Consider the following 57,671-nt stretch of genomic DNA (forward strand, 5'->3'; position numbering starts at 1 on the left):
AAAAGTGGCTATTATTGCCTGTATAAGAAAGCTTATAGTAATCATAAATTCTATGGTGAGGGATGGTGTCATGTGGGATCCTAAAATGGTTTGAAATTAGGAATTGACACCATAGTCACTTGTTAATTAAATACAATTAACAAGAAGACCTAGTTAAATACGGTTACCTTACAAAAAAGTTAGGTATTTATAATCTGCTTTAGCAGCTTAATAAACGCTGCGTTACTTTTGATTGAGGGTTTTGAAAAACATCTTCAGTAGGACCGTATTCAACCACTTCGCCTTTATCAAGTACAACTACAAAATCACTAATGTGACGTACTAAACTTAAATGATGAGTGATCATCACATACGTAAGGCCTGTATCGCGCTGCAGCTTAAGTAACAAGTTTACTATTTGCGCCCGTATAGAGGGATCTAAAGACGAAACAGCTTCATCAAGTACAATCACCTTAGGATCTAAAATTAATGCACGAGAAAACGCTACACGTTGTAACTGCCCCACGCTAAACATATGCGGGTAGTAGTGTTTATGATCGATTAACAAACCCACCTTAGAAAGCGTTGCATCAATCTTTTCAGTGCGTTCACTAGCATCAAGTTCAGTATTATATTGCAGGCAATCATCAAGCATTTCGCCAATGGTTAAGCCCGGGTTGAGCGATGCAGCAGAATCTTGAAAAATCATACGAATATGGCGACATTGATTATCGCGTACGCCATTATCTTCGATAATATTATTCTCGAGCAAAATTTGCCCGCTATCAGCGCTATCAGCTCCTGAAAGTAGTTTTGCCAACGTACTTTTACCTGCGCCTGTTTCGCCAATTATGGCAATGCTTTCACCTTTACCTACGCAAAATGAAATGTTTTTAAGGACTTCAAACTTTTTACGTGAAAAAAGCCCAGCTCGCACATTAAAGGTTTTACAAAGTGCTTGTACTTTTAACAGTGGTTGCATTACTTCATGTCCTTAATTAACGGGAAGTGACACGCATAACTATGACCATGATGCTTAGTTAGGGCTGGTGTAACCACACAGGCTTTTTGTGCTTGCGGACAACGCGGCCCAAGGCGACAGCCAATGGGCAAATGTTGCAGGGTAGGGATAGTCCCTTTAAGCGCATAAAAAGGTTCTTTATGTGCTAAGCCTTGCTCGTAGTCTGGCAAGCTTTTTAGTAATGCTTGCGTGTATGGATGGCGAGGCTGTTTAAATATTTCATGGGTTGGGCCTGCTTCAACCATTTGCCCGCAATATAAAACATGAATGCCATGCGACCAATGTGCAATCTCTTCCAGTTCATGAGAGATCATCAAAATAGACATGTTTTTAAGTTGATTTAAGCTTTTTAGTAACCTAAATACTTGTGCGCGAGTTGTGCTCTCAAGCGCTGTAGTGGGCTCATCAGCGATTAAAAGTTTAGGCGTGCGAGCAATGGCCATCGCAATCATTACTTTTTGACATACGCCTTCAGAGAGCTCATGAGGGTAACTACTTAGTACCGCTTCGTGGTTTTTAATACCCACCTTATGAATAAGCGCTTTTACTCTGTCTTTTCTCTCTCGGTTGCGTTTTAAAAAGAAACCTTTAGTTGCGACCTCTGGGAGTGTTTCGGCAATTTGGTCAAATATTTTAGCGGTTGGGTCAAGGCAGCGACTTGGATCTTGATAGATCATCGCTATATCTTGGCTTACTATTTTACGGCGTTTCTCTGGGCTTAAACGCATTAAGTCTACGCCGCGCCAATGAATACGGTCGGCAGTAATATCCCAGCGCTCGTTTAATACACCAATAATCGCTTTTGCTATTAAGCTTTTGCCAGAGCCAGACTCGCCCACAAGCGCATGTACTTCACCTTCTTTTAAGCTAAAGCTCACTCTGTCTACAGCTCTAATTACAGTTTCAGAGGTACGTAGTTCAATTGTTAAGTTACGAACATCGAGTAATTGCATTTAATCAGCCTTACGTGCTTTTAGCACTTGTCGCAGGCCATCGCCTACTAAATTAGTAGATAACACGGCTAAAAATAACAGTACACCAGGTAGCGCTACAGTCCACGGCGCTAAATAAATAAGGCCTAGATTTTCGGCTAATATTGCGCCCCATTCGGTCGTTGGTGGCTGAGCCCCTAATTTTAAAAATCCCAGTGCTGAAATATCTAATATCGCAGTAGAAAGCGCCATCGTGAATATAACCACAATATGCTCATAAATATTAGGGAAAATACCGCGCGATATTATATGCCAATTAGATGCGCCATCGAGTCTAAACGCAGTAATGTAATCTTTACTTAATTCATCAACAATTAGGTTGCGCACCGAGTGAATAAATTGCGGTAGTAACGCTAAAATAATTGCCCATACGGTATTCATTAAACCAGGACCGAGTATGGCGATTATTATTATGGCCAATAACAAAGAAGGAATAGAAAGTGTTATATCAAGTAAATGATTTAAAAAGCTTGAACGCAACCCTTTACTAATCCCTGCAAAAGTCCCCACTAATACACCAAACAGGGTCGTGATTAGGGCAGCTACAACAGAAAGTCCAAACGTATATGTTGCACCATTCATTAAGCGCGAGAGTACATCACGGCCTAAATCATCGGTGCCTAAAATAAAGCGTACATCGCCCATTTCTCGCCATGAGGGCGGTATGAGTAGTGCATCACTATGCTGTTGGTTTACGCCATAGGGCGCTAAAAAAGGAGCTGTGGCGGCCAATAATGCAAACGCCATAAATATCCATAAACCAACCAAAGCTGGGTGATTGTTTTTAAATTTGCGCCAAAATCGCGCAAGTGGCGATTTATTCGACTCTTCAGAAAATAAATTAAACTTTGCCATGGGCCTGATTCCGCGAGAGTGGATCGAATAAAGTGTAAGTAAGCTCAGCTGTAATAGAGGCTAAAATAACAAATAAAGACACCGCCATTAATCCGCCTTGAATTGCAGGAAAGTCGCGCTGATAAATACTATCGATTAACCATCGGCCAATACCCGGCCAAGAAAAAATAACTTCAGTAATCATCGCAAGTGTTATCAAGGTGCTAAATTGCAAACCAATTTGCTTAATTACCGGTAGTAGAGCATTACGCAGTGCATGGTGCATGATAAGTTGACGGCGGTTAAGGCCTTTTGCCCTAGCTGTTTTAATAAAGTTTTGATCCATTACCTTAAGCATAGACTCGCGAGTAAAGCGCACTAATACCGTGGTTGGATACATGGCCAATACAATAGTAGGGAGTGTTAAATGACGCAGCGCATCAACAAAGGCCATCCCTTTATATGGAAATCCAGCTAGAGCAATATCAATTAATATAAACCCTGTACTGGCGGGTATTTCGTAAAGGAGGCCCATTCTGCCCGACATAGGAAACCAGCCAAGCTTTAATGAAAAAACCATTATTAACAACAATGCGAGCCAAAACACAGGCATTGAATAACCTACCATAGTGACAGAGTTTATAAGTTTGTCGGGCCAGCGTTTATGATAGCCAGAGCCTAAAATGCCAGTAGGTACACCAATAACAACCGATACAATTAATGCATATACGCTTAGCTCTAAAGTAGCCGGTAGTAAGTCAATAATATGGCTAAACACGCTGTTACCAGAGGCAAATGAAAGCCCCCAATCGCCTTGAAATATTCTCCCTAAAAAGGCAATGTATTGCATAAAGTAATTGCTGTTGTATAAATATTTATCCTCAAGCTTACTATGCTGTGCAAAGTTACCACTTGGTATGCCACTTAAATTACTTAGCGGATCACCGGGAAATAAATACGCCAGTGAAAACGTAAATACGCTGAGCATTAGTATCATAAAAAAGAACAAACCAAGGCGACGTAAAATATAATCTAAGATCATTATTTTTTCCTCGCATTAGCAAGCGAAATAGCACCAAACGGGCCAAGTGTTATGCCTTCCACATCAGCGCTACTTGCTTGAAAGCGCAAGCCATGAGCAATTGGTAATAACGGCAACTCTTTAATAATTAAGCTTTGTGCATCTTCGTAGTATTTTTTACGTTTGTTTAAATCAGTGGTGTCTAGTGCTTTAGTAAGCAATAAATCAAATTGGGGATTACACCAGTTTGCAGGGTTTTTGCCACTAAAAGTAGCGGTGCAACTCAGCAGCGGGCTAAAAAAGTTATCAGGGTCGGGTGTATCTGCGGCCCAACCAAGTAATACACTGTCGTGCCTATGCTCGCCAATACGTTGAATAAACGTATTCCACTCATATTCTACAATACTGACGTTAACGCCTACTTTGCGTAAATCACTTTGCATAAGCTCAGCCATTTTACGTGCGTTGGGATTATAAATACGACTCACAGGCATAGCCCATATCGTCATATCAAAGCCATTAGGCAACCCTGCTTCAATAAGTAATTTTTTAGCAAGTTCTGGATCAAATGTAGGTATATCTTCTTGTGGCTCAAATGCCCAAGAGGTTGGCGGCAAAATCGATTGTGCGCGAGTACCGTTACCGTAATAAACCGCCTGCATTATTTTATCTACATCTATTGCGTGCGCAAGCGCTTGGCGTACGCGTAAGTCGTCAAACGGAGCACGCTCTGTATTAAATGCCCAATAACCTATGTTTAAGTTTGTTTCTTTTTCGACGTTTATATCATCGCGTTGCGCTAAAATGCTCAATTGTGCACTACTTGGATGAGCCGTTACATCGCACTCTTTAGTCAGCATTTTTGCTATGCGCGTAGTGCCGTTAGGGGTTATATCGTAAACCAATTGCTCAAGTGCAACGTCATGCTTCCAATAAAGTGGGTTACGGTAAAAGCGCACAAGATGATCTCGGCGGTATTCTTTATAAATATACGGGCCGGTGCCAATAGGGTACTGATCAAATAAGTTTTTTTGATTATTTTTCTTAAGTTTCATGGCGTATTCTTCTGAAAGCACCACGGCAAAGTCGGTAGCCATATTAGCTAAAAAACTACTTTCAGGATTAAACAATTCAAAACGGACTTGGTAGTCAGACACGCGCACAATTTTGCGAATAAGTTGATCAATTCCTACACTTTGAAAATACGGGTAATCGGCATCGCCCACAAAGTGATATGGATTATATACATCGAATAATCGGCTAAAGGTGAATATAACGTCGTCGGCGTTAAAGTCCCGCGATGGGGTAAAATAAGAAGTTGTATGAAACTTTACATCTTTACGCAGGGTAAAGGTAACCGATTTACCATCTTTGCTAATTTTCCAATCGGTCGCCAGCTCACTTTGAAACTCTGCCGTAACAGGGTCAATGCTAATTAAGCGGTCGTATAATTGGTTAGCAATTATATCAATAGTTGAACCGGTGGTCGTGACTTGCGGATTAAACGACACAGGGTTAGCTTCAGCGCAATAAACTAAGCCTTGGTTTTTTTCTTCTATGATTTCTTCTTTGCTATCAAGGCAACCAACTAAAGTGGTGGTAAGCAAAACAAGTAATAATTTATGCACCCGCATAACCTCTGACTATTGTTGATCCAATAAGTTGTATTTTTTAAGATAACCACGTAATTGATGATACGTTAAACCAAGTACTTCTGCAGTTTTCTTTTGATTAAATTGGCTATGTTCGAGTGCTTTATTAATCATGTTTATTTCAAAGTCGTTTGAATGCTCTTTTAAGCTGCACGGAAATTGAATATCAACGGCTGAATCATTGCTTGCTTGAGTAACCGGCGGCGTAACAACAATAGGCTCTGCATTAACCGTTTGAGCCGCTACAGGTGCTTTAATACGCGCTTTTGGTCTAAATGGGCTATCGAATGGGTCTAAAATAATCTGGTGAACGGGAATATGTTCACTACCGTGGCGATACAAACTGCGTTCAACCACATTTTTAAGTTCACGAATATTACCAGGCCAATCATAACTAAGCAGTGTTTCTGTTGCGCTTCGGGTAAAGCCGCTAAACAGTTCCCACTCTAAATCGCGCGCCATGTTCATCGCAAACTGCTCAGCAAGAAGCATAATATCGTCTTGGCGTTCGCGCAGTGGTGGTAGGGTAATTACATCAAAGGCAAGGCGATCGAGTAAATCACTTCTAAATTCACCTTGCTCGGCCAAATAAGGAAGATCTTCGTTTGTCGCACACACTAAGCGGGTATCTACTTTTACAGTTTGTTTGCCGCCAACACGTTCAAACTCACCGTATTCTATAACGCGCAGCAGTTTTTCTTGTACCATAGCTGAGGTATTAGCTAATTCATCTAAAAACAGTGTGCCGCTGTTAGCGCGTTCAAAACGACCTTCGTGACGTTTACTTGCCCCCGTAAAAGCACCGCTTTCGTGGCCAAATAATTCACTTTCGAGTAGGTTTTCGTTAAGCGCTGCACAGTTAAGCTTTACGTAGTTTTGATCCCAGCGTTTTGATAAAAAGTGTAAGCGTGCTGCTATTAGCTCTTTACCTGTGCCGCGTTCACCAATAATAAGTACCGGTTTATCTAAATTAGCCAGTTGCGATACCTGATCTAATACAGACAGAAAGCTATCTGATTGGCCGAGTAAATTATCCTGTTGGCGATATTGGCTCATATTTCCTAACTCTTGGTCATTTTTACTAACAGTTAGTGTATTTCATAATTAGGGATAACTAAAGAAATTTGTATATTTAGTTTAACGTAATGAAAATAAAGTGTATTTTAACTTTTAAAAAGTTGGCAAGCATATTGATACTAGTTATAGCAGACTAACTAAGTTTTAATTACAGAGGTAAATGTTATGGGAATTTTTTCACGTTTTGCAGATATTGTTAATTCTAATATCAACGCCATTTTAGATAAAGCAGAAGACCCAGAAAAAATGGTTCGTCTGATTATTCAAGAAATGGAAGATACGCTTGTTGAAGTACGTTCTACATCAGCTAAAACATTGGCTGAGAAAAAAGAAATTGTACGCCGCTTAGATACACTTAAAGCGCAGGTAAGTGATTGGCAAGATAAAGCCGAACTGGCTTTAAGTAAAGACCGCGACGATTTAGCGCGTTCAGCCTTACTTGAAAAGCAAAAGTCGGCAGATGCAGTTGCTTCAGTAGCGAGTGAGCTTGAACATGTAGAGTCTCATATTGAGAAATTACAGCAAGAAGTAACGACGCTACAAGAAAAGCTAGCAGATGCTAAATCTCGTCAAAAAGCGATTATACTTCGCCAACGTTCGGCTGAGTCGCGCCTTGAAGTGAAAAAGACACTTGATAGCTCAAAAGTAGAAGAAGCACTTAACCGCTTTGAACGTTACGAAACCAAAATTGATGGACTAGAATCTCAAATTGAGTCGTACGATTTAGGTAAAAAGACGTTAGCGGATGAAATTGCTAATCTACAAAAAAATGAAAAGATAGATGATGAGCTAGCCGAACTTAAAAAGAAGTTAGCTGATAAATAATTACATATAAAAATATATGGGGCCCTTGTGCCCCAGCTTAAAAACATCAAAACGGATTGTCAGGAGAGGATTATGTTTGATCCAGAGATATTAGTTGCACCATTTATCTTGTTTATGATTTTTGTTGCTCCGCTGTGGCTAATTTTGCACTACCGTAGCAAGAAACAAGTAAGCCAAGGTTTAAGTGAGCACGAACATCGCCAATTACTTGAGCTTGCACACAAAGCTGAAAAAATGGCTGATCGATTAGAAACACTTGAAGCATTGCTTGATCAAGAGTCACCACAATGGAGACGCAAAGTATGAGTGCCAAACGCGAATTATTAAGAGACCCACAACGCGGTAAAATAGCCGGTGTGTGTGCGGGATTAAGTGACTACTTTAATATGGAGTTATGGTTAGTTCGCATTATATTTGTTAGTGCGGTACTGCTAACGGGTGGCCCATTATTTGTGGTAGCGTATATTGCAGCCTGGTTCATTTTAGATAAAAAAGAGCCCGCAACAGCGCAAACAAAAAGCTCAACTAAAACTGATGATCCGCTAGAAGTAAAATTTAAAGTATGGCAAAAAGGCGAGCCGCCGCGCCGCGCATTGCAAGATTTAAAAGAGCGTTTAACGCGTGTAGATACTCGCCTTCAAGATATGGAGCGCCATGTAACTTCAAGCGAGTTTACGGTGAGCCGTGAAATTAACAAACTTTAAAGGATTTAATAGCACCTTATTTGCAGCGTGATAAATTACGGCAAATTAGGTGCAAGACACTTTATGAGCCAATCATTTGCAAAAAAGACCTTTAAAAGCATTAAAGGCAAAGCACAAAAAGCCCTTCATCGCAGTTTAGACCAACACGTAAAGCTTGCCGTAACTGGCCTAAGTGGTAGTGGTAAAACTGCCTTTATTACCGCGCTTGTTAAACACTTAACAACCCAAGCGGACGATAAAAACTTACCTTTTTTTGATGTAATGCGCGAGCACCGCCATGTGGCCACTAAAGTTGTGCCGCAAGAGGCGTTAAAAGTCCCTACGTTTAATTACCCTCGAGCACTCAATACTTTATTACCCAGCGATGGGATGCCTACATGGCCTGCATCTACCGAGCGTATTAATACGCTGCGCTTGGCAATAAAGTATCAAAGTAATGCAGGGCTGCGTGGGCACTTTTCGCCGCAATCAACGCTTTATTTAGATATTATTGACTACCCGGGTGAATGGCTCCTTGATTTACCTATGCTTGAGCAAAGCTATTCTCAATGGTGCGAGCAGCAATATCCGTTATTAACTCAGCCTTCGCGCGTAAACACATCAAGTGACTTTTTAGTAGCCGTTGATCAACTTGACTTAAACGCCCCCGTTGATGAAAACGCACTTGCCCATATTGCTCAGCTTTATCAAAGCATGTTAGTCGGGCTTAAAAAAGACACCAAACTTGCCATGTTACAACCTGGGCGCATGCTAATGCCTGGCGACCTACAAGGCGCGCCATTGTTATTGTTTTTTCCGGTATCGGGTGAAATAAACAGTGACGATGTCGTTGCGGGTTCTAATTTAGCGCATTTAATTAAGCGTTTTAACGCCTATATAAAAGAAGTCGTAAAACCATTTTATAATGAGCATTTTAGGCACTTCGATCGCCAAATCGTACTTGTAGATGTACTTAGTGCGTTAAACGAAGGGCACGAAACACTCCAAGAGCAAAGCAGTGTAATAAACCAATTACTCGCACACTTTAATTACGGTGAGTCGGGCTTTTTTAAACGTTTATTTAAGCCCAACATAGACAAAATATTATTTGCAGCTAATAAATCAGATCACATAAGTGCAAAACACCATAAAGATTTAGCACTACTACTTGATTCGCTCGTGCATGAGCAAAGTAATCATTTAAAGTTTGATGGTGTAAAAATAGAAACCATGGCTATGTCGTCAATCACAGCAACGCAGCCGCGCCAGATTACCGACAAAGGCCAAACGCTTGACTGTATTTATGGTAAACCGCTAAACGAGCCAGATTGGCTTACGTATTTACCGCCGCAACCTCCCTCGCGGATGCTTAATAAAAATGAGTGGCCAGCACAGGGATTTGAGTTTTTATCGTTCTCTCCAATGCCGAGCCCCGATAAACAACTAAAACATATTCGATTAGATCATGTCATGCAGTACCTGCTAGGAGACAAATTAACATGAGTGAGTCAAACCAAACATTTCAAGCAGGGCGTCGTATAGATACGCAAAGCATTGAGCAAAACGAACCCGTTTTAGCACCTGCAAAAATTATTCAGCACGGGCAAAGTGATTACGAAGAACTTGAAGATGAAGCACTAGAGCCAGAAATAGATCTAGAGCCTGTATATAAAAAGTCAAAGTGGCAAACACTTAAAGGTGTTTTTGCTATTAGTTTTATAGTACTGGTGCTTTTAGAGTTTGCGTACTCGTTAGTATTTGCTTTCGAGCAGTCAATTATTTTAGGCAGTGTTTATTTAACCGCGGTTGTAAGTGGCGTACTGCTAATAGGGCGCTTATTGTGGCGAGAGTACCGAATGCTGCGCAGTTTAAAGCGTAACCAGCTGCACCGAGTTGAAGCCGACAGGCTTTTAAACAGCGAGCAAGTAGGCGGTGCATTACCTTGGCTCGAAAAGCTTAATAAACACCAAGAGCTTGATAACTTTGAAACCTTTAAAAACCAAGTAGCGATGCATCACAGCGACAAAGAAATAATGACGCTGTACGCCAACAGTTTATTAATAACCCAAGACACCAAAGCTAAAAAGCTTATAAATCGTTTTGCGACTGAATCTGCACTGCTAGTTGCCCTAAGCCCACTTGCGCTGGTGGATATGATGGCTGTGCTTTGGCGTGGTACTAAGTTAATAGAACAAATTGGTAAAATTTACGGCATTGGTTTTGGCTACGCGAGCCGTATAAAGCTTTACCGTATGTTGATAAAACAAGTAATGTTTGTTGGCAGTGCAGAGCTTGTATCTGACCTTGCTGCAACTGCACTAAGTGCTGAGCTTTTAGGTAAGCTTTCGGGACGAGCTGCGCAAGGGGTCAGCGCCGGTATTTTTACAGCGCGTATTGGTTACAAAGCAATGGAGCTTAGTCGCCCATTACCACGGCTTGAAAACAAACGCAGCTTACTAAAAGGCACTGTGCAAAGCATCGCAGGTAAAATTATGAGCCGTAAAAAGGCGGAGTCAACGCAGTAAAATACGAGGGCGTGTTTATCTTTGATGGTTGAATTTGCAGCAGTCTGTTTGGTATTTAGGCAAGGCAGAGCCTATGTAGTGTGGTTATTCCCCATAAATAGGTGATAACGTAGCATTAATGCCAAACAGGCGCTGCCCAAAGGGTTCTTCCTAGGGGCTATTTACTCTTTGTTGCCTACATGGATGTAGGTAAGGGGCGTGAGCAGGACGCGGAAGCTTTGCTCGGTTTTACTTATTCTTACATGGATGTAAGCCAGTAGGGTAACGCAGGAGCAGTTACCGAGCCCACTAGGTTACAAACCTCGCGCCGCGATTTAATCTTCCTTGGATTGAACAAATTTCAATCCGCAAAGGTCAACACGCCCTGGTGGCAATATTTGTGTACAAACGTGCGCTGCACGGTTTTTACACAAATAGCCATCTGAGCATCCGGCATGCTTGCTGTTTGTAAGCGCATACGTTTTGATTGTTGAATCGCAAAAACATAATAATCAAAAAAATGAGCCTACAATGAGCAAGCATCATATAAACACCCAGTGTATTCACGGACCACAAAAAGCAAACGACCCGCACGGGGCACTCACTTCTCCTTTGTATCAAACCTCTACCTTTCATTTTGAAAACGCCGCACAAGGTGCTGCGCGTTTTGCAGGCGACGAACCTGGCTATATTTATACGCGCTTAGGAAACCCCACAACCACAGAGCTTGAACAAAAAGTTGCTCAACTAGAAAGTTGTGAAGCAGCAGCTGCAACCGCAACAGGTATGGGGGCTGTATCTGCCTCAGTACTGAGCTTTTTATCGCAAGGAGATCATCTTGTTGCCTCAAGTGCTTTATATGGTTGTACCTTTGCGTTTTTCTCGCATATGTTGCCGCGCTGGGGAATCGAAGTCACTTTTGTTGATATGACCAACGAGGACGAACTACGCGCTGCCATCAAACCTAATTCAAAAATGATATTTGTAGAAACGCCAATCAACCCCACTATGGCGGTTATTGATTTGGCACTTATTGGCGCAGTTGCTAAAGAGCACAACTTAATTAGTGTGGTCGACAACACCTTTTTAACGCCGCTCCTGCAATCACCAAAAAAATACGGTATCGACATTATAATGCACAGTGCGACCAAGTACTTAAATGGTCACGGAGACGTAGTCGCCGGTATTGTATGTGGATCGCTTGAGCACATAACACACATTAAAATGACCGTACTAAAAGACATTGGTGCAACCATAAGCCCGCACGATGCATGGCTAATTAATCGAGGCCTAAAAACACTCGCCATTAGAATAGAACGCCATTGTCAAAGTGCACAAACAATAGCGCAATATCTAGAAGCGCACCCACAAGTAAGTACCGTATATTACCCAGGGCTTAAATCGCACCCAGGTCATAAGTTTATTGGCAACCAAATGAAAGCCGCTGGTGGTGTTATTGCATTTGAAATAAAAGGCACGCTACAAGATGGCGCACAATTTATTGATAGTATGAAACTTTGTACACTTGCAGTAAGCCTCGGCGACGCTGAAACACTGATTCAGCATCCTGCATCTATGACTCACTCGCCTTATACGCCAGAGGAACGAGCCGCCGCTGGAATAAGTGATGGGCTGATCAGACTCTCGGTTGGGCTTGAAGATGTTAACGACATTATTAGTGATTTAGACCAAGCTTTTACTGAAATTGGTTAGGTGTAATTAATTGTATACACATAAAGGCAAGCTACAGGCCTTTATTTAAAGGTCTGTATTTTTAGATTGCCATAGGTGTAATTATAAATTTACGATAGTGGTGATCGTCCCAAATACTGATGTTAGTCTATCTATTAAACTTTTCTTCACTTTTGCATAGTATGGGGTCATTCGATATTCAATAGATTTGAGTATCACACTGACACCGATTTAGGGCTCACACCCAAGAAGGTACTTATGGCTAAAGCAAGTAAATACACATCCAAAACACCAGACGAAAATGGTGTTATACACTGGAGTGATGAAGAAAATAAAATTTGGTCTGAGCTTGTAGCGCGTCAACTTGCATGCATTGAAGGCAAAGCCTGCAACGAGTACATGCAAGGGTTAAAAAAGATTAACCTGCCGCACGATCGTATTCCGCAGTTAAGCGAACTAAACGAAGTGTTACTAGCCACTACCGGTTGGCAAGTCGCGCCAGTACCTGCGCTTATCGACTTTGATGAGTTTTTTAGATTACTGGCAAACAAGCAGTTTCCGGTAGCTACATTTATTCGTAGCCGCGAAGAATTTGACTACCTACAAGAGCCAGATATTTTTCATGAAATATTTGGCCATTGCGCCATGCTAACTAACCCTGACTTTGCCGAGTTTACGCACAAGTACGGACAATTAGGTTACGCAGCGCAGAAAAAGGACCGTGTATACCTTGCGCGTATATACTGGTTTACAGTTGAATTTGGTTTAATGCAAACCGAAGACGGCCTGCGTATTTACGGCGGCGGTATTTTATCAAGCCCAGGTGAAACTCAGTACGTATACTCAAACACGCCAGAAATTAGCCCAATGAATGTGCTTGATGTACTGCGTACGCCGTACCGTATTGATATTATGCAGCCACAGTACTACACCATAAATTCGATTCATGATCTGTTTGATATATCGCAAATGGATATTATGACTTTGGTTGAGCGAGCTAAAGAGCTTGGTTTGCACGACCCAAAATTTCCACCAAAAGAAAAATTAGCCAGTTAAACATTAATGCTAAAAAAGCTAAAAGTAAGGATTTAGAATGTCTTCATTAAGTGCACAAAAATGCGAAGCCTGTCATGTAGATGCGCCAAAAGTATCTGACGAAGAGTTAGCACAATTAATTACTAAAATCCCAGATTGGGTACCAGAAGTACGTGACGGCATTATGCAGCTTGAGCGTGTTTATAAATTTAAAAACTTCAAACAGGCTATCGCGTTTACTAACAAAGTAGGCGACATGGCAGAAGACGAAGGCCATCACCCAGGTCTACTAACCGAGTGGGGCAAAGTAACCGTCACATGGTGGAGCCATTCAATTAAAGGCCTACACAAAAACGACTTTATTTGCGCAGCTAAAACAGACGACGTATTTAACGCGCTGTAGTTAAAAATTAATTGAGCGAACTAAAAAGGCACTTTTCAGTGCCTTTTTTATTGCAATAATTGTGTATTAAATACGATGCTTATTTAAGGTTTATCGCTATTTAACATGTCATCGTGTTCGGCCATATCCCAAGGTAGTTCACCTGGGCTGTTACCTAAAAAGTGTAAGTAATTCTCAAATTGATCAAGAATATCCTTCACAATATCATCTTCACTGTAACCATACACATCGTAAGATTGCCCACCACGGCGTAAGAAAACATCAGCCTTGTAATACATTTCGATGTTATCAATCTCAGGTTTCAGCTCAGAATAGGCAAAGCTTGGCATAGGGTGTTCGGTTAGACGAATGTCATACACAAAATCAACATGCTCATGGCGTAGCACAGTTAAATGAGCACGGCCTAAGTCGGTATCAAAATCAACCTCTGCATGCCATTGTCGCGCTTTTAATTCAGCCTGAACGGCTTGCATTGCTTGTACTACCACACTACTAATGAAGGTGTGTACTTTTTCTTTATTGGGGTAATTAACCATGGCGGCTAAACGGCGCTTCCAATGAGATAAGTTAATATTACGGCCATTAAGCGCATGTGCTTGTAAACTAGTATCGCGATGGCCTTCAATGGTGAGTGCTCGCCAAAGCCCAGCGGTTGCAATAAGCATAATAATCGCAAAGGGTAAGGCACTGGCTATAGTCATAGTTTGTAGCGCACTTAACCCACCTGCCACTAATAAAACAGCAGCCACCGCGCCCTCTAGCACAGCCCAAAACACGCGTTGCCATGCGGGTGTATTAATATTACCTCCAGAGGCGAGAGAATCAATAACTAATGATCCTGAGTCAGACGAAGTAACAAAAAAGGTAATGATTAGAATAACGGTAAGTAGCGAAATAATAAATGATAACGGTAACACCTCAAATAACTGAAACAATGCAACAGCTTGGTTTGCTTGAACATCAGTAATTAAAGTATTGAACCCTTCATTCATTATTAGATTTAACGCGGTATCACCAAACACAGAAAACCATAAAAAGGTAAAAATAGTCGGGACTAGCATCACGCCAACAACAAATTGCCTGATGGTTCTGCCGCGGCTAATTTTAGCGATAAACATGCCAACAAAGGGTGCCCAAGCAATAGTCCAGCCAAATATAAATAGGGTCCAGTTACCAATCCAATCACTACGGCTGTACGCCTGTAAATTAAAAGTACGCTCAACAATACCGCTAAGGTAGCTGCCGGTATTTTGTAAAAACGATTCAAGAATATGAATAGTAGGGCCAATAAAAAATACAAAGGCCATTAACGACACTGCAAGAGTCATGTTTACAATAGATAAGCGCTTTACACCTTTATCCATCCCAGCCACTACTGAGAGAGTAGCTGCTGCGGTAATAATGGCAATAGCAGTAATTTGTACTGTGGTATTAATAGGGATACTTGGCCACAAATAATGCAGCCCAGCATTAATTTGGGTAACGGAAAGTCCTAACGTTGTGGCAATGCCAAATAACGTGCCTAATATGGCAAACACATCAACAGTGTGACCAATAGGACCATATATTTTATCACCAATAAGTGGATACAACGCTGAGCGAATCGACAGTGGGAGGCCATGACGAAATGCAAAATACGCAAGGACTAAACCGACAATCCCATAGATTGCCCATATGTGAAAACCCCAATGAAAAAATGCAATTTGCATAGCTTGCTTGGCAGCGTCGACGGTTTCTGCTGCGCCTGCGGGCGGAGATGCATAATGGAGCACGGGCTCTGCTACACCAAAATAAAGTAATGCGACTCCGTAACCGGCCGAAAATAGCATAGCAAACCATTCAGCGAAACTGTATTGCGGCTGCGCATGATCAGGGCCCAGCTTGATATTTCCCCAGCTGGAGGCTGCTACACAAACAATGAAAACTAAGAAAATAGCGACTGATAACATATAAAACCAACCAAAGGTTTCTGTTATCCACTTGAGGGTAACGCTGAATACTTGCCCTGCGAGTTCAGGGTTGCTAATTGTACCAATTACCAAGAGCAGAATAATAACCACTGCAGGTAAAAATACCGGTAGCAAAATAGTTGAGCGTAAAGCAGTTTTTGTCATATTAATCCTTAATATTAATTGCTAACTTTCAATTATACTTTACTACCTTATTATATCTTGGGTGTGTTGGCTAATTCAGTCTCTTGTTTAAGATTATCAAATTTTATTGTTGCCACTTATCAAGGTTAAACTAAAGATTAACATTACTTGGGATTTTAAATATGGAATATGTTTATCATTACACTTCTGCAGATGGTTTAAAGGGAATTTTAGAGAGCAAAAGTTTATGGGCTACTAACGCAGAGTATCTAAATGATTTTAGAGAAATAAAGCAAGGTATTGATAGAATAAAATCACTCAGAGGGAGTTTGTCTGAGTTTTCACAAATCAAACTCGAAGAAATTTATGCCAAACACAAAAATATACCTTTAGATGTTACCCAAAAAGAAATGCGAAGTAAGGACGTGCATCTCGCAAATCATTTTTTAAATTTTCTATGGAATATAATTGATAATAATACCATTGATGAAATTTATACCACTTCATTTACAACTAAGCGTGATAGCCTAAACCACTGGCTAACTTACGGGTCAGAGCAAACTTCATATTGCATAAAGTTTAATAAAGAAAAGCTATTTGATGATGAGTACTTTAGGCAAAGAAAACTTTTGAGTGGCTATGATGATGTTGATTACCAACCAACTGAGGAAATGCTTCATTCTTTAATTGAAGAACACTATCTGCCTGAGGTTTTAAGTTATGTGTTAGATCCAAATTTAAATGGAAATGACCTAAATGAAAAATGTGCTATTGCTGCAATTGAAATTTTTAATGAAGCGATTTTTAAGATTGCTAGCATAAAAGATCAAGCGTTCGAATATGAAGAAGAGTATCGTTTTACTCTTTTTTACCCTGGTTTAGTCTCATTAAATGAAAATACTGAAAAGGGTTATTTTGATTTTATAGACTCCTCTAATATTGATTTTATAGAGCTTGAAAATGGAGTGAAAGAGTTTTTTCCTTTATGCTACAGAACCCTAAAGTCTGGCATTATAGCCCCATATAGAGCGATACCTTTTCCTAAAAATTCAATTGATGAAATTATAATAGGACCATCAGAAAATAATGAGTTAGCTGTTAAAGGCTTAAAGTCTTTTTTGAGTTCATTAAATTTTGATGTAGAAGTGTCTAGTACTAAAACTTCATTTAGAAGAATTTAAAAAAGCTCCAAACCAAAGGGCTTAGAGCTTTCTATATATAATTAAAGTTTAGCTAAAACACTTAACTTCAACGTATCGTTGGGTTTCGTTTCACTCAACCCAATCGACTATTACTCATCAATTGAGCGTAGTAGGGCGTTTATACCTACTTTTTCACGTGTTTGCTTATCTACTTTTTTTACGATGATTGCAGCGTATAGGCTGTGAGTACCATCTTTTGACGGTAGTGCGCCTGGTACAACTACTGCGCCTGCTGGTACGCGGCCGTAGTGAATTTCGCCAGTTTCGCGGTCATAAATACGGGTGCTTTGGCTGATGTAAACGCCCATTGAAATTACTGCGCCTTCTTCAACAATTACGCCTTCCACAATTTCAGAACGAGCGCCAATAAAGCAGTTGTCTTCAATGATGGTTGGGTTAGCTTGTAGAGGCTCTAAAACACCGCCTATGCCAACGCCACCCGATAAATGTACGTTCTTACCAATTTGTGCACACGAGCCTACAGTCGCCCATGTATCAACCATGGTGCCATCGTCAACGTATGCGCCAATATTTACATAAGATGGCATAAGTACTACGTTTTTACCTACAAAGCTGCCTTTACGTGCTACAGCGTTTGGTACTACGCGCATACCGCCTTGTTGAAATTGCTCTGGCGTGTAGTCGCTAAATTTAAGCGGTACTTTGTCGTAAAACTGATTTACGCCGTCGTTCATTGGTTGGTTGTCGCGAATACGAAACGACAGTAACACTGCTTTTTTAAGCCACTGGTGTACAACCCATTCACCTGATATTTTTTCAGCAACGCGTGCTGCGCCGCTATCAAGTAAATCAAGTGCGTCGATAATAGCTTGTTTTACGTCGCTTGATACTGTGCTTGGGCTAATGCTATCGCGGTTGTCCCATGCGTTTTCGATCATCGTTTTTAAATCTGACATGTGTGTCCTCTATTCTGTTTCGGCGTTGAATTTTTTACGTAATGCCTGATGAATTTTTGCTTGCTCTTCATCAGTCAGCGCTTGGTATTCGTTATTAGATACAACAAAGAAATCCTCTGCACGTTCACCTACTGTTGTAATACGGGCAGCGTGAATGTGTAGTAAATGCGCTTGGAAAACTTCGGCTATTTTGGTTAGTAAACCTTGTATATCGACGGCTTGAATTTCTATTAAGCTACGGTCTTTGCGTGCATGTGGGCGCAACACAATTTTAGGTTTAATATTAAAATCTTTAAAGCGTTGAGAGCGGCTCTTTTTAAAGCGAATTTTTTTACGTGGATCGCTAAGTGCTTGCTCAAGCCCGCGTTTAATTGATTGCGCTCGACCACTTGCAATAGGGTCGCCACTTACTTCAAGTATTACAAAACTAAACAGGACGTAACCATCTTTTGTGGTCAGTACTTGCGCGTGCTGTATTTGTGCTTTTTTAGAGCCAATTACACTCACTAATCTCGCAAATAGCGCACCAGAGTAGGGGCTGTATACAAATACTTGTGTACCACCATGCATTGCTTTGTTAGATACAATTACACTGGGTTGGCTTAAATCGGTGCTAGTTAATAAATGCTCACTTTGCCACGATATTTGCTGTTCGCTAAAGGCGGTAAAGTAATTGGCTTTAAAGCGACTCCAAATTAAATCAATTTTATTCTCAGGGTAACCTAAGTTGAGTAGACGTTGTTTAGCTTGGTGCTTTTTATCGCGAATTTGGTCGCGTTGATCCATTGGGTTTTCGAGCCCTAAGCGCAACGCGCGTTGCGTGTGCAAGTACAATTCACGCAGTAGGGTGTTTTTCCAATCGTTCCATAAGTTGTCGTTGGTTGCACGGATATCGGCAACGGTTAAACAATATAAATAGTCGAGTTGGCGCTCTGTTTTAATACGTGTTGCAAAGTCTTTTATTACAGCAGGGTCGTTAATATCTTTACGCTGCGCGGTAACCGACATAAGTAAATGGTTACTTACAAGCCATGCTACTAATTTTGCATCAGAGGATGAAAAGCCATGTAATTTAGCAAAGGCTATAGCATCAACAGCGCCAAGTTCTGAGTGATCTCCCCCTCGTCCTTTAGCAATGTCGTGAAATATACCGGCTAAATAAAGTAGCTCTGGTTTATCCATTCGAGTGACTATTTCACTACAAATAGGAAACTCGCTAATGCCAGTTTTATCAAAGTATTCGTAAATATTTTTGATTAATTTGTGAGTATGCTCATCTACGGTGTAGGCGTGAAACAAATCGAACTGCATTTGTCCGAATATATTACGCCACTGCGGTAAGTAGGCGGCAAGCATGCCGTGTTTGTGCATTAACGTAAATGCGCGGCCCATACCATTAGGGTGTTTAACTAAGCGTAAAAAAGCTTCACGACAGGCTGCATAATCTTGTAAATCCCCCAATAAACGGCGGCGTACTTGGCGGATTGTACGAATAGTGCTTGGGTAAATATGCGTTATTGCAGGGTTGTCTGCTATGTGCTCAAACAATACAAAAAGCTGGTCACGTCTAAAAAATACAGATGGATCTTTTACGCGTATTTGATGACCCACTTGCTCAAAGTTTCTGTCGAGTACTATCACCGTTTTTTCACTACTTTCGGGCATGATACTTTGTTCAAAGTATGAAAGTAGCATTTGGTTAAGTTCGCGAACGCGGCTCATTATTCTAAATAAGCGCTTCATCATACGCTCAACAGAGGCTTTACCGTCGCTACCAAAACCTAAAATTTCGGCGGCTTGTGGTTGATGATCAAACAATAAGCGGTTTTCAGCCCGACCTGCAGCTAAATGCAGTGCAAAGCGAATATTCCATAGGTTTTCTAGGCACTCTGAAAGCTCTTGAAACTCTTCATGGGTTAAGTAGCCGTGACTTATTAACTCTTGCAGAGTTTCGGTTCTAAAGTGCTTTTTTGCGACCCAAATAATGGTTTGCAAGTCGCGCAGGCCACCGGGGTTTTCTTTAATGTTTGGCTCAAGATTATACGCGGTGCCGTGGCACTTTTTGTGACGTAAGTTTTGTTCTTGAACTTTGGCAGTAAAAAACTCACCGGAGCGCCATACGGGGGTTTCTAGAATATGCGTTTTGAGTTTTTCAAACTCAATATGATTACCAAAAATAAGGCGGCTTTCGAGTAAACTGGTGGCAAAAGTAACGTCTTCACGTTTTTGCTCAATGGCTTGTTCTATCGTGCGCACGCTGTGGCCAATCTCTAAGTTGAGATCCCATAGCATGGTGACAAACTGGCCTATTTTTTCGCATATTTCTTCGCTTGGTGGTTTAGTTACAAGCAATAAAAAATCGATGTCGGAGTAGGGATGTAGCTCGCCACGTCCGTATCCGCCTACTGCTATTAGTGCTAAATCAGGTTCGCGCGCTAAGTCGTAAACATGAAAAAGCTTAATTAGTAGGCGGTCAATAAACTCAGCCCGGGCATTAATTAAATTCCCAACCGGTTGTTTAGAAAATTCGTTATGTAACCATTTATAAAAATAGCTAGAACAATCGCGATAATCACTAAGTTGCTCTGCATCGCTGAGCAACTTTTTTACTTTGTTGGGTAATGCCACGTGGGCTGGCTCCTAATTTCTTATTTATTATTAGTGTTCTATGATCCTGTCGATAGTATCATCTGATCGTAGCGTTAAAATTTCAACACCATTTTCAGTCACTAATAAAGTATGTTCCCACTGTGCAGACAAGCTGCGGTCGCGAGTTACTACAGTCCAATCATCTTTAAGTAGCTTACATTGGCGTTTACCCGCATTAACCATTGGTTCAATTGTTAAGCACATGCCCGCTTTTAAAGTTTCGCCAGTACCCGCTTTACCGTAGTGCATTACTTGTGGTTCTTCATGAAATCCTGCGCCAATACCGTGGCCGCAATATTCACGAACAATAGAGTAATTAAAACTTTCTGCATATTTTTGAATAGCAGAGCCAATATCACCTAAGCGCACACCTGGTTTTACCATTTTAATAGCAAGGTATAAGCTTTCTTGTGTTACTTCTGCAAGACGCTTAGCTTGGATGTTTGGTGTACCAACGTGGAACATTTTAGAAGTATCGCCGTGGTAGCCATCTTTAATGACAGTTACGTCAATATTTACGCTGTCGCCTTCTTTTAATGCTTTGTCATTTGGAATTCCGTGACAAATAACATGATTAACTGACGTACAAACTGATTTTGGAAAGCCATGATAATTTAACGGAGCAGGGATTGCTTGTTGCACATTAACAATATAATCATGACAAAGTGTATTTAGCTCATCGGTGGTAACACCCGGCACTACATGAGGGCCGATCATTTCAAGTACATCGGCCGCTAAGCGCCCAGCTACGCGCATTTTCTCTATTTCTTCAGGGGTCTTGATAATAGCGCTCATTGAGGCTCCAAAGTTGAGTTTCTAACATTTATCGCCGAACAAATTTTGCACGCGACGTTGAGTATTTAATTTTAATATGGTATAAAGCGCGCCGTCTTTTTACAAATAAATTCTTAAATGATTTTTTGTATTTAAGGCAAACACAATTTTATTTTAACACACACACGTATCGTCACATACACTTGGGTGCATTTGAAGTTTAATTACTTCGGTGTTGGTGCTATGGGATATGTGGAGGCCTAACCCTAAACAACTATAGAGGATCTATAAAATGGCAAACGTTTCAATGCGCGATATGCTTCAAGCTGGTGTTCACTTTGGTCACCAAGCACGTTACTGGAACCCTAAGATGAAGCCTTTCATCTTCGGCACACGTAACCGTGTACATATCATCAACCTTGAGCAAACTGTACCAATGTTCAACGACGCACTTAAGTTTTTATCAAGTGCTGCAGCTAACAAAGGTAAAGTTCTTTTCGTTGGTACTAAGCGCGCAGCAAGCGACGCAGTTAAAGCAGCTGCTTTAGAAAGCGATCAGTTCTTCGTAAATCACCGTTGGTTAGGTGGTATGTTGACTAACTGGAAAACTGTACGTCAATCAATCAAGCGTCTTAAAGACCTTGAAGTACAAAGCCAAGACGGTACTTTCGAGAAATTAACTAAGAAAGAAACGTTAATGCTTAACCGCGAAATGGAAAAGCTTGAAAAGAGCCTTGGTGGTATCAAAAACATGGGCGGTCTTCCAGACGCGCTTTTCGTTATCGATGCTGACCACGAGCACATTGCTATCCGTGAAGCAAACAACCTAGGTATCCCTGTTGTTGCAATCGTTGATACTAACTCTAACCCAGACGGCGTTGATTACATCGTTCCTGGTAACGATGATGCTATCCGTGCTGTAAGCCTTTACACTAGCGCTGTTGCAGCTGCTATCACTGAAGGTCGCGAGAATAACATCGTTGCTCAATCTGAGAAAGACGATTTCGTTGAAGCTGAGTAATTAGCTATCATCAAGTCTTCATCTTTTTAAGGTGAAGACTTGTTATTCTTGTAGAGCGGGTAACCCGCTTATCTAAACCAGATTTCAGATTTGAGGATTTACTAATGGCTGTAACTACTGCCCTAGTTAAAGAATTACGCGAGCGCACAGGCGCTGGCATGATGGATTGTAAAAAAGCGTTAACTGAGACTGATGGCGACATCGAGTTAGCGATTGAAAACATGCGTAAAAGTGGCGCTGCTAAAGCTGCTAAAAAAGCAGGTAACATTGCTGCTGAAGGTACTATCATCATCAAGCAAAACGCTGGTGTTGCAGTACTAGTAGAAGTTAACTGTCAAACAGACTTCGTTGCAAAAGACGTAAGCTTTTTAGCATTTGCTGATAAAGTTGCTGAAGCTGCAATTGCTGACACTCTTACTATCGAAGACTTACAAGCTAAGTTTGAAGAAGACCGTGTTGAGCTAGTAACTAAAATTGGCGAAAACATCAACGTACGTCGTCTGCAGTACATCGCTGGTGAAAACCTAGTTGAGTACCGTCATGGCGACCGTATCGGTGTTGTTGTTGCAGGTGTTGCTGATGAAGAAACACTTAAGCACGTTGCAATGCACGTTGCTGCTTCACGTCCAGAGTACTTAACTCCTTCTGACGTACCAGCTGACGTTGTAGAAAAAGAAAAGCAAGTACAAATCGAAATCGCGATGAATGAAGGCAAGCCTGCTGAAATCGCTGAGAAGATGGTTGTTGGTCGCATGAAAAAATTCACTGGTGAGGTTTCTCTTACTGGTCAAGCTTTCATCATGGAACCTAAAAAATCTGTTGGCGATATTCTTAAAGAGAAAAACGCAACAGTTACTGGCTTTGTACGTGTAGAAGTTGGTGAAGGTATCGAGAAGAAAGAAGAAGATTTTGCTGCTGAAGTTGCTGCTCAAATTGCAGCTGCTAAAGGTCAGTAAGATTAACTATTTGTGATGCAAAAGGAAATTAGATGCAATTAAAGTACTATTTGGTTTTGCTTCACAGCTAGAAATTCTTTAAAATAACCGCGCTTTTATGTTTAACATAAGCGCGGTTATTTTTTATCCATAATTCAATAAAAGTTGGCCCCTATACTATGACTATCAATCGCAAACCTATTTTCAGACGTGTTCTTCTCAAATTAAGTGGTGAAGCTTTAATGGGAGACGAAGGCTTCGGCATCGACCCTAAAGTTTTAGACCGTATGGCACAAGAAATTAAAGAGCTAGTAGAGCTTGACGTAGAAGTGGGTTTAGTTATTGGTGGAGGTAACTTTTTACGCGGTGGTTCACTTGCAGAAGCAGGTATGAACCGCGTAGTAGGCGACCACATGGGTATGCTTGCAACGGTTATGAATGGCCTTGCAATGCGTGATGCGCTACACCGTGCATTTGTAAACTGTCGCTTAATGTCGGCTATTCCGCTAAATGGTGTATGTGACGCTTATAACTGGGCTGAAGCAATTAGTTTATTGAAAACTGGCCGCGTTGTTATTTTTGCAGCAGGCACCGGTAACCCATTTTTTACTACCGATTCTGCAGCGTGTTTACGCGGTATCGAAATTGAAGCGGATACAGTAATTAAAGCGACTAAAGTGGATGGCGTGTACAGTGATGATCCTGTTAAAAACCCAGAAGCGACGCTTTACAGCCACTTAAGCTACAATGAAATCATTGAAAAAGAATTAAAAGTTATGGATTTAGCGGCATTTACTCTAGCCCGCGATCACAATATGCCATTGAGCGTATTTAATATGAATAAATCAGGCGCGCTAAAACGCGTAATTATGGGTGAAGAAGAAGGAACACTTATTTCTTCACAAGCCTCAGATGAAATAATCAAATAATTAGGATTAAACCGTGATTAACGATATTCAAAAAGACGCGCAAGCGCGCATGCAAAAAAGTGTAACTGCACTAGGTAGCCAATTATCTAAAATTCGTACTGGCCGTGCACATCCTGCAATCCTAGATGGCATTATGGTGTCGTACTACGGTGCACCAACGCCTTTAAACCAAGTTGCTAACGTAACAATTGAAGATTCTCGTACACTTGCTATTGGTGTATTTGATAAGTCTTTAGCGCAAGCTGTTGAAAAAGCAATTATGGCGTCTGACTTAGGTTTAAACCCTATGTCGGCAGGTACTGTTATTCGTGTACCTCTTCCTCCACTTACAGAAGAGCGTCGTAAAGACCTAATCAAAATTGTACGTGGCGAAGTTGAAGGCGGTCGTGTTGCTATTCGTAACATTCGTCGTGATGCTAATGGCGATGTAAAAGGTTTATTAAAAGATAAAGAAATATCTGAAGATGAAGCGCGTCAATCAGATGATGCGATTCAAAAACTTACAGATAAGTTTATCAAAGAAATGGATACTCTATTAGCTGCTAAAGAAGCAGAGTTAATGGAAATCTAAGTAAGTCCCTGTTTATCTTTTGAGGTTAAATTTGCAGTAGTGTGTTTGGCTTTAAGGCAAGGCAGAGCCTACGTAGTGTGGTTATTACTCATTATTAGGCGATAGCAATGCATAAAATCTAAAAACGCGCTGCCCAAAGGGTTCTGCCTAGATTGAATAAATTACAATCCTGAAAGGTCGACAGGACCTATTAAAATTATTAGTTTTGAAACGCCGTCTAGGGTATACTAGGCGGCGTTTTTTTATGGAATACTCGATATTTATGGTTCTAGATGCTGACACAATTTCACAGCAATGTTTACCCAAACATGTTGCTATCATCATGGATGGGAACGGACGTTGGGCACAAGCTAGAAATAGACCTCGTGTGTACGGGCATAAAAAAGGCGTAGACGCAGTTCGTCAATCTGTTCAGTTTTGTACTAAATTAGGGATACAATCGCTAACCTTATTTGCTTTTAGTAGTGAAAACTGGCGCCGCCCTGAAGACGAAGTAAACACTTTAATGGAGCTTTTCTTATTTGTTTTAACAAAGGAAGTTAAAAAGCTTCATAAAAACAATGTAAAACTGACCATTATTGGAGACTTATCACGATTTTCTGAAGGATTACGTAGCAAGGTAGACGCTGCGCATAAGCTGACTGAAAATAATACCGGATTGCGCTTAAATGTTGCAGCTAATTACGGTGGTCGTTGGGATATGGCTAACGCGGCTAAACAACTTGCTTTGCAAGTTGCGCAAGGCACACTCAACGCAGAAGATATTACAGAAGAGCGCTTAGCACAGCATATGAGCATGGCAGATCAGGCAGAACCTGATTTACTTATTCGCACTGGTGGCGATGTTCGTATTAGTAATTTTTTACTATGGCAAGTTGCTTATGCAGAACTTTACTTTACCGAAACACTTTGGCCTGATTTTAATGAAGCAGCATTTGCTGAGGCTATAGCGTGTTACGTTGCCAGAGAGCGACGTTTTGGTTGTACGGGCGAACAAATAAAACAATTACTCGCTCAAACCTAAATAGAATAAGGGTCACATTTTGTTAAAACAACGAATTTTAACCTCACTTGTGCTTGCACCATCGGCATTAGCTTTGGTTTTTTATACACCGCTTACGTTATTTAGTTACTTTGCCGGTGCAATAGTATTATTAGGCGCATGGGAATGGTCTGCGTTTATGGGTTTATGCGATAAGCTCAAACGTGGTGCTTTTGTTGTATTGATTGCAGCCTTACTTGGCCTGCTTAATTTACATTGGCCTATTGAATCACTATGGGAAAGTGGCAAGCTAGTAGGTGATGCGAATTACTTATTTACGCTTTCGTTTGCTTGGTGGATTGTTGCTAGTTATTTAATTTGGCGCTATCCAGAGATGGCTAAAGCGTGGAATGAAGGTCTAGTAATGCGCGGCATTGCAGGTTTATTAACACTTGTGCCGTTATGGCTTGCACTAAATACGCTGCGCAGTGCGCAATATGCTGAATCAACACATTTTGGCTCTGTACTTATTTTAGTCGTATTGGGTATTGTGTGGAGTGCAGACGTTGGTGCTTATTTTTCAGGTAAGAGCTTTGGTAAGCATAAACTTATGCCAAAAGTGAGCCCTAATAAAACAATTGAAGGGTTAGCAGGCGGTGTAGTCGCTTCTATCATTTTTGTTTTAGCATTTTGTCACTTTACCGATGTTGATTTAGGTGTTTGGCCTATCTACGCGATAATGACTGCATTTATTGCATTGTTCTCTGCGGTAGGTGATTTACTTGAAAGCATGTTTAAACGTGAAGCTGGTTTAAAAGATAGCGGCCGTTGTTTACCTGGGCACGGCGGTATTTTAGATCGCATTGACAGCTTAACGGCTGCAGCTCCAATGTTTGTAATGTGCTATGCGTGGACTCTTAGTTTATGAGCCAAAAGCAATTGCTGGTTATTTTAGGCGCAACAGGTTCAATTGGTTTAAGTACACTAGATGTTGTATCGCGCAATAAAGAGTTATTTGATGTTTTTGTTTTAGCTGCAGGGCAAAACGCAAAAAAAATGGCTGAGCTGTGTATTGAACACGAACCACTTTATGCGATTATGGCTACCCAGCAAGCCGCTGAGCAGTTATCTGCTTATTTAGCTAATACACCATGCCAAACGCTTGTTATGCACGGCGAGCAAGCAATGTGCGACTTATGTGCTCACCCAGATGTTGATGTCGTGATGTCGGCAATTGTAGGTGCAGCTGGTTTACTGCCAACATTAAGTGCAGTAGAAGCAGGTAAAAAAGTACTCCTTGCTAATAAAGAATCGTTAGTTATGTCAGGTCAGTTGTTTATTGATAAAGTTAAACAACATAAAGCAACCTTGCTGCCAATTGATAGCGAACATAATGCTATTTTTCAATGCCTACCTTCTTCGTTACAAAATGCCAAAGGCGATCAAAATTTACAGCAACATGGCGTAAGTAAAATTTTGCTTACCGGTTCTGGTGGCCCGTTTTTAACGCGCGATATAAACACACTAAAAGATGTAACTGTAAGTGAAGCCGTGGCGCATCCTAACTGGTCGATGGGTCAAAAAATATCAGTAGACTCGGCCACTATGATGAATAAAGGCTTAGAGTTTATTGAAGCTAAGTGGTTATTCAATTGCGACACCAGTGATATAGACGTAGTGATTCATCCACAAAGTATTATTCACTCAATGGTGCAATACCACGACGGTTCTATTTTAGCGCAAATGGGTAACCCTGATATGCGTACGCCAATTGCCCATGCACTTGCATACCCTGAGCGAATTAATGCAGGCGTTAAACCGTTAAACTTCTCTGATATATGTGATTTCTCATTCACCAAGCCTGACTTTTCTCGCTATCCAAATTTACAATTAGCGATTGATGCGTGTAGTGCAGGGCAGGGCGCGACCACAACGGTTAATGCTGCAAATGAGATAGCAGTAAGTGCATTTTTAAACGGTAAAATTGGTTTTACTGATATATACAAAATAAATGCACAAACGCTTGAAGCTGCAACGTATACCAATGTACAAAGCTTAGATGAAATTTTAGAGTGCGATAAATTAGCGCGTATTAGCGCTTCAGAATTTATAACAAAAGTGGCGCATTAATATGTTTGATTTTTTTTGGAATCTTGGCTCATTTATTTTAGCGCTTGGTATTTTAGTGGCCATACATGAATATGGCCATTTTTGGGTTGCACGAAAAATGGGCGTTAAAGTGCTGCGTTTTTCAATTGGCTTTGGTAAGCCACTATTAAAATGGCACGATAAATATAATACCGAATATGTGATTGCGGCTATTCCATTAGGCGGTTATGTAAAAATGCTTGATGAGCGTGTTGATGACGTGCCGGCAAACCAACGTCATTTATCGTTTAACGCTAAATCTGTACAAGCACGTATTGCCATAGTTGCAGCGGGTCCAATGGCCAACTTTTTGTTTGCCATTTTTGCTCTTGCTGTAATGTATATGGTGGGTGTGCAGTCGGTAAAGCCTGTGGTAGGTAGTATTACCGAGGGCAGCCGGGCAGAGCAAGCGGGCATTATGCCTTCTCAACATATTATAAAAATTGGTGATGATGATATAACGACCTGGCAAGATGCCACGTTTGCACTTATGTCTAATTTAGGTGAAGAAAGCGTTGAAGTGATAGTGCGCGATAAAAACCTTCAACCACGTGTTAAAACGCTTAATTTAGAGGGGTGGAAACTAGATCAGCAAGACGTACCACCACTGAGTTCGTTAGGTATTGTACCGTTTAGACCTCAAGCAACTTTAACAATTGCCGCCGTAACTAAAGACTCAGCTGCAGAACACGCTAATTTACAAGTTAATGACACAATTTTGGCTGTAAACGGTGAAACAATAAGCAATTGGCAGCAATTAGTTAATCTTATTACGCAATCAGCTAACAAATCTTTACAATTTAGTGTAAAAAGACAAGATACTATAAAAGCCATTACAGTAACCCCTAAAGGGCGCATTGATAATAACGGTATTGAGCAAGGCTTTTTAGGCGTTGCTCCTGTTGTACAGCAATGGCCTGATGGTTATGTAGAGACTAGACATTACGGTCCGCTCGATAGTATCGTGCGAGGCACAAAAGAAACGTGGCGCTTAATTACACTCAGTTTTGATATGATTGGTAATTTAATTACAGGCCAGGTTTCGGTTAAGAATTTAAGTGGCCCTGTGGGCATTGCAGTAGGCGCTGGAACTAGCGTAAGCTATGGGTTAGTGGCCTTTTTAAGCTTTTTAGCCTTAATAAGCGTTAACTTGGGTGTATTTAATTTATTACCCTTACCAGTGCTTGATGGTGGACACTTAATGTATTACATAATTGAACTTTTTCGTAAAAAGCCGGTCTCTGAAAAGACACAAGAGTTTGGTTTTAAAGTGGGCGCCCTGTTGCTCATTTTTCTAACATGTTTCGCTTTGTTCAATGATGTATCGCGTTTGTAGTTTTACAGCGTGGCAAATTACTAATTAGAACACGATTGTAAAGCACCACTTTAGTAGGGTGTTATGCGGTAATACAGTTGTAAAGGATAAAGATAATAAAATGGCTATAAAAAAACATTTGGCAGTAACAAGTTTATTGGGTGCAAGTTTTGCAGCCCTAGGCCAAAACTCCTTTATTGTTGAAGACCTGAAAGTTGAAGGTTTGCAGCGTGTAGCACTTGGTGCAGCGCTAACACATATTCCTATTAACGTAGGCGATAATGTTGATGACTATACGATTTCAAAAACAATAAAGTCACTTTATCGTTCTGGGCACTTTGATAACATAAAAGCCCTTCGTGATGGCAACAACGTTATTTTTAAAGTAACGGAACGTCCTACCATCAGCTTCATTGAGTTTGAAGGCAATAAAGACATTAAAGACGAGCAGCTTAATGAGTCTCTTGATCAGCAAGATATTCGCCAAGGTGAACCACTTGATAAAACCGTTATCGATAGTATCGAAAAGGGCTTAGTTGAGTTTTTCCACAGTATTGGTAAATACAACGCTAAAGTAGATATCAGTATTACTAAATTGCCTCGTAACCGCGTTAAACTTAAATTAGAGTTTGATGAAGGTGATGCAGCTTCTATCCGACAAATTAACTTAGTGGGTAATGAACTTTTTTCTAATGAAGAGCTTCTTAAACTTGCTGAATCGCAGCAAGATTTACCTTGGTGGCAGTTTATGGGTAGCGATCGCTACCAAAAGCAAACCATTGAAGGCGATTTAGAAAAAATTCGTAGTTATTATTTAGACCGTGGTTACCTACGTTTTAATATCGATTCAACGCAAGTATCAGTGAGCCCTGAACGTGAATCAGTTTACGTTACAGCTAACTTAACTGAAGGCGTAAAATATACCGTTAAAGGCTTTGACTTTATTGGTGACTTGCTTGGCCGTGAAGACTTAATTAAAAGTGTTATCCCACTTAGAGCGGGTGAGCTTTATAACGGTTCTGTAGTTACTTCGTCAGAAGAATTTATTAAAAGCTACTTAGCACGTTTTGGTTACGCTAATGCTGAAGTGCGTACAATTCCAGAAATTGACGACGAAAAGCAAGAAGTACAACTAACACTATCGGTTAATCCAGGTAAGCGTGTATATGTTCGTCGTATTATTGTTGGTGGTAACCAAAATACAGCTGATGAAGTACTTCGCCGTGAAATGACACAACTTGAAGGCGCCTGGTTATCTAATCAAAACCTTGAGCGTTCAAAACTACAAATTCAACGTTTGCCTTACATGGAAACTGTTGATTTTAACGTAGTGCCTGTACCAGGTGTGGATGACCAAGTAGATGTAGATTTTACTGTAAAAGAGCAATCAGCGGGTAGCTTTAATGCTGGTCTTGCTTATGGTTCTTACTTAGGTCTGCAGTTTAATATTGGTGTAACAGAATCTAACTTTTTAGGCACAGGTAACCAAATTGGTTTAAACCTTAACACGTCTACAGGTTCTGAAAGCTTAAGCTTATCGTACACAGACCCATACTTTACGCCAGATGGTGTATCGCAAGGCAGTAGCATCTTTTACAGAAACTACGATGCAAGTAAATTCAGTCTTGTTGAGTACAAATCAAAAAGTTATGGTTTAGGCACAAATATTGGTTTTCCAATTGATGCTGTAAATCGTGTTAACTTTGGCGCCCGTTGGATTAAAGAAGAGCTTTCGGATATTGCAGAGTACGAGCAAACGCGTGTACTTCGTGAGACATTCTTAGATCCAGACAACCCAGATGCAGGCTTTGACTTTACTAAGTATGAGCTGAGTGTTGGTTGGTCGCGTATTACAGTTAACCGTGGTTTATTCCCAACAGCGGGTTCGCGTCAAACTTTAAACTTAACAGCAACAACGCCTAACTCAGATCTTCAGTACTTTAAACTGAATTACGATTCGCGTTTTTACTGGCCTATATCAAATGACCACCGTTGGGTATTCTCAACGCGTGCAGCGCTTGGTTATGGTAATGGTTATGGTTCTACAAACGGGTATGAGCAAACACTTCCATTCCAAGAGTACTTCCGTATAACGGAAATGGAACTTCGTGGCTTTGACCGTAATACAATATTACCACGTGCTGTATCGCGTATACCGCAGTCTATTCCGGGTACGCCAGGTGCAGACGGTACTACAACCGGTAGCATTGGTGGCGCATCAGAATTTGATATTCTAGTGCCACAAGGCCGTATTGGTGGTAATGCTAAAGCAGTGGCAGGTATGGAGCTAATTGTTCCTACGCCATTCTTAGATGAAGAGAATACCAGCTCTGTACGTACTAGCTTCTTTGTTGATGCTGCAAACGTATGGGATACTGAGTTTAACGTAGACCGCTATCAAAACTTAGGCGTTGATGAACGTGCTAAATTAGATGACTATTCAGACCCAATGCGCTTTAGGGTTTCAACCGGTCTTTCATTACAATGGATCTCTCCAATGGGTCCAATGCTGATCAGTTTTGCGTATCCATTGCAAAAAGAAGAAGATGACGATACGAAAACCATCAGCTTTAACATTAGTAACACTTTCTAAAGGAGTTTTTTGTGAAAAAATTATTTAAATCAACAGCTGTAGCAGTTTTAGCAACTTTAATGATGGGTACTTCTGTGAATGCATTTGCACACAAAGTAGGTATTGTTGATATGCAGGAAATCTACAAGCAAATTCCTCAAATGGCTAAAATTGAACAGTCTTTACAAACTGAGTTTGCTGAACGTCGTCAAGAGCTTGAAAAGTTACAAGGCGATATTCGTTTTGAAGCTGAAAAATTTAAACGCGAAAGTACAACTATGAGCCAAGCTCAAAAAGATGCACTACGTGATAAAATCCAAGGCATGCAAAAAAATCTTGCTGAACAAGGTCGTCCTTTAGAGCAAGAAATCAAAGCGCGCCAAAACCAAGAACTTGCTAAAGTTCAAGGTGTAATCATCAAAACAATTGAAGAAATTGCTAAAGACGGCGACTTCGACGAAGTTAAAGTAAAAGACACAACAATTTACTTTAACCCTAAAGAAGTAACTGATCTTTCGTCTAAAGTTGTAGCTGCAGTTAGTAAGAAATAATCACTCTATGCAAAATTATACGCTTTCGCAAATTGCGGAACTTCTAGGCGCCGAACTTCAGGGTGATGGCGCTTTAGAAATAAAAAAAATAGCGACACTTGCAAATGCCCATTCTGGGCATATTGCATTTTTAGCGAACTCAAAATATCGCTCGCAACTTGAAACTACTCAAGCTAGCGCTGTAATAGTAAGCCAAGCCGATGCTCAGTACTTTAGTGGTAGCAAAATTATTGTTGCGAATCCGTATGTAAGTTACGCAAAATTAGCGCAATTTATGGATACAACACCACGCTCAGCCTCGACGGGTATTCATCCAAGTGCTACGGTTCATTCAACAGCGATTGTTAGTGACAGCGCCGCTATAGGGGCTAATGCAGTCATTGAAGCTGATGCGGTGATAGGTGACAATGCGCAAATTGGTCCGAACAGTTTTATCGGAGAACGTGTTAAAATAGGCTCTGGCACTAAGCTTTGGTCTAGTGTGACTATTTATCACGATGTTGAAATTGGTTCAGATTGTTTGTTTCAAGCAAATAGTGTTGTAGGTAGTGATGGGTTTGGCTATGCGAACGAACGCGGGCAATGGGTAAAAATACCTCAGCTTGGTTCAGTGATCATAGGTAACAAAGTTGAAATTGGTGCAAGCACGACAATTGATCGTGGCGCACTGGACAATACCATTATCCATAGCAATGTTATTATCGATAATCAGTGTCAAATAGCGCACAACGTTGAAGTTAATTCAGGCACCGCAATCGCGGGCTGCACCGTACTTGCAGGAAGCGTTACCATTGGCAAAAACTGTCAAATTGGTGGCATGGTTGCAATTAATGGTCACATGTCTGTATGTGATGGTGTTATAATTACCGGCATGAGTATGGTGACAAAATCAATCACCGAACCAGGTATTTACTCATCTGGTATGCCCCATACAACAAACAAAGAATGGCGTAAATCAATAGCTCACTTGCGTAACCTTTCAGACATGAAATCTCGTCTTAAAGCGCTGGAAGCATTGGCTAAGTCATAACGTTGAACACTAATAAGGATGCTATTTTGGCAAACGAATTAAATAGCCTTGATATTCAAGAAATTTTAAGTTTATTACCGCACCGTTACCCGATGCTATTAATTGATCGTGTTATTGATTTTACACCTGGCAAATCTTTACATGCTATTAAAAATGTTTCTATAAACGAACCTATATTTACTGGCCATTTCCCAAATCAGCCAATTTTTCCTGGTGTGCTAATATTAGAATCAATGGCGCAAGCCACGGGTTTATTAGGTTTTAAAACAGTAGAAAATCGTAGTGAAAACGAATTATATTTATTTGCTGCTGTTGATAACGCACGTTTTAAACAGCCAGTGATCCCAGGTGATACAATGCACCTTCATGTTGAGTTTTTAAAAGAACGTCGCAACATTTGGAAGTTTGCAGCAGAAGCTAGAGTCGACGGCAAAGTAGTGTGTAGTGCCGAAATTATGTGTGCGAGAAGAGAGTTTTAATAGTGATCCATTCTACAGCAATAATCGAACCTGGCGCTAAACTAGGTAACAATGTCTCAGTTGGTCCGTATAGTTATATTGGCAATGATGTTGTTATCGGTGATAACTGTATTATTGAGTCTCATGTTGTTGTTAAAGGGCCATCAACTATTGGCTCTGGCAATCATATTTTTCAGTTTGCGTCTGTGGGCGAAGCCTGCCAAGACAAAAAATACAACAACGAGCCAACCACATTAGTCATGGGTGATAACAATGTTATCCGTGAATGTGCCACTATTCACCGTGGTACAATTCAAGACCAAGGCGTTACTAAAATTGGTAGTAATAACTTATTTATGGCTTATACACACGTTGCACATGACGCGGTAATTGGCGATAACGTAATTTTTGCTAACAATGCAAGTGTGGCCGGCCATGTACATGTAGGCGACTGGGTTATCTTAGGTGGTAATTCGGGAGTTCATCAGTTTTGTAAAATTGGTGCACATGCCTTTATTGGTATGTATTCAGGTGTTAACAAAGATGTACCACCTTTTGTTACTACCATTGGTATGCCAGCAGGTCCTGCCGCTATCAATAAAGAAGGCATGAAACGTCGTGGTTTCGAAAGTGATGAAATTATGGCTGTACGACGTGCATATAAAGCGCTTTATCGTAAAAGCTTAGGTGCTGAAGAAGCGATTGAATCTCTCACAGAAGATGCTGAAAAGTACCCTGCTGTGAAATTGATGGTCGACTTTGTTAAAAGCTCAGAGCGCGGCATTGTAAGATAATTCGCGCGTTTTGCTCTAAGCATAAAAAAACCACCCTAGATGATAAATCGAAGGTGGTTTTTTATTGCCCACGGTTTAGACCTAATTCAGTTAATACTCAGCGAGCTCAAGTTAGTATGCATCTAATTTGTATAATAAAAGTCATCCTATGCGTTTACCTAAGTTAGTTGTCACTCTTTTTATTACTTCAGCTTTAGCCGCTTGTAGTAGCCAACCTATTGTTAAATCATCTACTGGAGAGGTTACTCAAGTTGGTAAAGCATCTTTTTATGCTGACAAATATCACGGGAGAACAACTGCCAACGGAGAGCGCTTTAGCCAACAAGCCGCCACAGCAGCCCATTTAGAGTTCGACTTTGGCACTAAGGTCGTTGTTACCAACCTCGCTAATAATAAATCAGTCACGGTAAGAATTAACGATAGAGGCCCGTATGTGCGAGGTCGTATTATTGATTTATCAAAGAGTATGTTTAAAAAGATAGCCGACCCTAAAGTCGGCGTTATTGATGTATCAGTAACGGTTTTAAAACCGGGTAGTTAGCGCAATATAGTCGGGATAAGTGCTACTGAGCTCTTTATGAGAGCCTTGTGCGACTACTTTACCGCCTTCTAACCATACAACATTATCCATTTGAGCAAGTAGAGCGGGATCGTGCGTAATTGTCAGCACGCTCGCGTTATTCATAACATGCATTATTGCTTGCATTACCCCTTGCTTAGATTGATTATCAAGACCCTCAGTTGGTTCATCAAGAACTAAAATAGTAGGGTTTTTAAGTAATGCTTGGGCAATGGCTATACGCCTAGATTGACCTTGCGACACGTTACGCCCGCCAGTGCCTAATCTTGTTTTTAAACCTTCTTTTAGCTCATTAAACCATGGGCTCAATTGAGCTAATGCGAGCGCTTCAATCATTTGCTCTTTAGTTGCATTTGGCGCGGCATAACGTAAGTTTTCACTTAATGTGCCATCAAAAATATGGTGCTGCTGGGCGAGTATATTTATAACATTTGCGCGTATATCATTATTTAACGAATGTAAGTCAACAACGCTATTTTGATTGTTTAGCGTTATGCTGCCTTGTTGCAAAGGCCATAAACCAGTAAGTAAATTTACAAGCGTCGTTTTACCGCTGCCGCTTCTACCTACAATCGCTACTTTTTGTTGAGGCATTAGTTCAAAACTGATATTAGTTAGCGCTGTTTGTTCACCATATTGGTAGCTAATATTGTTAAGTACTAACTTGTGATTTTGCGCGCTAAAGTTTTCATCAATGTCTACATGTTTACTTTCAATTTGCGTACTAGCTGCTTTATCTTCAAGTGTAAACAATCGCTCTGCTGCTTTTAAAACATTTGGAAGCTCTATAAACGCGTTGGGTAGTAGTAATACGCTTTCAAAGCTTGCCAGTACAAATAAACTTAACATAGCAAGTTCTACATTTACCATACTGCTTGCGTAAACCAGCGGCACAATGGTTACTATGTTAGCAAGCATGGCTAATTGAACAACCAACAAGCTTAATCCATCTGAGTTTGCCAGTGCTTTGTGGCGAATAAATAATTGCTGATTGTACTGCTCGCTTAATTCGTCGCACTTATTAAGTTGCTGCGAACGGGCTTGATAAATACTAAGCTCTCTAAGGCCTGTAAGTGTATCTGAAAGCTCAGAGCGAAGTTGCGCACTAAGTTGTGTTTCTTTATGGCTGTTTTTAGTGAGCTTTATGCTGAGTAGGGCAGGTATAACCACACCAATAAGTATAATGCCAGTAAAGCAAATAAGGGCGACGTTGCCATTATAGGCCGACATAAACAGCATGATGATTGGCACACTTAAAAGAGCGACCAGCATAGGAAGTAAAACGTTTAAATAAAATTTGTCGAGTGCGTCTACATCGTTTTGTAATCGGTTAACTAGATCAGCGCTGCGGCTCATTGCTAAATCAACATTGTTAAGCTTGCTTAACGTTGCAAATACATTGGTACGTATTTCACTTAGTAATAAAAACGTGGCGTTATGAGTAACTAGGCGTTCGCCATAGCGCGATGCTGTTCGCACAATAGCTAAAAAACGAATCGTGCCGGCAGGAGTAAAATAATTCATTTGTACGCCCGCAATACCAGCAGCGGCCATTGATGCTAAAAACCAGCCAGATATAGCCAACAGGCCCACATTAGCTAATACCGTAATCGTCGCTAAAAATGTACCCAATAGCATAGCTTTGTAATGAGGAGCACAAAGTTTTAATAAACGAATAAAATTACACATGCACCACCCCTTGTTCAGCCGTTTTTAGTAAGTCAGCAAATGCACCATTTTGCGCTGCAAGTGTTTCAAAGTGACCTTGCTCAGCTATTTTTCCATCGTGCATCATAATGATATTGCTGGCATGTTTAACGGTATTTAATCTATGGGCAATAACTAATACTAAGTTGTTTTTAGCATATTCATTAATAGCATCTTGAATAAGCAGCTCTGTTTGACTATCAAGGTGCGCAGTTGGCTCATCAAGCACTAAGACTGGTGCTTCTTTTATAAATGCGCGAGCCAGTGCAATACGTTGTTTTTGACCGCCAGAAAGCCCTTCACCTTGCTCACCTATCTGGGTGTTAAAACCATCGGGTAGGGTATTAATAAATTCAAGCACACCAGCTTGTTTTGCCGCGTGTTCAAGCTCTTGCTGCGTGGCAGTGGGTTTGGCCAATTTAATGTTGGCAGCAATGGTGTCGTAAAATAGCGTCGCTTGTTGTGGTATCCATGCAATATTATTTTGCAAGTAAGTAATATCGGTTGTACTTAAACTCTGATCATTAATAGATAGGTTGTTAATCACCTCAGGGTGAAACCCTAATAGACAATCAAACAACGTACTTTTACCTGAGCCACTACTGCCCACAACTGCAATTAAGCCTTTATTTGGCAATGTTAAATTTATATTTTTAATCCCTTCGTTACTACCAGGGTATATAAAATTAAGGTCGGTAATACTTATTGAATTAATTGTATTTAAAGTTAAATTGTTTTCAGGTGCGCTGGTAGTTACTGACGCATTTTCGTCACTTGGCAGTGGGGCATTTAAAATCGCAACCATATCGGCCGCCGCACTAATACCTTGTAAACGTGCATGGTAATGACTACCTAGTTGGCGCAGTGGTAAATAAAATTCAGGCGCTAAAAGTAGCACCACAAAGCCAGTGGCAAAATCAAGAGTGCCAAAAAATAGTCTAAAACCAATAATTACGGCAACGAGTGCCACGCTAATAGTGGCTAAAAACTCAAGTGCAAATGATGATAAAAACGCGATTTTTAAAACATCGAGTGTCGCGTGTCTAAAATCATCTGAAATTTTAGCTATTTGTTTAAGCTCGGTACATGTTGCATTAAATAGTTTTAGCTGAGTTAAACCTTGCACGCGGTCAAAAAAGTAATTGCCCAGTACAGCAAGTTGCTTCCAGCGTTTTTGGTTTAAAGCTTCGGCTTTAGAGCCTACTAAAATCATGAAAAAAGGAATAAGTGGGGCGGTTAATAAAAATATCAGCCCAGCTTTATAATCTGTCGGAAAAATAACTACCAATATTGCCAGCGGAATAAGCGCGCTGTAAGCAACACCTGGCAAGTATTTAGCATAATAGTCGTGAAGTGCTTCAACGCCATTATGCAGGGTATTTAATGTAGCGCCTTGGCCGTGTTGTTCTATATAACTAGGCCCAAGTAAGCTGAGCTTATGGAGAAGTGTTTGGCGCATAGCCGATTTTATTTTAAGCGCAGCAAATGCACTTAAGCGCTCACTTAACGCTAAAAACACCGCGCGCAATAAAATAATGCCTGCTAAGGGCCATAATAAATGAGTGACTTGGGCTAAATTATTACCTTCAAACATTACATTATGAATAGCTTGAGCCAGTAAATAAGCACCTGCAATCATCAGTAATGCGTTAAAAGTACCCAGTGCAATGCTTAACTTTAACCACACTGCAGCGGGTTTACTTTGACGCTTTAAAAAAGCGCGCAGTGATTGCTGCTGCGCGCGATCTGGCCGGGGGTTAGTCGTCATCTTTTGTGTTGTTAGCATCATTTAATAAATCGTGCATGGCTTGTTCATCATCAGCAATGCTGTTTTTATTTTGATGAAATTCGTACCACATTACATTTATTACACCTAAGGTACAGGCCAAAAGTACACCTAAAATCCAAGCGAAATACCACATTGTTTAGTCTCCTTAGTAGCTACCATGAGTGTTGTTTTCAATTTCTTCTACCGTTACTCTGCGCCACATTTTTACGTAACACCAAGTGGTGTAGGACAATATTAATGGTACAAAAATACACACTGCAACAAACATTATATTGAGCGTTTTATGGCTCGATACCGCATCCCAAATTGTTAAGCTAATATTAGGGTTGTTACTCGATGGCATAATAAATGGGAACAGAGAAACACCGGCCGTCATAATTACGCCAATTAACATTAAGCTTGTTGAAATAAGTCCAAGTGCAGGTTTATTTAATTTTGAAAACACAAGTGCACTTAATGCCATTGCAAAGGCTAAAATAGGGAAGGTCATTGTCCACGGACGAGTGCTGTAATTACTTAACCAAGCACCTTGCGCTGTAGTGACTACTTTAGCTAAAGGGTCTGCATGACTTTGTGTATCAGCCATAGATACAACTTGGTAACCCGTTAAGTTAGCCACCCAAAAACCAGCTGCAGCAAATAACACGATAAACACAATAAGAGAATAGCGACCATATTGACCCGAACGCTCTGCGACCACACTTGCTGTTCTAAGTTGTAACCACATACCCGCATGCGCAACTAACATGGTAATACTCACTAAACCTGCAAGTAATCCAAATGGGTTAAGCAAGCCAAAAAATGATCCTTGGTAGCTTACACGCATAAGGTTATCAATATTAAACGGTACGCCTAAAAATAAATTACCAAACGCAACACCAAATACTAATGCTGGAATCGCGCTGCCTGCAAGCAAGCCCCAATCCCAGTTATTGCGCCAGCGTTTTGAGTCTACTTTACTGCGGTAATCAAATCCAAGTGGTCTAAAAAACAAAGCAAAGAGTACTAGCATCATGGCAAAGTAAAAGCCCGAAAATGCAGCTGCATAAACCATAGGCCACGCCGCAAATAACGCGCCGCCTGCAGTTATAAACCATACTTGGTTACCATCCCAATGCGGGCCAATTGTGTTTATTACTGTGCGGCGCTCTGAATCTGTTTTACCAACGAGGCGGAGCAACATAGCAACGCCCATATCCATACCATCGGTAATAGCAAAACCAATAAGCAGCACACCAATGATCAACCACCAAAGCATTTTTAATGTTTCATAATCAAAAATCATGATTGCTCTCCTTCAGTTTGCTCAGCTTTGTTTGGTAATTCAAAATGGTATTTACCAGTATGTAGAGAGCTTGGTCCTTGCTTAACAAAGCGAATCATCAACCAACCTTCAACTATGGCTAAACCAGTGTAGAAAACAATAAACCCAGTTAAGCTAATTAAAATATCGTTTACTGTCAGTGACGACGTCGCTAAAAAGGTCGGCAGTATTTCAGATATAGCCCAAGGTTGACGGCCATACTCAGCAACTATCCAGCCAAATTCAATAGCTATCCAAGGTAGTGGAATGCTCAATACTGCAGCCCATAACAACCAGCGCTTTTGCTCAATAACGCGATGTGCGTTGTAGTAAAATGCCAATATAAATACACCCAGCATGGCTACACCACAGGCAACCATAATCCTAAATGACCAGAACATAGGGCCTACTTTAGGGAATGAGTCTTTAACGGCTTTTTGAATGTGCTCTTCGGTAGCATCTACAACATCAGGTGTGTAGCGCTTAAGTAACAAGCCATAGCCTAAATCGTCTTTGATAGAATTAAACTTGGCAATATTTTCTGGTGTATCTTCGCCGTTTCTGAGCTTTGTAAGGTATTCATAAGCAATCATACCGTTGCGAATACGTACTTCGTGTTGTTTTTCTAGGTCGATAATACCGGTTACTTGCTCATCAAGTGAACGCGTAGCAATTAATCCCAGTGCATAAGGTATTTTAACCGCAGCATGTGTTACTTGCTCTTCTGAATCAGGAAAACCAAATGCGGTAAACGCAGCCGGAGCTTCTTCGGTGTGCCACTCAGCTTCAATTGTTGCAAGTTTTACTTTTTGAACTTCACCTACCTCGTAGCCTGATTCGTCACCGAGTAAAATTACACATAAAATTGACGCTAAACCAAAGCCCGATGCGACTGAAAAAGAGCGTTTAGCAAACGCTAAATCACGGCCTTTTAATATGTACCAACTGCTTATGCCCAGTACAAACATAGATGCAGCTACATAGCCTGCCGATACAGTATGAATAAACTTAACTTGTGCTACAGGGTTAAATACAAGCTCTGCAAAGCTTGTCATTTCCATGCGCATGGTTTGATAGTTAAATTCAGCACCTACTGGGTTTTGCATCCAGCCGTTGGCAATTAAAATCCACAGCGCCGACATATTGGTACCAATGGCCATTAAAAAGGTTGCACCTAAATGTTGGCGTTTAGAGAGTCTATCCCAGCCTAAAAAGAACATACCTACAAAAGTCGATTCTAAAAAGAATGCCATTAAACCTTCAATAGCAAGGGGAGCCCCAAAAACATCACCCACGTAATGCGAGTAATAAGACCAGTTAGTACCAAACTCAAACTCCATGGTAAGGCCTGTCGCCACACCAATTGCAAAGTTAATACCAAACAATTTTCCCCAAAACTTAGTCATATCACGATAAATTTCGCGACCGGTCATAACATAAACCGATTCCATAATAACTAAAATCCAGGTCATACCTATCGTTAACGGTACGAATAAGAAATGAAAGAGAGCGGTAACAGCAAACTGTAATCGCGATAGATCCACAAAGGTTTCATCTATCATTATTGGCTCCTTGAGAGTGACGGATTAACAGGGCAACATTTTATTGGCAAAGTTAAAATTTAATGAACTTTCAGTAATTACTGAAAGTTTGTAATAGTATTTACGTTTGTGCAATCTTTGTCAACATACATATTAGTAAAGCGTAATATATATTTCCTATGCTACATCAGTATTAAAAACAAACAACATAAAGCCTTAACTTAGGTAATAAAAAACCAGTTATTTAAAGCGTTTAACCAAACAGTAAAACACGGTAAACTAACAAGCATGAACGCCTGGTTTACTTGTGAAATAAAATCAAATGAATAAAGATAAAAAACAACTACGTATTGGTATTGTGGCAGGTGAACTGTCGGGCGATATTTTAGGTGAAGGCTTAATTAAAGCCCTTAAAAAACACTTTCCGGACGCTATTTTTGAAGGAATAGCAGGACCTAAAATGCAAGCGCAGGGCTGTAAAACACTTTACGACATGGATGAGCTTTCGGTTATGGGGCTTGTTGAGGTGCTAGGGCGTTTACCACGTTTGCTTAAAATACGTAAACAACTCGTGCAGCATTTTGTAGATAACCCACCTGATGTATTTATAGGTATTGATGCACCGGATTTTAACTTACGTGTAGAAAAGCCACTTAAAGATGCGGGTATTAAAACCGTACAGTATGTAAGTCCGTCTGTTTGGGCGTGGCGCGAAAAGCGCATTCATACAATAAGTGCAGCCACTAACTTAGTGTTAGCATTATTACCATTTGAAAAAGAGTTCTACGATAAGCACCAAGTGCCATGTACATTTGTGGGGCATACCTTGGCAAACGACATAGCACTTGAGCACGACGATACTAAAGCACGAGAAGAACTCGGCTTAAGCCTTGATGACAAAGTACTGGCGCTGCTACCTGGTAGTCGAGGCTCTGAAGTTGGTTTGCTAAGCGAGACTTACATTAAAACAGCTGCTGAGCTGCAAGCTAAAAACCCCAATCTTAAAATTGTGGTGCCGTTGGTTAACGAAAAACGCAAAGCGCAGTTTAGTGATATATTAAACGCTACCGCACCAAACCTTAATGTTAACCTGCTTGATGGGCAATCAAAATTAGCGATGCAAGCTGCTGATGCTATTTTATTAGCCTCGGGCACAGCAACACTTGAAGGTATGCTTTATAAAAAACCAATGGTTGTGGGCTATAAAATAAAGCCTTTGAGCTATTGGATTTTTAAAACTTTATTTACGTTTAATATTAAGTACTTTTCGCTGCCTAATTTATTAGCCGACGAAGAGCTAGTGCCTGAGTTTTTACAAACCGAGTGTAATGTGACTAACTTAACAAACGCACTTACCCCTATGCTCAACACAGATAACAAAGAGCTAAAAGCACGCTTTTTAGCTATTCACGAAAAAATCAGATTAAATGCCAGTGAACAAGCAGCCAATGCTGTGGCGGAGTTAATAAATGCAGATTGATAGACCCAATGTATCCTTAATTGCTGGTGTAGATGAAGTAGGGCGCGGCCCACTTGTTGGTGATGTAGTTACTGCCGCCGTCATTTTAGATCTCACTAAACCAATAGCAGGCTTAGCAGATTCTAAAAAATTAACGGATAAAAAACGCCAAGCACTTGCAGTTGAAATAAAAGAAAAAGCATTGTGCTACGCGTATGGACGCTGCAGTCCAACAGAAATTGATGAGTTAAATATTCTGCACGCAACGATGCTTGCCATGACTCGCGCAGTAGAAGCATTAAGCACACAACCTGAATTTGTATTTATAGATGGTAATCGATTGCCAAAACTCACTATGCCAGCACAAGCTGTTGTTAAAGGTGATAGCTTAGTGGCCGAAATTTCAGCGGCGTCTATTTTAGCTAAAGTAGCACGCGATGACGAAATGCTTGAACTTGATAAACTCCACCCAGAATATGGTTTTGCAGGGCACAAAGGGTATCCCACTAAAGCGCATTTTGCAGCGCTTGAACAGTACGGTGCAATTGACGAGCATCGTAAAAGCTTTAAACCTGTGCAGCGCGTTTTGGCGCAAGCCAATGGTGAGGGCTAAGCATGGCTGCTCCTGATTTTGTTCATTTAAGAGTTCATTCAGACTTTTCGATGGTTGATGGCCTTGCTAAAACAAAGCCAATAGTCGCAAAAGCGCAAGAGCTGCAAATGCCAGCCATTGCAATTACTGATCAAATGAACTTTTGTGGTTTAGTGCGTTTTTATGGCGCCACGCATAATGCGGGTATTAAACCTATAGTGGGTGCTGACTTTTGGGTTCGTAGCCCAGAGTTTCCTGATGAGCCAAGCCGCTTAACTATATTAGCCAAAGACAACGACGGCTATAAAAATATTACCTTGCTGATATCTAAAGCTTATCAGCGTGGGCATGTATTTCATCGCCCTGTGATTGACCGCGAGTGGTTAGTTGAGCTAAAAGCAGGCTTAATTATTCTCTCAGGCGCTAAAGACGGTGACTTAGGTAAAGCATTATTAAAAAATAATTCGACTGTAATTGAATCGGTTGTTAGTTTTTATAAGCAGCATTTTAGCGATAACTACTACCTAGAGCTTGTTCGCACCAATCGACCGCTTGAAGAAGATTACTTGCACATGGCGGTAGAGCTTGCTGCTAAAGAGCAAATACCGGTTGTAGCCACCAACGAAGTGGTGTTTTTAAAGCCAGAAAACTTTGAAGCGCACGAAATTCGTGTTGCTATTTTTGACGGTTACACGCTCGATGATAAGCGCCGCCCTAAACGGTTCTCTGAAGAACAATATCTAAAAACACCTGAGCAAATGGCTGAGTTGTTTAGCGATATTCCAGAAGCCCTACAAAATACCGTAGAAATCGCTAAGCGTTGTAATGTAACTGTGCAATTAGGTACTTACTTTTTACCTGATTACCCAACCGGCTCGCTTAAAATTGAAGACTTTTTAGTTAAAGTGTCACAAGACGGCCTTGAAGAACGACTACAGTTTTTATTCCCCGACGAAGAAGATAGAAAAGTAAAACGTGTTGAATACGATGAGCGTCTTGCAATTGAGCTCGGTGTAATCAACCAAATGGGATTCCCAGGTTACTTCTTAATCGTAATGGAGTTTATTCAGTGGAGTAAAGATAATAATATTCCAGTTGGACCTGGTCGTGGTTCAGGTGCGGGTTCGTTAGTTGCGTACGCGCTTAAAATTACCGACCTTGATCCACTTGAGTTTGACTTACTCTTTGAGCGATTCTTAAACCCTGAACGTGTATCAATGCCCGATTTCGACGTCGATTTTTGTATGGATAGACGAGACGAAGTAATTGATCACGTGTCGGCTTTGTATGGTCGGGATGCGGTTTCGCAAATTATTACCTTTGGTACCATGGCTGCAAAAGCGGTAATACGCGATGTAGGGCGAGTGCTTGGCCATCCTTACGGGTTTGTTGATCGAATTTCAAAATTGATTCCGGGTGACCCCGGTATGACACTTGCCAAAGCGTTTGATGTAGAACCGCGCTTGCAAGAAGCCTACGATGGCGACAATGAGGTAAAAGACTTAATCGACATGTGTCGCATCCTTGAAGGGTGTACACGTAATGCCGGTAAACATGCGGGTGGCGTAGTAATATCGCCAACCACTATTACCGATTTCGCTGCACTTTATTGCGATGACGAAGGTAAGTTTCCTGTAACACAGTTTGATAAAAACGATGTAGAAACAGCCGGCTTAGTTAAGTTCGATTTCTTGGGTTTACGTACACTGACTATATTGCAGTGGGCGGTCGATATGACCAATGTGCGCATGAAACGCCAAGGTAAAGACCCCGTTGATATAAACACCATTCCACTGGATGATAAAAAAAGTATTGAGTTGTTACTTCGCGCCGAAACGACCGCTGTATTCCAGCTAGAGTCGCGTGGTATGAAAGACTTAGTACGCCGCCTTAAGCCCGACTGCTTTGAAGATATGATTGCACTTGTGGCCTTGTTCCGACCAGGTCCACTGCAATCAGGCATGGTAGATAACTTTATTGACCGAAAACTGGGCCGAGAAGAAATCTCATACCCAGATGCGCAGTATCAGCACGAAAGCTTAAAACCAATACTTGATCCAACCTACGGCATTATTTTGTATCAAGAACAAGTAATGCAAATTGCGCAAGTACTAGCAGGTTACACGCTAGGTGGCGCCGACATGCTGCGTCGTGCAATGGGTAAGAAAAAACCCGAAGAAATGGCAAAGCAGCGTTCAACATTTGAAGATGGCGCAAGAAATAACGGCATTGACGGCGAGCTTGCGATAAAAATCTTCGACTTGGTAGAAAAGTTCGCAGGTTACGGTTTTAACAAATCTCACTCAGCAGCTTACGCACTCGTATCGTATCAAACATTGTGGATGAAAACGCACCATCCTGCAGAGTTTATGGCTGCGGTAATGTCGGCCGATATGGATAACACCGACAAAATAGTTATTTTGGTGGATGAATGTGAAAACATGAAGCTCACCTTATTACCACCAGACGTAAATGCAGGTGAGTTTAAGTTTACAGTAAACCTTGAAGGTGAAATTGTTTACGGCATTGGCGCGATAAAAGGCGTGGGTGAAGCACCGGTTGATGCAATCCTAGAAGCGCGTGCAAAAGGCGGCCCATTTAAAGATTTATTTGATTTTTGTGCCCGTGTTGATTTAAAACGCTTAAATAAACGTGTTACCGAAAAATTAATTTACGCGGGTGCTTTGGATCAATTAGGACCAGAGAAAACCCAATCTGGGCGTGCTACATTACTAGCTAGTTTAAAAGATGCTATGCGTGCGGCCGATCAACACAACAAAGCTGAGCAATTAGGACAAAGTGACTTATTTGGTTTATTAGCCACTGAGCCTGATGAAGTTGAACAAGCTTTTATTAAAGCCACAGGGCTTACTGATAACGAGTGGTTAGATGGCGAAAAAGAGACGCTAGGCCTTTATTTAACTGGGCATCCAATAAATCAGTACCGCCGTGAGCTTAGGCATTACACTAGCGGAAAAATAGTTGATTTACAGCCAACTAATCGTGATGTGTTTGCAACGGCAGCTGGTTTAGTTATTGCTTCTAGAGTATTAATTAATAAAAAAGGAAATCGTTGGGCCTTAGTAACTTTAGATGACAAGAGTGCACGGATTGATGTACGCTTGTATTCAGACGAGTTTGAAAAGTACCAAGATATGCTCCAAGTTAACAATATCTTGGTAATATCTGGACAGGTCAGCTTTGATAACTTCTCCGGTGGTATTACAATGACCGCCAGAGAAATAAACACCATTGCTCAAGCGCGTGAAAAGCGTATTAAAGCGATTAAAATGACGCTGAACATGGTGCAAATCGAGGCAGGTTTCTTCGATAAATTACAAAAAGTACTCGAACCCTATAAAATGGGAACGTGTCCGATCAAGGTTTATTACCAACGTCCAGATGCGTTGGCGCAATTAACTCTTGGGATCGAATGGTGTGTTACGCCAAGTGACGACTTAATCCATAAGTTATCACTAATGGCTGCGCAAGATGTAGAACTAGAATTTAACTAATTAGGTAGTTTAGAGCATGAGCCTCAATTATCTTGATTTTGAGCTTCCAATTGCAGAATTAGAAGCAAAAATTGAAGAATTACAAAGTATCAGCCGCGCTGGCGAATTAGACCTTGAGTTAGAAGAGGAAGTCAGCAAATTAAAAGAAAAAAGTGCCAAACAAAAACAGGAGATTTTTTCTAATTTAGGCGCTTGGCAAGTATCACAGTTAGCACGTCATCCGTTGCGTCCTTACACTCGAGATTATATCGAGCGCATTTTCACGGAATTTGACGAGTTTGCTGGCGATCGTACTTTTGCTAACGATCCAGCTATTTTAGGTGGCATTGCGCGTTTAGATGGTGAACCGGTAATGGTTATTGGCCAACAAAAAGGTCGTGATACTGCTGAAAAAATTAAACGCAACTTTGGTATGCCAAAGCCAGAAGGTTACCGTAAAGCATTACGCTTAATGGAAATGGCTGAGCGTTTTAAAATGCCAATCATGACCTTTATTGACACACCAGGTGCATACCCAGGTGTTGGCGCTGAAGAACGTGGTCAATCTGAAGCAATCGCACGTAACTTAAAAGTAATGGCGTCACTTAAAGTGCCGACAATATGTACGGTTATTGGTGAAGGCGGTTCAGGTGGTGCATTAGCAATTGGTGTTGGCGACAGAGTTAACATGTTGCAATACAGCACTTATTCTGTAATTTCGCCTGAAGGTTGTGCGTCTATTCTTTGGAAAAGCGCTGACAAAGCACCGCTTGCAGCAGAAGCAATGGGTGTAACCGCAGAGCGCGTTAAAGAGCTAGACTTAATCAACAACTTAGTTGATGAGCCTCTAGGTGGTGCACATCGTAATTACGATGCTATGGCACGTAACTTAAAAGTACGCCTTAAGCGTGACCTAGCAGACTTGCAAGCGCTTACGCTTGAAGAAATGCTTGATCAACGTTACAAACGTTTAATGTCGTTTGGTTATTGCTAAACACATTAATTGTTAAAAAAAGCCGCTTATGCGGCTTTTTTGCTTTAAAATGTTCAGAGTTTTTATATAAAAGTGCGGCCATATGCATACAACAGCAATTTATCAGCAATTAAAAAAATCACTAAATAGCTATATTGAGCAAGGTAACACTGTTTTTACAGTGGCGCTTTCTGGTGGTGTTGATTCTGTGGTGTTGCTGCATTTAATGCGTACTTTAAGAGCCGATAACCCTGCAATTGATGTATCGGCTATTTATGTTCACCATGGCTTGAGCCAGTATGCCGATGACTGGCAACGCTTTTGCAAAAACGTATGTATTGAGCTTGATGTGCCTTTTAAAGCCGCAAAAGTTGTAATTGAGCAGCAGTCGCGTACGAGCCTTGAAGCCCAAGCTCGCGATGCACGTTACAAAGCACTTGATGAGCTAAGCCCACAAGGCAGCATTGTTTTATTGGGCCAACATTTAAACGACCAAGTAGAAACGTTTTTACTGCGCTTAAAGCGTGGCTCGGGTTTAAAAGGGCTTGGCGCCATGCACCAAGCGCGTTTGCTGCAAAGTGGCCGTGTATGTTTTAGGCCATTGTTAAACGTAAAGCGAAGCGATATAGAAGCGTTTGCAGCGCGCTTTAGTATTAACCACATAACTGATGACTCAAATACAGATGAAAGTTTTGACCGTAACTTTTTACGCTCAAAAATAGTACCTGTGTTAGCCGAGCGCTTTACTGGGTTTGAACAATGTACAGCACGAAGTATTGAGCTACTACAACAACAGCAAACATTACTTGATGAATATACTCAGCTTGATTTAAATAAGTGTATTAACGAGCACCAAGCACTGTGCATTAGCCAAATAAACGAATACAGCTCAGCGCGTATTGCAAATATAGTACGTGCGTGGCTTACATTATTTACACAAGTCATGCCATCGCAAAAGCAGCTTGAGCAAATTATTAATCAAGCAATGTGCGCAAAAAACGACGCACAAATGCGTATTGATTTGCTCGATGGGCAAATACGTCGTCATCAAGGTTATTTGTATTTTGTAACACCAAATGAAGTATTAACAGATATTGAGCTAAATCATTCACAGCTAAAACTTGCAGACGGGCGCTTATTAATTAAAAGCATTGGTTTTGGAGTAAGACCTCCACACTCAAATGAGCAAGTAATAGTGCGCTTTAATTGCAATAGCGCACGTATTAAACCACTTAAAAAGCCTGGAAGTAATACAGTTAAGCATTGGTTTAAAGATGCAAAAATAGCGCCGTGGCTACGCGCCAGTGTGCCACTTATTTTTTATAATGATGAATTAGTTCAAGTGGTTGGTTGTTTTATAAGCGCTAAGCATGTTGATGAAAATGGTATTTTTTGGGAGTGTAAATAAATGAGTAAACAGCCGCATGTTGGCTTATCGTTAGTAACAAAAGCGCCAATGGGTATGCTAATAACAGCGCTTATTGCTGTTATCGCTAATGTTTTACTTGAGTTAAATATAGTCACGTTAGGTTATGCAGTCGCTGGTGGGATTGCATCTGCAGTACTTTTATTAGCTTATTGGTTAGGTAAAGGTGGATTATTTTTTATTTCAGGCGTGAGCCTGCCACTGCTTTTAGTATTATTTACACCGCTTGCTACTATTACTGCATTACTTAATTTAATTAGCGGATTCTTTTTTGGATTCTGTGCTGCGTTGTTTATTTATAAATTGGTAAGTGCAAAGCCTAGCGGGGGAAGCTAGGCTTTTTTATTTAATGCAGTTAAGTAAAGGCTAGTATGCTTTTGCGCAGTTTCTACCTGATGCCTTTGCTTTGTATAAACCTTTATCGGCTCGAGCAAATATCTCAGTTTCGCAATCTTGGCTGTTAGCTAAAGTAAAACCAATACTAGTTGTTACTTTGTATTTAGACATTAATGGCGATTTTCTTACTAAGCACATTATACGCTCAGCAATCACTTTATTAGTTGTAAACTCAGGGTCTTCAATAAGTAAAGCAAACTCATCACCACCAAATCTAAATACCGAATCAGTGCCGCGTATACTACTACACAGTACTTTTGAAAATTCTTTAAGTGTATCGTCACCAATTTTATGGCCGAAGTTGTCATTAACTTGTTTAAAGTTATCTAAATCAAGCAACATTAAACTAAATGGACGTTGATAACGGCGACAGTTTTCAAGCTTTTGAAGTAAAAAGTCATTAAATTGACTACGATTATTTAAACCAGTTAACGCATCCTTTGTGGCAAGCTTTAGTACGCGGCTATACATCATCGCATTACGAAGTGGATAAACCAGCGCAGTATGTAATGTATGTAATTTTTTCTCAATGGCGTGACCAAGCGGGAATTTACTAAAATAAATTAGCTGCCCTAAGTGGTCTTTATTAATCGCTAAATCAAAAATATAGGGTGTACTATTTGTATCACTTTGTGATGTTTGAGCAGTACCTAAAGTTGATTGAAACTGCAATCCAGAAAAATTGAGCAATTGTTTTGCAAATTTAGCGTAAATAGCCAGAACATCCTCGATCACTAAGCTTGTTTGTAGCTCTGCGACGAGTTCATGCGTTTCAGTTATTTCATTTGTAGGTGATTGTTCAGCCGAAAACGGCAAAAAATCACCGCGACCAGACACACGCTGCGTCAAAATATGGACGTTTTCCATTAAATTCTCCCCCGAGGGTGTTACTTTGCAATAACCAAGCTATTTTTGTGCCATATTTTAAAATTGCATGAAAAACATATGGTTGTTATATTTACTTACAAGCTACTAGTTTAATTTAAACGCGAGGCTGCATTTGCAAAGTATTAATGCTCAAATTTTTGGCTTATTAGTCGCGGCAGTTCTTTTTGTGTGGTTTTTTAAGCGCATTGGCTTGCCGCCTATTTTAGCGTACCTAGCAACGGGGGTTTTAGCCGGTAGTCATGGTATTGGCTGGCTTGCACAATCTCACGAAATAGAGTTTGTAGCTGAACTGGGTATTGTGTTTTTGTTATTTAGTTTAGGGCTAGAATTTTCTATTTCTCGGCTAATGGCAATGCGCAACCTAGTATTTGGTTTGGGCTCATTACAAGTAGGTATAACCAGTTTACTCTTCATTATTATTCTATATTGCTTAAACTTTTCATTACTCACCAGTTTTACCATCGGCACAATTATGGCGCTTTCTTCAACCGCTGTAGTAGTTAAGCTATTAAAAGAAACGGGTGAGCTTAATCAGCGCCGTGGGCAATTAGCCGTTGGTGTTCTACTTTTTCAAGATATTGCTGTTGTTCCTTTATTAATAATACTTCCTTTATTTGCATCAAGTGACTCTCAAAGTATTGGCTGGGCTTTAGCGTTTGCCCTAAGTAAAGGCGCATTTGTATGTGTGCTTCTTTGGGCAATTGGTAAATGGGTATTGCCTATTGTGTTTAAAGAAATAGCGCAAGTACGAACCGATGAGTTATTTGTACTTACCACCATATTAGTCGCGTTGTTTGCAGGCTTTTTAACGTATATGTTTGGCTTGTCTATGGCGCTAGGTGCTTTTTTAGCCGGAATGATGTTAGGTGAGAGCCATTACAGGCATCAGTTAGAGGCCGATATACGCCCATTTCGCGATATTTTAATGGGGCTATTTTTTGTTACTGTAGGTATGCAGCTAGATATTTTATTTGTACTAGGACATATCGTAATAATTATTGGCGCCTTGCTGGGTTTACTGGTATTAAAAATTGCAGTGGTAGCCTTTAGCGCGCGGCTAATGCATGAGCGAAACCAAGATTCACTCGCCTGTGGCATTATGCTGTGGCAAATGGGGGAGTTTGGCTTTGTACTTATTGCACTCGCTGGCCAGCATCAATTATTAAATTCAGAGCAAGCTTCATTTTTAATTGCCCTTGGTGTGCTTTCAATGGCATTTACCCCATTTTTGATTGATAAAACGCCATTTATTTTAAAGCGTTTAGGCATACTCGATCGCCCAAGTTTGGCGCTCGAGAGTGAGCCACAAAGTAGTACGCTTTATAGCGACCATGTTGTTATTTGTGGTTTTTCGCGAGTTGGGCAAACTATAGCGCGTTTTTTAAAGCCCGAAGCAATTGACTATGTTGCGATTGAAAGTAACCCAATTTTAGTACAAGAAGGCAAAGCGGCAGGTGAGCCTGTCATATTTGGCTATGTTAAACAAAAAGATATTTTAAAGTGCGCAGGAGTAGAGCGAGCTCGCTTGGTTATTATTACTTTTACAGAGTTTGATCACGCACAGGTTGTTATTGATGCCATAAAGCAAATAGCACCCAATGTTAAAATACTCATTCGTACCCGTGACGATAGCCAGCTAGATTATTTAAAAGAGCTAGGTGTAACCGAAGTAGTACCTGAGTCGTTAGAGGCAAGCTTAATGCTCGTGTCGCATGTGTTGTCTATGTCGGGCGTACCGATGACGCGTATTGTGCGAAGAGTAAGTAAAGAGCGTCGTAATCGTTATCCGTTAATGCAAAGCTTTTATGCAGGCTATTTTAAAGATAACGAAGATTCATCAAGTGACCGGTTAGAGTACTTACATGTGGTTGCTCTGCCTGATAAAGCTTATGCAGTTAATAAAACAATCGAAAATCTAAATTTAGAAAAGCGTCGGGTACTGGTAAAAGCACTGCGCAGAGAAGGGGCCGAAATAGACACGCCATCAGTACAAACAACCTTATTGGCTAATGACGTTTTAGTGTTACAAGGTAAACCAAGGCGTGTTGAGAGGGTAGAGCACTACCTGCTCGACGGCATAGAATAACGTTTCTGTTAGGGCTTAATCTAGTTCTAAAAACTTGCGTATCTCCGGTAATTTTTTCATACCGTCTTCATAACCAATTTGCATTAAATGCTGGGTGTAGCGTTTTTCAAACAATAGATAACTGGTTAAGCTCGATTGCGAATGTTTTTTAACACCTATGGTACGTAGCAATACTTTAATAGCCCAAGGCATATCGTCGTAATACTGCGCTGCAATAGCATTAAAGTTTTGCGAAGGGTTAATTACAAAGGTATCTATTTGTTTAAGTTCTTGATGTTTGTCACGAGCGGGTAATAGCCCTAATGTGCGGTTAACACGAGCCAAACGCTCTAAATCCGATTGCATAGTGTCGGTAAATACACTGTCGAGTAAATGCCCCGCAACAGCAGAGAGTCCAGGATAATGTGGCGAATAACCCGGCGGGTGTAATTCTTTAGGTTGGTCTACCCCAATAATAAATATTTTTTCAGCGCCTAAATGAATCGACGGACTCAGCGGAGAAAGTTGATGTATAGAGCCATCACCAAAGTAATGGTTATAAATATTTACACTTGGAAACACCATAGGAATGGCACTTGATGCCATTAAGTGCTCAACATTAATACGAGTTGCGCGGCCTTCGCGTTTAGCACGTTGCCACGATGTTTGCGTATTAGATTGAAAAAATGCAACCGAGTCACCCGTTGTATAACTTGAGGCTGTAATAGACAGCGCATCTAAATAATTACGGTGTAAATTGCGCTCAATGCGGTGTAAATCTAAAATCTCGTTTAATAAACTACGCAGAGGGCGGTTATTTAGTAAGCTCGCTGGTGGGTGGTTAATATGCTCTGACTGAAAGCTCGTTAAGATATTGCGAGCAATATGACCAAACACGCTTAAAAAGTCACTTTTATAGACCATAGAGGTTGAAAAGTTTTTCCAAACTGATTCGAGCTTTCGTACAGCCAAATGCGCACAAGAAGCGTAACATGCCAATGCAGCTGAGTTAATAGCGCCAGCGGAGGTGCCATTTATTACTCTAAATGGCAATGGAGCAGTACGAGGCATACTATGAGCTAGCGCTTTTAGCACACCGACTTGATAAGCAGCTCGTGCGCCACCACCTGTAAGTAATAAGGCAGTTTTAGGTTTTTGTGGATCAACTTGCTTGATTTTCATATTGGTGGTTAAACTGTTCTACGTCTTTACTTTATTTATTAACTGTAAGTCTTTAAGCTAGAAGAATCAAAGGATAACTGCCCTAATACTTATTACATTATTTAATCACCCAATTTAGTAGGTAACTTACTTTGCTATAATTGTCGTATTATAAAATGTCATAGTATTTGTGTAAGAATGAATTTAATCCACTTAGCGTACTCTAAGTGATATCGCATTTTAATTTTTATGGAGTTCGTATGTCAGATAAACCAGAAGCATCAGATGTTCAAAAACGTCCACCTAATAACAATATTCTTTTCGCCGTTATTATTTTAATAGTCGTAGCATGTGCGGCCGCCTTCGTATTGCTCACACCAAGTGACGAGCAAGAAACACGCACTGAGGTAGAGCCCGTAGTTAAAGAGCAACCTTTGATGGAGCTTAAACCCGAGAACGACCCAGTGGTAGACGCGCCATCTGTAATGCCAGAAAAACCAGCCGAGCTTGAAGTACCAGCACAAAGCCCGAGTGAGCCGGAGCCTGAAGTGGAGCCACTACCAACACTTAACGAAAGTGATGCAGTTGTAGTTGCTAAAATGGATGAGTACCTAAGCGACTCAGTAATGAGCCTAATGGTAACCGATGATGTAATTCGCCGTGGTGTTGTATTTGTAGATAACCTAGCTAAAGGTAAGGTAGCTAAAAAGCACACACCTGTTGTACAGCCAGAAGAGAAATTTAGCGTTAATGAAGGGGATATCCTCACAATTAACCCTAACAGCTACGAGCGTTATACCCCGTATGTGAAAATATTTACCAGTATGAGTGCAGCGCAAGCCGTTCGTATGTACGAAGAGTACAAGCCACTTATTAATAATGCATACAGTGAAATTGGTTATGGCGATGATGAGTTTAATCAAACGCTGGAAGATGCTATCGATTTATTACTCGATACGCCAGAACCTGAAGGTGACTTGCCGTTACTACGTGACTCGGTTACTTATCAGTATGCATTTTCTGAATGGGAGCAACTTCCTGCTGCACAAAAACAACTTTTACGCATGGGCCCAGAAAACATGAAAAAAGTAAAAGCAGCACTTCGCAATATAAAAGCGCAGTTAGAGAGCAATTAATACGCACTAAAACAGCTAAATATGCCGCGATTGTATATGAAGTATGCAATCGCACTTTCTTTTTTGATTATCCCTTGAATAACACAGTAAAAGTAGAGATAATCCCTCCCGCGCCAACCAAGGCCCTCAATGGTAGTCTTATTGGTCCTCTCGCAACACTAGCAGGCGAACCTGGTCAGGCCCGGAAGGGAGCAGCCACAGTTTGTGACGTGTGTGCCGAGATGTGGCTGGTAAGACTGCCACCCAAATTCCTCATTTGGGTGTTGTTTGAAGTATAAGTTGACATATTTGTACTAAAAGATGGCATAGTCTAGTATTTAACCAAATGGTTAGATGGTTGACTCACATGTACAGAAGAAAACTAAAACACTCCCGTGTTAAAAACCTCCATAAATTTGCTAGTCAAAAAAATAAATCTACCTGTTTAGTTGAATCCTCTTTAAAGTTTGATGCGTGTTTCCATTTTGAATTTTCAACATCAATAGTCGCATTTGAAGCACAACCATTAGGTTACGAATATGAGTTCGATAACCGTACTTGCCGTTACACACCCGACTTTTTACTTACCCACACAGACGGCACGCAAAAATTTATCGAAGTAAAACCACAAAGCAAAATTGCTGACGAAGACTTTCGTGCACGTTTTATTGAAAAGCAATCTATCCTAAGCAAGGTGGACGAGATTTAATACTGGTTACTGATCTAGCTCTGTAGTTTACGACACTAAAGGACGCGTAAGCCAATTTAATCATACGGGTATCAATAACGCTAATTTCGCTTATAACTACGCAAATCAACTGAAATCGAAAACCGTTAGTAATAATAATTACCAGATTCAAATTCCAACTATTGGTGAGCGAGATTACTCCACAAACGATTTAAACCAATACACGAGTGTTGGTGGTAAAAGTTTAACCTATGATAATAACGGCAACTTAAAAAGTTATGATGGTTGGAGCTATAACTATAATGCGCATAACCGATTAACGTCTTCGTCTAAGTCAGGTACCAGCTTAGCATTTGGCTATGATGCAACGGGGCGTTTAAATTACACTACTTTAAATAGAGTCAAAACAACCTTTTTATACGATGCAAACGAACTGGTTGCGGAATACAACAGCAGCGGTAGTCTATTACGTCGCTATGTTCATGGTATAGGCGAAGATGACCCGCTAGTGTGGTACGAAGGCAGTGGTACAGGCAACAAGCGCTATTTACACGCAGATGAACGCGGTTCAATTATTAGTGAAACGAATGGCTCAGGTTCAATTGTCGTTACGCATAAATACGGTCCATTTGGAGAGCCGATTAATACCAGCTCATCGCGTTTCCGTTACACAGGGCAAATCTTAATCCCAGGTACTAAGCTTTATCACTACAAAGCACGGGTTTACCACCCTGAATTAGGGCGTTTTATGCAGACTGATCCCATTGGATATAAAGATGGGATGAATATGTATGCGTATGTAGGTAATGATCCATTAAATAAAAATGACCCAACGGGTAAATTTGCTAACTTTGCTATTAAGTTTATAGCTGATGTCGCTCTCGGAGCTGCATTAAACTACGCCGAAACAGGGTCGTTGAATTTAGGAAGCGCGGTTACTGACGCAGCTGTAGGGATTGTAAACCCGGCTAAAACATTACAAAAAGCGAAGCGTTTAGCTAAAGTTATTAAGGCAAACTCAAAAGGTGATTCTAAAGCTGCTATTAAACCTGGAGGTTGTAGCTTCACGCCCGATACTTTGATTTCAACTATTAATGGTTACAAGACAATTATTGAAGTCAAAAAAGGTGATATTGTCTTGTCCAAAAATGATGAAACAGGTGAAATTTCATGGAGAGAAGTCACTGATACTTTTAAGGACTGGCATGAAGAAACTATTACATTTACAGTTGTAGATGAAAACGGCTTGGAAGAATTCATAACCACTACTGCCGAGCATCCATTTTATGTTGATAATATTGGTTGGTTAGAGGCTAAAAATATAACTGAAGGTACAGTCATTTCTGGCCCTAAAGAAGAAAATGACATAAGTATTATTCAAATTGAAATTAATCAAGAGCCACGGTATGCGTACAACTTTTCAGTGGATACTGACCACACATATTTTGTTGGTAAAACAAATATGTGGGTGCATAATGTTTGTCCGTTGGGTCATCATGGTAATTCACGGAAGAATTCAGATCCTCAGCATAACTACGATATCATTGGCCCTGATGGAAGTGTCCGAAAAACAGGTGTAGGAACAGGAATGGCCGAAGATGGTGTCTCAAAGCGTGCGGAGTCACAATTACGTGAAGGAGATACATACGTAGTAAGAGATAGACATCCAGGTGGAATTGAGGGTAACAGGGGGAAAGCTCTTGATAGAGAACAAGAACTAACAAATGAACACGCAGCTAATGGAGAAAAAATGGACTATCATCAACGACCAAAAGCTAAGGGGCTGTAGATTTATGCCAAAGTTAAGTCAAATAGAACTTTATCTTGACGGTAAT

The 57,671-nt window shown here is 40.7% G+C and carries 51 protein-coding genes and 1 other RNA gene (1 of these 52 running past the window's edge); 35 read left to right on the forward strand and 17 right to left on the reverse strand.

Annotated features, from left to right (window positions below; all coding sequences use genetic code 11):
* Positions 1–199: 199 nt before the first annotated feature.
* Genes H5092_RS14540 through pspF form a run of 6 tightly spaced genes read right to left on the reverse strand, consistent with a single transcriptional unit; the run spans position 200 to position 6,555 of the window.
* On the reverse strand, positions 200–961 hold the full coding sequence (locus H5092_RS14540; RefSeq protein ID WP_002958339.1) for an ATP-binding cassette domain-containing protein: 762 nt from the start codon (positions 959–961) through the stop codon (positions 200–202).
* The gene (locus H5092_RS14545; RefSeq protein WP_002958338.1) at positions 961–1,953 is read right to left on the reverse strand and encodes an oligopeptide/dipeptide ABC transporter ATP-binding protein; all 993 of its coding nucleotides are present in this window, start codon (positions 1,951–1,953) and stop codon (positions 961–963) included. The genes H5092_RS14540 and H5092_RS14545 overlap by 1 nt, the downstream gene beginning before the upstream one ends.
* Positions 1,954–2,847, reverse strand: a complete 894-nt coding sequence (locus H5092_RS14550; protein ID WP_002958337.1) for an ABC transporter permease subunit — start codon at positions 2,845–2,847, stop codon at positions 1,954–1,956.
* Positions 2,834–3,868, reverse strand: a complete 1,035-nt coding sequence (locus H5092_RS14555; protein WP_182733794.1) for an ABC transporter permease subunit — start codon at positions 3,866–3,868, stop codon at positions 2,834–2,836. Before H5092_RS14555 ends, H5092_RS14550 begins: the two co-directional genes overlap by 14 nt.
* Positions 3,868–5,475, reverse strand: coding sequence for an ABC transporter substrate-binding protein (locus H5092_RS14560; protein WP_024596506.1), 1,608 nt, complete (start codon positions 5,473–5,475; stop codon positions 3,868–3,870). Before H5092_RS14560 ends, H5092_RS14555 begins: the two co-directional genes overlap by 1 nt.
* 15 nt (positions 5,476–5,490) lie before the next feature.
* Positions 5,491–6,555, reverse strand: a complete 1,065-nt coding sequence (gene pspF, locus H5092_RS14565; protein WP_024596505.1) for a phage shock protein operon transcriptional activator — start codon at positions 6,553–6,555, stop codon at positions 5,491–5,493.
* Between the two features lie 186 nt (positions 6,556–6,741).
* Between pspF and pspA the strand changes: the two genes are divergently transcribed.
* The 8 genes from pspA (at position 6,742) to H5092_RS14605 (ending at position 13,718) form a co-directional block, all read left to right on the forward strand.
* Positions 6,742–7,401 carry a phage shock protein PspA gene (gene pspA / locus H5092_RS14570; RefSeq protein ID WP_007376832.1) on the forward strand — a complete coding sequence of 220 codons (660 nt, stop codon included), beginning with the start codon at positions 6,742–6,744 and terminating at the stop codon, positions 7,399–7,401.
* 72 nt (positions 7,402–7,473) lie between these two features.
* Complete coding sequence (pspB, locus tag H5092_RS14575; protein ID WP_024596504.1) at positions 7,474–7,707, forward strand: envelope stress response membrane protein PspB; 234 nt, start codon at positions 7,474–7,476, stop codon at positions 7,705–7,707.
* On the forward strand, positions 7,704–8,105 hold the full coding sequence (gene pspC, locus H5092_RS14580; RefSeq protein WP_024596503.1) for an envelope stress response membrane protein PspC: 402 nt from the start codon (positions 7,704–7,706) through the stop codon (positions 8,103–8,105). The genes pspB and pspC overlap by 4 nt, the downstream gene beginning before the upstream one ends.
* Positions 8,106–8,168: 63 nt before the next feature.
* Positions 8,169–9,587, forward strand: coding sequence for a YcjX family protein (locus H5092_RS14585; RefSeq protein ID WP_182197824.1), 1,419 nt, complete (start codon positions 8,169–8,171; stop codon positions 9,585–9,587).
* Positions 9,584–10,609: a TIGR01620 family protein gene (locus tag H5092_RS14590; RefSeq protein WP_182733795.1), complete on the forward strand. Its 1,026-nt coding sequence runs from the start codon at positions 9,584–9,586 to the stop codon at positions 10,607–10,609. The genes H5092_RS14585 and H5092_RS14590 overlap by 4 nt, the downstream gene beginning before the upstream one ends.
* Positions 10,610–11,119: 510 nt before the next feature.
* Positions 11,120–12,301 (forward strand): methionine gamma-lyase, encoded by a 1,182-nt coding sequence (gene megL, locus H5092_RS14595; RefSeq protein ID WP_182724531.1) that lies wholly within the window; start codon positions 11,120–11,122, stop codon positions 12,299–12,301.
* 237 nt (positions 12,302–12,538) lie between these two features.
* Positions 12,539–13,336, forward strand: a complete 798-nt coding sequence (gene phhA, locus H5092_RS14600; RefSeq protein WP_002958327.1) for a phenylalanine 4-monooxygenase — start codon at positions 12,539–12,541, stop codon at positions 13,334–13,336.
* Positions 13,337–13,373: 37 nt separating this feature from the next.
* Positions 13,374–13,718 (forward strand): 4a-hydroxytetrahydrobiopterin dehydratase, encoded by a 345-nt coding sequence (locus H5092_RS14605; protein WP_002958326.1) that lies wholly within the window; start codon positions 13,374–13,376, stop codon positions 13,716–13,718.
* 83 nt (positions 13,719–13,801) lie between these two features.
* Here the strand turns inward: H5092_RS14605 and H5092_RS14610 are convergent, their stop codons facing one another.
* On the reverse strand, positions 13,802–15,832 hold the full coding sequence (locus H5092_RS14610; RefSeq protein WP_024606267.1) for a BCCT family transporter: 2,031 nt from the start codon (positions 15,830–15,832) through the stop codon (positions 13,802–13,804).
* A gap of 161 nt (positions 15,833–15,993) precedes the next feature.
* Between H5092_RS14610 and H5092_RS14615 the strand changes: the two genes are divergently transcribed.
* Positions 15,994–16,992 (forward strand): DUF2971 domain-containing protein, encoded by a 999-nt coding sequence (locus H5092_RS14615; RefSeq protein ID WP_024596500.1) that lies wholly within the window; start codon positions 15,994–15,996, stop codon positions 16,990–16,992.
* Positions 16,993–17,102: 110 nt separating this feature from the next.
* Here H5092_RS14615 and dapD read toward each other — a convergent pair whose 3' ends face one another.
* The 3 genes from dapD to map are packed head-to-tail and all read right to left on the reverse strand — an operon-like array spanning position 17,103 to position 21,374.
* The gene (gene dapD / locus H5092_RS14620) at positions 17,103–17,930 is read right to left on the reverse strand and encodes a 2,3,4,5-tetrahydropyridine-2,6-dicarboxylate N-succinyltransferase (RefSeq protein ID WP_002958324.1); all 828 of its coding nucleotides are present in this window, start codon (positions 17,928–17,930) and stop codon (positions 17,103–17,105) included.
* Between the two features lie 9 nt (positions 17,931–17,939).
* Complete coding sequence (gene glnD, locus H5092_RS14625; RefSeq protein WP_002958323.1) at positions 17,940–20,558, reverse strand: [protein-PII] uridylyltransferase; 2,619 nt, start codon at positions 20,556–20,558, stop codon at positions 17,940–17,942.
* Between the two features lie 30 nt (positions 20,559–20,588).
* Positions 20,589–21,374 carry a type I methionyl aminopeptidase gene (gene map, locus H5092_RS14630; protein WP_002958322.1) on the reverse strand — a complete coding sequence of 262 codons (786 nt, stop codon included), beginning with the start codon at positions 21,372–21,374 and terminating at the stop codon, positions 20,589–20,591.
* A gap of 271 nt (positions 21,375–21,645) precedes the next feature.
* Here map and rpsB point away from each other — a divergent pair, with 271 nt between their 5' ends.
* The 14 genes from rpsB to H5092_RS14700 all read left to right on the forward strand — a co-directional run bounded on the left by rpsB (position 21,646) and on the right by H5092_RS14700 (position 35,200).
* A complete protein-coding gene (gene rpsB, locus H5092_RS14635; RefSeq protein WP_182733796.1) occupies positions 21,646–22,374 on the forward strand; it encodes a 30S ribosomal protein S2 in 729 nt (242 codons plus the stop codon).
* Positions 22,375–22,478: 104 nt separating this feature from the next.
* The gene (tsf, locus tag H5092_RS14640; protein ID WP_002958320.1) at positions 22,479–23,330 is read left to right on the forward strand and encodes a translation elongation factor Ts; all 852 of its coding nucleotides are present in this window, start codon (positions 22,479–22,481) and stop codon (positions 23,328–23,330) included.
* Positions 23,331–23,488: 158 nt separating this feature from the next.
* Positions 23,489–24,238 (forward strand): UMP kinase, encoded by a 750-nt coding sequence (pyrH, locus tag H5092_RS14645; RefSeq protein WP_024596498.1) that lies wholly within the window; start codon positions 23,489–23,491, stop codon positions 24,236–24,238.
* Positions 24,239–24,287: 49 nt separating this feature from the next.
* Positions 24,288–24,809, forward strand: coding sequence for a ribosome recycling factor (gene frr / locus H5092_RS14650; protein ID WP_206013162.1), 522 nt, complete (start codon positions 24,288–24,290; stop codon positions 24,807–24,809).
* A 244-nt stretch (positions 24,810–25,053) separates the two neighbouring features.
* Entirely contained in the window at positions 25,054–25,833 is a 780-nt protein-coding gene (locus H5092_RS14655) for an isoprenyl transferase (RefSeq protein WP_024596497.1), read from the forward strand.
* A 19-nt stretch (positions 25,834–25,852) separates the two neighbouring features.
* Entirely contained in the window at positions 25,853–26,719 is an 867-nt protein-coding gene (locus H5092_RS14660; protein WP_024596496.1) for a phosphatidate cytidylyltransferase, read from the forward strand.
* The gene (gene ispC / locus H5092_RS14665) at positions 26,716–27,921 is read left to right on the forward strand and encodes a 1-deoxy-D-xylulose-5-phosphate reductoisomerase (protein WP_182682332.1); all 1,206 of its coding nucleotides are present in this window, start codon (positions 26,716–26,718) and stop codon (positions 27,919–27,921) included. The genes H5092_RS14660 and ispC overlap by 4 nt, the downstream gene beginning before the upstream one ends.
* A 1-nt stretch (position 27,922) precedes the next feature.
* Positions 27,923–29,275 (forward strand): sigma E protease regulator RseP, encoded by a 1,353-nt coding sequence (rseP, locus tag H5092_RS14670; RefSeq protein WP_002958314.1) that lies wholly within the window; start codon positions 27,923–27,925, stop codon positions 29,273–29,275.
* A gap of 100 nt (positions 29,276–29,375) precedes the next feature.
* On the forward strand, positions 29,376–31,847 hold the full coding sequence (gene bamA, locus H5092_RS14675; RefSeq protein WP_024596248.1) for an outer membrane protein assembly factor BamA: 2,472 nt from the start codon (positions 29,376–29,378) through the stop codon (positions 31,845–31,847).
* Positions 31,848–31,858: 11 nt separating this feature from the next.
* Positions 31,859–32,377: an OmpH family outer membrane protein gene (locus H5092_RS14680; RefSeq protein WP_002958312.1), complete on the forward strand. Its 519-nt coding sequence runs from the start codon at positions 31,859–31,861 to the stop codon at positions 32,375–32,377.
* Positions 32,378–32,384: 7 nt separating this feature from the next.
* Positions 32,385–33,407 carry a UDP-3-O-(3-hydroxymyristoyl)glucosamine N-acyltransferase gene (lpxD, locus tag H5092_RS14685; protein ID WP_182712633.1) on the forward strand — a complete coding sequence of 341 codons (1,023 nt, stop codon included), beginning with the start codon at positions 32,385–32,387 and terminating at the stop codon, positions 33,405–33,407.
* Positions 33,408–33,433: 26 nt separating this feature from the next.
* Positions 33,434–33,886: a 3-hydroxyacyl-ACP dehydratase FabZ gene (fabZ, locus tag H5092_RS14690; RefSeq protein WP_002958310.1), complete on the forward strand. Its 453-nt coding sequence runs from the start codon at positions 33,434–33,436 to the stop codon at positions 33,884–33,886.
* A gap of 2 nt (positions 33,887–33,888) precedes the next feature.
* Positions 33,889–34,659 (forward strand): acyl-ACP--UDP-N-acetylglucosamine O-acyltransferase, encoded by a 771-nt coding sequence (gene lpxA / locus H5092_RS14695; protein ID WP_182733797.1) that lies wholly within the window; start codon positions 33,889–33,891, stop codon positions 34,657–34,659.
* Between the two features lie 148 nt (positions 34,660–34,807).
* The gene (locus H5092_RS14700; RefSeq protein ID WP_149602336.1) at positions 34,808–35,200 is read left to right on the forward strand and encodes a septal ring lytic transglycosylase RlpA family protein; all 393 of its coding nucleotides are present in this window, start codon (positions 34,808–34,810) and stop codon (positions 35,198–35,200) included.
* Here the strand turns inward: H5092_RS14700 and cydC are convergent.
* Genes cydC through H5092_RS14725 form a run of 5 tightly spaced genes read right to left on the reverse strand, consistent with a single transcriptional unit; the run spans position 35,183 to position 41,600 of the window.
* The gene (gene cydC, locus H5092_RS14705) at positions 35,183–36,928 is read right to left on the reverse strand and encodes a thiol reductant ABC exporter subunit CydC (RefSeq protein ID WP_182733798.1); all 1,746 of its coding nucleotides are present in this window, start codon (positions 36,926–36,928) and stop codon (positions 35,183–35,185) included. The two genes, H5092_RS14700 and cydC, sit on opposite strands and share 18 nt — an antisense overlap.
* A complete protein-coding gene (gene cydD, locus H5092_RS14710) occupies positions 36,921–38,714 on the reverse strand; it encodes a thiol reductant ABC exporter subunit CydD (protein WP_182712641.1) in 1,794 nt (597 codons plus the stop codon). Before cydD ends, cydC begins: the two co-directional genes overlap by 8 nt.
* Positions 38,704–38,868, reverse strand: a complete 165-nt coding sequence (cydX, locus tag H5092_RS14715) for a cytochrome bd-I oxidase subunit CydX (protein ID WP_002958303.1) — start codon at positions 38,866–38,868, stop codon at positions 38,704–38,706. Before cydX ends, cydD begins: the two co-directional genes overlap by 11 nt.
* 12 nt (positions 38,869–38,880) lie before the next feature.
* On the reverse strand, positions 38,881–40,020 hold the full coding sequence (gene cydB, locus H5092_RS14720; RefSeq protein ID WP_002958302.1) for a cytochrome d ubiquinol oxidase subunit II: 1,140 nt from the start codon (positions 40,018–40,020) through the stop codon (positions 38,881–38,883).
* On the reverse strand, positions 40,017–41,600 hold the full coding sequence (locus H5092_RS14725) for a cytochrome ubiquinol oxidase subunit I (RefSeq protein WP_182733799.1): 1,584 nt from the start codon (positions 41,598–41,600) through the stop codon (positions 40,017–40,019). Before H5092_RS14725 ends, cydB begins: the two co-directional genes overlap by 4 nt.
* 301 nt (positions 41,601–41,901) lie before the next feature.
* On the opposite strand from H5092_RS14725, the gene lpxB reads away from it, so the two are divergent.
* The 6 genes from lpxB to H5092_RS14755 all read left to right on the forward strand — a co-directional run bounded on the left by lpxB (position 41,902) and on the right by H5092_RS14755 (position 49,859).
* A complete protein-coding gene (gene lpxB, locus H5092_RS14730; protein ID WP_182733800.1) occupies positions 41,902–43,059 on the forward strand; it encodes a lipid-A-disaccharide synthase in 1,158 nt (385 codons plus the stop codon).
* Positions 43,049–43,651, forward strand: a complete 603-nt coding sequence (rnhB, locus tag H5092_RS14735; RefSeq protein ID WP_182733801.1) for a ribonuclease HII — start codon at positions 43,049–43,051, stop codon at positions 43,649–43,651. Before lpxB ends, rnhB begins: the two co-directional genes overlap by 11 nt.
* A 2-nt stretch (positions 43,652–43,653) precedes the next feature.
* The gene (dnaE, locus tag H5092_RS14740) at positions 43,654–47,145 is read left to right on the forward strand and encodes a DNA polymerase III subunit alpha (protein ID WP_182733802.1); all 3,492 of its coding nucleotides are present in this window, start codon (positions 43,654–43,656) and stop codon (positions 47,143–47,145) included.
* A 16-nt stretch (positions 47,146–47,161) separates the two neighbouring features.
* On the forward strand, positions 47,162–48,118 hold the full coding sequence (gene accA, locus H5092_RS14745) for an acetyl-CoA carboxylase carboxyl transferase subunit alpha (RefSeq protein ID WP_002958297.1): 957 nt from the start codon (positions 47,162–47,164) through the stop codon (positions 48,116–48,118).
* Between the two features lie 82 nt (positions 48,119–48,200).
* Positions 48,201–49,505, forward strand: coding sequence for a tRNA lysidine(34) synthetase TilS (tilS, locus tag H5092_RS14750; RefSeq protein WP_182733803.1), 1,305 nt, complete (start codon positions 48,201–48,203; stop codon positions 49,503–49,505).
* Positions 49,506–49,859 carry a hypothetical protein gene (locus tag H5092_RS14755; protein WP_182195842.1) on the forward strand — a complete coding sequence of 118 codons (354 nt, stop codon included), beginning with the start codon at positions 49,506–49,508 and terminating at the stop codon, positions 49,857–49,859.
* Between the two features lie 30 nt (positions 49,860–49,889).
* Here H5092_RS14755 and H5092_RS14760 read toward each other — a convergent pair whose 3' ends face one another.
* The gene (locus tag H5092_RS14760; protein ID WP_182672024.1) at positions 49,890–50,786 is read right to left on the reverse strand and encodes a GGDEF domain-containing protein; all 897 of its coding nucleotides are present in this window, start codon (positions 50,784–50,786) and stop codon (positions 49,890–49,892) included.
* Between the two features lie 133 nt (positions 50,787–50,919).
* Between H5092_RS14760 and H5092_RS14765 the strand changes: the two genes are divergently transcribed.
* Positions 50,920–52,893 (forward strand): monovalent cation:proton antiporter-2 (CPA2) family protein, encoded by a 1,974-nt coding sequence (locus H5092_RS14765; RefSeq protein WP_182733804.1) that lies wholly within the window; start codon positions 50,920–50,922, stop codon positions 52,891–52,893.
* 15 nt (positions 52,894–52,908) lie between these two features.
* Here the strand turns inward: H5092_RS14765 and H5092_RS14770 are convergent, their stop codons facing one another.
* Positions 52,909–54,054 (reverse strand): patatin-like phospholipase family protein, encoded by a 1,146-nt coding sequence (locus H5092_RS14770; RefSeq protein ID WP_002958292.1) that lies wholly within the window; start codon positions 54,052–54,054, stop codon positions 52,909–52,911.
* A gap of 239 nt (positions 54,055–54,293) precedes the next feature.
* On the opposite strand from H5092_RS14770, the gene H5092_RS14775 reads away from it, so the two are divergent.
* From H5092_RS14775 to H5092_RS14795, 5 genes are all read left to right on the forward strand, one after another.
* Positions 54,294–55,169 (forward strand): DUF3014 domain-containing protein, encoded by an 876-nt coding sequence (locus H5092_RS14775; protein WP_182733805.1) that lies wholly within the window; start codon positions 54,294–54,296, stop codon positions 55,167–55,169.
* Between the two features lie 139 nt (positions 55,170–55,308).
* Positions 55,309–55,405, forward strand: an RNA gene (ffs, locus tag H5092_RS14780) — signal recognition particle sRNA small type.
* A 110-nt stretch (positions 55,406–55,515) separates the two neighbouring features.
* Complete coding sequence (locus H5092_RS14785) at positions 55,516–55,857, forward strand: Tn7 transposase TnsA N-terminal domain-containing protein (protein WP_259398393.1); 342 nt, start codon at positions 55,516–55,518, stop codon at positions 55,855–55,857.
* 487 nt (positions 55,858–56,344) lie between these two features.
* Positions 56,345–57,625 (forward strand): polymorphic toxin-type HINT domain-containing protein, encoded by a 1,281-nt coding sequence (locus tag H5092_RS14790; protein WP_182733806.1) that lies wholly within the window; start codon positions 56,345–56,347, stop codon positions 57,623–57,625.
* Between the two features lie 4 nt (positions 57,626–57,629).
* Positions 57,630–57,671, forward strand: partial view of a hypothetical protein gene (locus H5092_RS14795; RefSeq protein WP_182733807.1) — the start only. The gene runs 624 nt beyond the window's last position; only the first 42 of its 666 coding nucleotides appear in the window; its start codon is at positions 57,630–57,632; its stop codon lies off the right edge, out of view.

The sequence above is a fragment of the Pseudoalteromonas sp. SR41-7 genome (assembly GCF_014163935.1).
In the GTDB taxonomy this organism is placed as follows: Bacteria; Pseudomonadota; Gammaproteobacteria; order Enterobacterales; family Alteromonadaceae; genus Pseudoalteromonas; species Pseudoalteromonas distincta.

What these genes read in the sequence shown, in the direction of transcription:
- dnaE (WP_182733802.1), top strand. Translation starts at nt 43,654, where the DNA reads ATGGCTGCTCCTGATTTTGTTCATTTAAGAGTTCATTCAGACTTTTCG.
- pspC (WP_024596503.1), top strand. Translation starts at nt 7,704, where the DNA reads ATGAGTGCCAAACGCGAATTATTAAGAGACCCACAACGCGGTAAAATA.
- rpsB (WP_182733796.1), top strand. Translation starts at nt 21,646, where the DNA reads ATGGCAAACGTTTCAATGCGCGATATGCTTCAAGCTGGTGTTCACTTT.
- pyrH (WP_024596498.1), top strand. Translation starts at nt 23,489, where the DNA reads ATGACTATCAATCGCAAACCTATTTTCAGACGTGTTCTTCTCAAATTA.
- H5092_RS14555 (WP_182733794.1), bottom strand. Translation starts at nt 3,868, where the DNA reads ATGATCTTAGATTATATTTTACGTCGCCTTGGTTTGTTCTTTTTTATG.
- cydB (WP_002958302.1), bottom strand. Translation starts at nt 40,020, where the DNA reads ATGATTTTTGATTATGAAACATTAAAAATGCTTTGGTGGTTGATCATT.
- accA (WP_002958297.1), top strand. Translation starts at nt 47,162, where the DNA reads ATGAGCCTCAATTATCTTGATTTTGAGCTTCCAATTGCAGAATTAGAA.
- cydC (WP_182733798.1), bottom strand. Translation starts at nt 36,928, where the DNA reads ATGTGTAATTTTATTCGTTTATTAAAACTTTGTGCTCCTCATTACAAA.
- megL (WP_182724531.1), top strand. Translation starts at nt 11,120, where the DNA reads ATGAGCAAGCATCATATAAACACCCAGTGTATTCACGGACCACAAAAA.
- H5092_RS14775 (WP_182733805.1), top strand. Translation starts at nt 54,294, where the DNA reads ATGTCAGATAAACCAGAAGCATCAGATGTTCAAAAACGTCCACCTAAT.
- tilS (WP_182733803.1), top strand. Translation starts at nt 48,201, where the DNA reads ATGCATACAACAGCAATTTATCAGCAATTAAAAAAATCACTAAATAGC.
- H5092_RS14615 (WP_024596500.1), top strand. Translation starts at nt 15,994, where the DNA reads ATGGAATATGTTTATCATTACACTTCTGCAGATGGTTTAAAGGGAATT.
- H5092_RS14545 (WP_002958338.1), bottom strand. Translation starts at nt 1,953, where the DNA reads ATGCAATTACTCGATGTTCGTAACTTAACAATTGAACTACGTACCTCT.
- H5092_RS14610 (WP_024606267.1), bottom strand. Translation starts at nt 15,832, where the DNA reads ATGACAAAAACTGCTTTACGCTCAACTATTTTGCTACCGGTATTTTTA.
- lpxB (WP_182733800.1), top strand. Translation starts at nt 41,902, where the DNA reads ATGAATAAAGATAAAAAACAACTACGTATTGGTATTGTGGCAGGTGAA.
- rseP (WP_002958314.1), top strand. Translation starts at nt 27,923, where the DNA reads ATGTTTGATTTTTTTTGGAATCTTGGCTCATTTATTTTAGCGCTTGGT.
- H5092_RS14550 (WP_002958337.1), bottom strand. Translation starts at nt 2,847, where the DNA reads ATGGCAAAGTTTAATTTATTTTCTGAAGAGTCGAATAAATCGCCACTT.
- H5092_RS14770 (WP_002958292.1), bottom strand. Translation starts at nt 54,054, where the DNA reads ATGAAAATCAAGCAAGTTGATCCACAAAAACCTAAAACTGCCTTATTA.
- H5092_RS14655 (WP_024596497.1), top strand. Translation starts at nt 25,054, where the DNA reads ATGGAATACTCGATATTTATGGTTCTAGATGCTGACACAATTTCACAG.
- H5092_RS14725 (WP_182733799.1), bottom strand. Translation starts at nt 41,600, where the DNA reads ATGATAGATGAAACCTTTGTGGATCTATCGCGATTACAGTTTGCTGTT.
- dapD (WP_002958324.1), bottom strand. Translation starts at nt 17,930, where the DNA reads ATGTCAGATTTAAAAACGATGATCGAAAACGCATGGGACAACCGCGAT.
- H5092_RS14760 (WP_182672024.1), bottom strand. Translation starts at nt 50,786, where the DNA reads ATGGAAAACGTCCATATTTTGACGCAGCGTGTGTCTGGTCGCGGTGAT.
- H5092_RS14585 (WP_182197824.1), top strand. Translation starts at nt 8,169, where the DNA reads ATGAGCCAATCATTTGCAAAAAAGACCTTTAAAAGCATTAAAGGCAAA.
- H5092_RS14785 (WP_259398393.1), top strand. Translation starts at nt 55,516, where the DNA reads ATGTACAGAAGAAAACTAAAACACTCCCGTGTTAAAAACCTCCATAAA.
- map (WP_002958322.1), bottom strand. Translation starts at nt 21,374, where the DNA reads ATGAGCGCTATTATCAAGACCCCTGAAGAAATAGAGAAAATGCGCGTA.
- H5092_RS14605 (WP_002958326.1), top strand. Translation starts at nt 13,374, where the DNA reads ATGTCTTCATTAAGTGCACAAAAATGCGAAGCCTGTCATGTAGATGCG.
- frr (WP_206013162.1), top strand. Translation starts at nt 24,288, where the DNA reads ATGCAAAAAAGTGTAACTGCACTAGGTAGCCAATTATCTAAAATTCGT.
- pspA (WP_007376832.1), top strand. Translation starts at nt 6,742, where the DNA reads ATGGGAATTTTTTCACGTTTTGCAGATATTGTTAATTCTAATATCAAC.
- tsf (WP_002958320.1), top strand. Translation starts at nt 22,479, where the DNA reads ATGGCTGTAACTACTGCCCTAGTTAAAGAATTACGCGAGCGCACAGGC.
- pspF (WP_024596505.1), bottom strand. Translation starts at nt 6,555, where the DNA reads ATGAGCCAATATCGCCAACAGGATAATTTACTCGGCCAATCAGATAGC.
- H5092_RS14540 (WP_002958339.1), bottom strand. Translation starts at nt 961, where the DNA reads ATGCAACCACTGTTAAAAGTACAAGCACTTTGTAAAACCTTTAATGTG.
- H5092_RS14755 (WP_182195842.1), top strand. Translation starts at nt 49,506, where the DNA reads ATGAGTAAACAGCCGCATGTTGGCTTATCGTTAGTAACAAAAGCGCCA.
- cydD (WP_182712641.1), bottom strand. Translation starts at nt 38,714, where the DNA reads ATGACGACTAACCCCCGGCCAGATCGCGCGCAGCAGCAATCACTGCGC.
- H5092_RS14590 (WP_182733795.1), top strand. Translation starts at nt 9,584, where the DNA reads ATGAGTGAGTCAAACCAAACATTTCAAGCAGGGCGTCGTATAGATACG.
- rnhB (WP_182733801.1), top strand. Translation starts at nt 43,049, where the DNA reads ATGCAGATTGATAGACCCAATGTATCCTTAATTGCTGGTGTAGATGAA.
- bamA (WP_024596248.1), top strand. Translation starts at nt 29,376, where the DNA reads ATGGCTATAAAAAAACATTTGGCAGTAACAAGTTTATTGGGTGCAAGT.
- lpxD (WP_182712633.1), top strand. Translation starts at nt 32,385, where the DNA reads ATGCAAAATTATACGCTTTCGCAAATTGCGGAACTTCTAGGCGCCGAA.
- pspB (WP_024596504.1), top strand. Translation starts at nt 7,474, where the DNA reads ATGTTTGATCCAGAGATATTAGTTGCACCATTTATCTTGTTTATGATT.
- phhA (WP_002958327.1), top strand. Translation starts at nt 12,539, where the DNA reads ATGGCTAAAGCAAGTAAATACACATCCAAAACACCAGACGAAAATGGT.
- cydX (WP_002958303.1), bottom strand. Translation starts at nt 38,868, where the DNA reads ATGTGGTATTTCGCTTGGATTTTAGGTGTACTTTTGGCCTGTACCTTA.
- ispC (WP_182682332.1), top strand. Translation starts at nt 26,716, where the DNA reads ATGAGCCAAAAGCAATTGCTGGTTATTTTAGGCGCAACAGGTTCAATT.
- H5092_RS14700 (WP_149602336.1), top strand. Translation starts at nt 34,808, where the DNA reads ATGCGTTTACCTAAGTTAGTTGTCACTCTTTTTATTACTTCAGCTTTA.